This is a genomic window from Bacteroides sp. 3_1_13 (genome assembly GCF_001185845.1).
Taxonomy (GTDB): domain Bacteria; phylum Bacteroidota; class Bacteroidia; order Bacteroidales; family Bacteroidaceae; genus Bacteroides; species Bacteroides xylanisolvens.
On sequence record NZ_KQ236955.1, the window covers coordinates 1,909,762 to 1,967,432 of the forward strand.

Sequence of the window (57,671 nt, forward strand, 5' to 3'; positions counted from 1 at the left end):
TCTGTCAGTTGGTTTCCTGCCTCGAAGTAATTCCGGCTGATATGATACTGTCCCAATACCCCTTTGATCGGTGCAAAATCTCCATCAGAAGAGCTGATGTCGATAGCCATCACACGGTTGGCCACTTTGGCATCCGTAGCGGGTCCGGGTTTGTAGTAGTTGTCCACAATGTTAATACCCATTGCTGCGCCGCCATAACATCCGTTACCGCTCCAGTTATAAATAACATTATTACGCATATCAGTACGTTCCTGACCTTGATATTTTACTCCGGAACCGAAACGTGGTGTGCGACTGTCATGGTGGGCCATCAGATTATGATGATAGGAAGCGTTGACTCCTCCCCAAATACCGCCATATCCATGAGGGCCTTTGGTATGTCCCGATAAGCGGAGACTTTCTGAAATAATACACCATTGCATAGTAAAGTTAGTATTATCATAGAATGAAGCACATTCGTCAGTGCTCCAACTGATGGAACAATGGTCAATCATGATATTGTTTTTCTGGCGTCCTCCCAGAGCATCTGCACCGTCGGAAGCCGAAGAGCCCAGCAAATCCGTATCTCCCATACGGAAACGCAGGTATCGTAGAATTACATTATCGGCCGATACATTTACTGGAAAGTGAGCCAGGCAGATACCGTCTCCGGGAGCTGTCTGTCCGGCTATCGTGACATCACCGTTCCGAATGTCCAGTGTCGATTTTAGATAAATGGTGCCGGATATACAGAAGACAATTATACGAGGCTCCTTTTGTTCGATGGCATACCGGAGGGTACCCGGTGCTTTGGAGTCTTCCAGGGATCTGACAATATATACCTTTCCACCTCTTCCTCCTGTAGTGTTCATTCCTCCTCCTTCAGCTCCGGGAAAGGCATATGCTGTTTCTTCCACTGGTGGAGATACGGAGGGAGAATCCGGTGGAGTCTCCTGTTCTTTATTATCTTCATTGACTGAAGATGTGGAACAGGAGGAGAACGCTTCTACTTGTGTGGCAAACAGTAGTGCCACGAAAATGAATTTTACCTTGTTGTTTTTCATATCTTACCTGATTTTTTATAAAGTGTGATGATAGTGATACTGATACAAATGTAAGCGGATAGAATTTGATAGACAACTGGTTGCATAGATAGTGCACCAGATTGCACAAAAAGTCCGCAACTTTTGAATGATATTAAAAAAGTCCACGCAAACAAACAAATAGTGAGAAAGTATTCATGTTGTTCCGTATACTTTTGTAACGTGAAATAGTAACTGCTCAAGGCAGGACGACCAAATAATAATGGAATAAGAATCTATCATTAAGAATATAACAAATAATTTATGAAAGCACATTTATTTTCAAAGATGTCCCAAGGACTATTGTTGTTATCAGCTTTGCTGGCAACAAGTTGCAAGGAAAGTAGCAATAACTTTTTTGTTCCCGACCATGAAGCCCCTTCTTTGGTGTCTGTTACTCCTGCAAATGGTGAAACGGCAGAAGAAAACAATACGATTCTGCTTACTTTTAACGAGTATGTGAAAGCGGGAGAAGGGAAAGCGAATTTTAATGGCGAGGAAGTGGAGTTGACTTTCAAAGGTAAAACAGCGTCTTACGCTTATACTGCTTTGGACTATAATCAGGCCTGTCAGTTCAGCCTCCCCAAAGGTGCAGTCATAGACTTTCAGGGAAATGTATTCGAAGGTGTCAGTATTCAGTTTACAATCAGAGAACGTCCTCAACCGGAAGCACGCATATTTGATGCGGTGGTCAGTCCTGACGGAAAGGGAAATTATACCAGTATACAGAAAGCAGTAGATAATGTCCCCTCGAAAAGAACGGAACCCTGGCTCATTTTCGTGATGAACGGAACGTATGAAGAACAAATTATCATTCCTGAAGACAAACCGTATATTCATCTCATCGGACAGGATGTGGATAAGACAATTGTCAAGTTACGGATTAACAGCTCAACCGAAGCCAGTGCGACTGATCCGGATGTGTGGAAGTACTCTTATAAGAACTTAGGAAAAACGGAAGCCGCTATGGTATCAGTGAAAGCTACGGATTTTTACGCAGAGAATATATCTTTTGTAAACGGATATGGCAAAGAATTGCAGAAAGGTCCTATGGCATTGGCAATGTATACCCAGAATGACCGCAACTCATTCAATAATTGCAAATTCCTCTCGTACCAAGATACCTGGCAGACCGGACCTAAATCGGATAACGGCAGACTGTATGCACAGAATTGCTGGATTGAAGGAGCCGTTGATTACTTCTATGGAAACGGGAATTGCTTCCTCGAACATTGCACCTTTTATAATATGAGGGATGGCGCAATTATTGTTGCTCCTTCTCATAAAGTAGGAACACGCTGGGGATATGTGATGAATAATTGCGTAGTGGATGGAAATGAATTGGCTGATACAGAAAGAGTCAAGTTGGGACGTCCCTGGCATAATTCTCCGATAGCTGTATATCTCAATACCATCTTTAATATAAAAATAGCTCCGGAAGGATGGACGGATATGGGAGCTATTCCTCAAATGTTTGCTGAATATAACAGTAAAGATAAAGAAGGGAATACAGTCGATTTAAGCCAGCGTAAAACGCAATATACTTACCAGGATGAACAAGAGAATCCGGTGACAGGCATTTGTCAGGCTGTTCTTTCGGCAGGTGAGGCGGCGCGGTATACATACGAAAACGTTGTTCGCGAGGGCGATAATTGGGACCCGAAGAAATATATGGAACAAGTTTCCGCACCGGAAAATCTGAAAAGAGAAAACGGAGTATTAAGTTGGGATGCTTCGAAATATGCGATTTGTTATTTGGTGATTGCAAATGATGAAACAGTACAAATAACCAAAGAAACGTCTTGTAATATTGAGACAGGAAAGACGTATCAGGTGAAGGCTGTCAGCGAGTACGGGTCTTTGAGTGAACCTTCGCAGGAATGATGACAATTAAAAACTTTAAAATATGAAAACGATAAGCAAAGTATTCAGTTGTATATTGGCTTTTTCTTCTCTGTTGGGGAGTGTGGAAGGGCAAAACAGGTATAAAATATGGTATGATAAACCCGCTTCTTATTGGGAAGAAGCGCTTCCGATTGGTAATGGACGGATTGCAGCAATGGTGTTCGGTGATCCCCAACTGGAACAAATACAGTTGAACGAAGAAACAGTGTCGGCAGGCTCTCCCTACCAAAACTATAATGAAGAAGCGAAAGCGGCTTTGCCGGAAATGCGGCGGTTGATTTTTGAAGGAAAATACGAAGAAGCGCAGAACATGGCGGCAACGAAGATTCTTTCACAAGTGGGGAATGAAATGCCTTATCAGACGGTAGGTCGTCTGAATATCCGTTATCAAGACCACAAAAAGGTAAGTAATTACTACCGTGACCTGGATATAAGCAATGCAATGACTGTGACCCGCTACAAAGTAGACGGAGTGGAATTTACTGAAGAAACATTTGCATCATTTACCGATCAGCTGGTTATCAGGCATATCAAATCATCTAAACCGGGAGCAATCAATTGCGAACTGTTTTTTAATACACCGATGAGAGATCCGAAGCGTAGTATCTATGGAAAGAAGGGGTTGCGTTTGGAAGGTATTACGCATGGCAGTCGTTATTTTCCGGGAAAGGTGCACTATTGCGCTGACTTGGATGTGAAAAACAAAGGCGGAGAAGTGACAATGGCTAATGATACGCTGCTTAGTGTTCAGGGCGCCAGCGAACTTACATTGTACATCTCGATGGCAACAAACTTCGTCAATTATAAAGATATATCGGGTGATCCGTATCAGCGGAATAAAACCTATCTGAAAAATGCGGAGAAGGAGTATGATAAGGCGAAAGCTGCCCATATAGCTGCTTATCAGGAGCAATTCAACCGTGTGACTTTGGATTTGGGTGAAACTTCCCAGGTTAATAAACCGATGGATGTACGTATCAAGGAGTTTTCTTCATCCTATGATCCGGCATTGATAGCGTTGTATTTCCAGTATGGACGTTACTTATTAATTGCATCTTCACAGCCCGGATGCCAGCCCGCCAACTTGCAGGGCAAATGGAATCATAACCCGGGACCTCCCTGGAGCTGCAATTATACAACGAATATTAATGCTGAAATGAATTACTGGCCGGCGGAAATCACCAACTTGGCCGAACTTCATAAACCATTCATCCAGATGGTACGTGAATTAAGCGAGAATGGGCGTGAAGCTGCGAGCCGGATGTATGGTTGTCGTGGCTGGGTATTGCATCATAATACGGATTTGTGGCGTATGACGGGTGCGGTGGACCGTCCTTATTGTGGAACGTGGCCTGTGGCTAACGCATGGCTTTGCCAGCATTTATGGGACCGTTATTTGTTTTCCGGTGATAAGAAATATTTGGAGGAAGCATATCCGATGATGAAAAGCGCTTCGGAGTTCTTTGTCGACTTTTTGGTACGCGACCCGAATACAGGTTATTTGGTTGTTACTCCTTCCAATTCACCCGAAAATTCTCCGCGCTGGATAAAGAAAAAAAGTAATCTTTTTGCAGGAATTACGATGGATAATCAGTTGGTTTTTGATTTATTTTCAAATACATGCGAAGCTGCCAAAGTGCTGAACGCAGATACCGATTTTTGTGATACATTGAAGAATATGCGCCGGCAGTTGCCTCCGATGCAGGTAGGGCAGTACGGACAATTGCAGGAATGGTTTGAAGACTGGGATCATCCTAATGATCGTCACCGGCACATCTCTCATCTTTGGGGGCTATATCCCGGTTATCAGATTTCTCCTTATCGCTCTCCGGTACTCTTTGAAGCTGCAAAAAATACATTGATACAACGGGGGGATCCTTCTACCGGTTGGTCAATGGGATGGAAAGTTTGTTTTTGGTCTCGTATGCTTGACGGGGATCATGCTTATCAGCTGATAAAGAATCAGTTGACTTATGTCAGTCCTGAAATACAGAAAGGACAGGGAGGCGGAACGTATCCTAATTTGTTCGACGCGCATCCACCTTTCCAAATAGATGGGAACTTTGGTTGCACGGCTGGTATTGCCGAAATGTTGGTGCAAAGTCATGACGGTGCGATTCATCTGTTGCCTTCGTTGCCTTCGGAATGGAAGAGCGGGACAGTGAAAGGGTTGCGTGCCCGAGGAGGTTTTTTGATTGATGAATTGACCTGGAAGGACGGTAAGCTGGTAAAAGCTGTGTTACGTTCGGAAATTGGAGGCAATCTGCGTCTGCGCTCTTACTGGAAATTGGCTGCTGAAGGAGCATCGTTGAAACAGAAGAAGGAAGAAGAAGCGAATCCGAACGCATTATTTAAAGTACAGCAAATCTCACGTCCGATGATTAGTGAGAAAGCGCCTTTAAAAGGAGTGGCATTACGTGATACTTATTTGTATGATGTGGATACACGCGAAGGAGAAGTGATAATTATTACAGTAAAATAAGGCATTCTATATAAAAAGTCCACGCTTTTGCATAAATAATGAGTGGAAAACAGCTGTAAAAGTGTGACTTTTGTAACATCAAAAATGAAACAAATTAATCAAGATAATACTATGGATGTACAAAGACATTTATTTTTGCGAAGATGCTTCGCGTATATATGTTGCTTGCTCTTGTGCTTTATAACGGCGACAACAGTATATGCACAGAAGGTATCTGTGAAAGGAACAGTGGTGGATACCAACGGCGATGCTATTATTGGTGCTAGTGTGAAGGTGTTGAAAAAGTCCTCCGTCGGTACAATTACCGACTTGGATGGAAATTTCACTTTGTCTGTTCCCGAAGATGCAACAAAGTTGGAAATTAGTTTTGTAGGAATGAAATCAGTTGTTGCGACTGTGAAACCGGGCAAACATCTGAAAGTTGTGTTGGAAGAAGACAATCAGACTTTGGACGAAGTGGTAGTGGTAGGGTACGGAACCTCACGCCGCGGAGATTTGACCGGTGCGATTTCTTCAGTGAGTGAGAAGGTTTTGAAGGATATTCCGATAACTTCTGCGGCTGCGGCTATTACAGGAAAACTGGCAGGTGTGAATGTAGTGGCTACTGATGGATCGCCCGATGCAACAATCCAGATTACAGTACGTGGTGGTGGTTCTATTACCCAGGACAATTCACCGTTATATATTGTTGACGGTTTTCAGGTGAGTAATATCAATGATATTCCTCCCGGTGATATTCAAAGCATTGATGTTTTGAAAGATGCTTCTTCTACCGCCATCTATGGAGCTAAAGGTGCGAACGGCGTTATTCTTGTTACTACAAAAAGCGGTAAGGCGGGAAAAACAGAAATCTCATTCAATGCTCACTGGGGTGTCAGTAATGTGTATAATCTGACGGGGGTACTTTCACCTTACGAATACTACTGTTATCAGAAAGAACTTGATCCGGGCACCTCTCTGACCAGTAGCATTAATTCGATGTATGGACGTTGGGACGACCGCAATATTTATCGTTCGGTAGAAGGCACGAACTGGCAGGATAAAGTATATGGAAACACCGGATTCAAACAAAGCTATAACGTTGGTATAACAGGAGGAACGGATGCCACATTGCGTTATAATTTGAGTTATACGCGGGATGATGAGAAGTACATTATGCTCAACTCCAATTATGTGAGGGATAACTTGAGTGTGAAGATGGATAAAAAGTTGAGTAACAAATTGAAGTTTGAGTTTTCCAGCCGTTTGACTAGAATGGTGATTGACGGTGCGGGTACCAATGGAGGTAAATTGAGAGATGCCGTTCTTTTCTCGCCAATCAACAGCCTTGCAAGTATAGATGCGGGAGATGCTTTGGGGGGTGAAATTGATTACTCGGATGATGCATTGTTATCATCATTGAATGATCCTGTATATAATACGGTGAATGAGTATAAGAAGCAAAACCAGTTTTCTATGACTTATAATGCCGGCTTTAACTGGGAAATTGTTAAAGGATTGACTTATCAGCTGAAAGGTAGTTACGCATACACTTATAATTATACCGATAATGTCTGGTTAAAGAAAACCGGAGAGTCGAGCTCCAATGCCGGTCAGCCCGTAGCCAAACGTACGGATGAGAAAGGTGCACGATGGAACTTGCAGAACATATTGAGTTACCGGTTCTCTCTGAAAAAGAATCACCGTCTTGATCTGATGGCCGGACATGAAATGGTGAGTAATTACAGAAATCAGATGATTGCCTCATCCAAATATTATCCTATGGATTTTACGGCGAGCGAAGTGTTGGCTATGTGGAATTATGGAGAATCCCAACCTACGTATACCACTATCGGCGAACCTTCCCGTACGGCATCTTACTTCGGTCGTTTAAACTATGCTTTCAAAGACCGGTATATGTTCACTTTTACAGCCCGTGCCGACGGAACGAATGTGTTTGCTCCTGAAAACCGTTGGGGCTTTTTCCCGGGTATGGCATTGGCATGGCGCGTTTCCCAGGAAAAATTTATGAAGCAGACGGAAGACTGGTTGGATAATCTGAAACTTCGTGTGAGTTACGGATCAGTTGGTAATGCGCGTGTCAATTCCTACTGGAGACAGGATTATAAAATGGAATCCTCCGCCAATAAACAATATTATCTGAATGAAACAGTGCAGAGTGCCCTGAAATTGCAGAACACCTTGCGGAACGAGAATCTGACTTGGGAAACGAAGTTATCTTCTAATGTGGGAATAGACGCCAGCCTCTTTAATAGCCGTTTGAATGTGACAGTTGACCTCTATAATGATATAACGAAAGATTTGATCTTACGCATGGATCTTCCTTCAAATTCGGGATATGAATATCAGTATCAGAATGTAGGCCGCAGTACGAACAGGGGAGTTGAACTTACGCTTAGCGGAACGATTATCAATAGTAAAGATTTCTATCTGGGCGCTAACTTCAATATATCATTCAATAAAAATATAGTGAATAAACTGGATGGAACGGCGAGCGTATTGAGCGCACAATCCAACTGGCGACCGGATATCGGCTCTGATGATTTCCGTGCCATTGTAGGTCAGGCGGTAGGACAGATTTACGGTTTTGAAGTAGAGGGCTTTTATTCTGTAGACGACTTTACGTTTGATGAGAATACGAAAAAATGGGTACTGAATAAAGGGGTAGTAGACGACAGGGCTTTGTTCTCTAACGATCTGCCTAACTTTGGCCCGGGCTTTATCAAACTGAAGGATCAGAATAATGACGGTGTGATTGATGCAGATAACGACCGTAAGGTGATCGGCAGTGTGCAGCCAAAGCATATTGGCGGGTTTGGACTGAATGCTGCATGGAGAGGGTTTGACTTGGCAGCTATGTTCAATTGGTCATATGGTAATAAAGTATATAATGCCAATAAGATTATGGCATCTACTCATACGAATCGTAAATATAATAATATCAGGGATTTTATGAGCTTGGAAAACCGTTGGTCGATTATTGATCCGGAAACGGGTGCCAATGTAATGTATGGTAATGATGCCAATCCGGAGCGCTTTATTGAAATCAATTCCAAAGCCTCTATCTGGATGCCTATGATGGGGCGTACGCTTGTGACGGACTGGGCGATTGAAGACGGTTCTTTTTTGAGGTGTAGTAACCTGACGTTAGGGTATACGCTTCCGGTTACTGTGACTCGTAAGCTAGGAGTTAAGAACCTGCGCGTGTATGCTACGGCCAATAACCTGTTTTGCTGGACAGCTTATTCCGGACAGGATCCTGAAGTGAGCACACAACGTTCTACCCCTTTGACTCCGGGTGTGGATTATTCTGCATATCCGAAAGCACATTCTTATGTATTCGGTCTTAATGTTACTTTTTAATACTTGAAAAATGAAAATACAGAAACTATTTTTAGCGGTTTTATCCTCCTCTGTGTTATGCACTTCGTGTATGGATAATTTTTTGGATACCGAAAGTCCTTCTATTCCAAGTGATGAGAATCTGTTTAAATCGACAGCTCTGACGGAAGCCGCCCTGATGGGGGTGTATGCGACGATGACGGACACCTATATATATGGTCAGAAACTGTGTGTCAACTGGCAGGGAGCTTCTGATGTGGAGGTTGGCTCGGGTGCGTTTTCTACGGAAAACTATAATTCGACGCTTCGTGATGAAGGTGCTGGCAATTTTTATGACGATAATTATAACCGGAATACCAGATGGGACAAACTTTATTATCTGGCAGAATCCGCCACTACTATCGTAGATGGTATACGTCGGTCCCCGTTGATGCAATCTACTTCGGACAAGGCTGCCATGCGTAGATATTTAGGAGAGGCATTAGCACTAAAAGCGTTAGGCTATTTTGAACTGATCCGTTATTGGGGAGATGTGCCATATAAAGAGCATGCGTCTGAAAGCGGATTGGGAAATGTCTATATAGGAAAAGTGGATCGTGATATTGTTTATAATTATATCATAGAGGATTTGAAAGAGGCAATTGAATATCTGCCTTGGATGGGAGAAGAATCATATACGGTAGAACGCATGAATAAAGGTTTTGCCAAAGGGCTGCTGGCAAAGGTAGCGTTGTTTGCCGGAGGATGGTCTGTACGGGATGGTAATCAGTTCCCGGATTTGGATGTGGAACATCATCCGACCATTCCGGAAATGAACGGATATTTCGTTGGTCGTCCTAAGAACTGGAAAGATTATTATGAACTGGCTGCCAAACAGTGTGCGGAGATTTTGGGAGCGACTGATAATCCTCATGAGCTTGATCCCAGTTACGAGAATATTTGGTCTACGGTCAATCATTTGGAATACAACAAGTATAATGAAAACCTGTTTGAAGTTGCTTTTGGTGAAGGGCAGAATGGGGACGTGGGTGCCACCATGGGATATAACCTGAACAGAGGGGTTTTTAATACCACCCAAGGTATGGGAGGGGCAGGATATGCGGCTACTACTGCTTACTATTTTTATTCATTTGATCCGGCAGACACCCGTCGGGATGTTACTTGTGTTTTCCAGGAATATATCAATGAGAATGGAAAAAATAAGGAAGTTATTCGCTGTAACCCATTAGGAGTGGCTTGTGGTAAATGGCGTTGGTATTGGATGACTGATAATTATATGAAAGTCCGTTTCCCGAAAGCTAATTCACGTATTGCTACTGGTATCAATTGGATTTTGATGCGGTATTCAGATATTTACCTGATGTTTGCAGAGGCTCAAAATGTATTGACAGGACCGGATGCAGTTAGTCCGATTGCCGGTATGTCTCCCCGACAGGCTTTGGAAAAGGTCCGTGAAAGGGCATTTGGTACTGGTGCTCCCGAAATAACACAGTATGATGCCGACTTCTTTACGGCCATTGTCAATGAACGGGCATGGGAGTTTGGCTGTGAATCTATCCGTCGTCAGGATTTGACACGTTGGGGATTGTTGGCGGAGAAAATAGAAGAAATGAAAATCGGTCTTTGTATGCTGTATGATTATAAACCGGTAACTATTTTTGGAAAGACGTATCAAGTGAATGAGATACCGAGAAAAATCTATTATAAATATGAAGACTCGGATAATCCGGAATACATTGATATGTCGTCCGTTAACTTCAATGAGGATATGGGAACCGGAACTGCTTCTGCATCAAAAGGACAGTATGAGTGCAACTGGATCAGCATGCAGGTGACATTGAATAAGGATGGTGATATAAATGCAACCCTGAATACTAATTATGTGAAAACAATGGCTAGAATATTGGTTTGCGGTACAGGTCTGAATGCGTCTTATGACTATTCAAATTTGTTTGGTAGGTTGAACTGGGGCGGTGAAGCCGAAGCGGAGTTCCGTAAATATTCTGTTGGTAATGGAGTGTGTAATTATCGCCATGTATTCGCTATTTATTATGAGGATGTCAATAAGACTCAAGGGTATGTTTCTAATTCGTATGGTTATAAATAATTAATGGTAGGAAAAGATGAAAAGACTAGTTAATAGATTATCCGGAGCATGCCTGTATGTATTGTTGGCTTTGGTAGTGGGTATGTCTTCCTGTGAGGACGATGCCAATGACTGGGCAGTTGATAAGAGCTATGATACTTTGTTCCGTCCGTTGACGTTCGATAAGTCCGCTACCGATGCGACTTCGGTTACATTAAGATATTCGCAGATAGTGAATGCAAAGGTCTATATTTTTGAGTTTTATACGGACAGTCTAGAGTTTAATGCGGAAAATTATGTAAGAACAGATACGATTCTGAAAGATACATTGACTGTATTTTCAGAGAGTAATACGCCTATGAGGGTGGAATATCGTACTTTGTTTCAGGAGTTCAACGGTTCTACGCAATATTCTGTTCGTATGAAAGGAGAAGATGCGCAGGGAAAGGCAAGTACTTATGTCAGTGTAGCATTTAAAACTCCGGATGAGCAATTATTTACCGGAGTGGAAGTTACAGCTAATTCCGCAACCTTGACATGGGAAGAAACGAACAGGGTGACTCATCTGACGTTGGCTCAAATGGTGGATACGAAATATGGTGAGGAGAAACAGATTGATTTGACTTCGGAAGATATAGCCGCTTGTTCGAAAACACTCTCCGAATTGGAGAATGGAGCGACCTATCGTGTTCGGATTTATAATAATGATGCATTACGTGGTTCGTATGTATTCAAGACACTTGGATTGGGTGGTAGCGAAATCCTTTTTGTGGAGGCTACGGAAACCGGAGTCATTGATTTAAGTACATTGTTATCTAATTTTGTGAAAGAGAAAGAATGTAGCAATGTAACTGTCCAACTTACTCCGGGGGCGGTGTATAAGGTAAGTGAACTAAAGATTCCGGGATTGGATAATATTTTGTTTACCAGTACGGAAGCTAATGAAAATAATCGTCCACAGCTTATTGTGACTAATAAAATATCATTGGCTTCTCCGATACAGTCTCTGTCATTCGAGTTTGTTTGCCTGAATGGAAATGGCGAGGCCAGTTATATGACGGATTGGAAAAATAGTTCTTATGCCCAGTCTATTTCATTCACAGGCTGTGCTATACAGAACATAAAACGTACGCTTGTACGTATTAGCGATGGAAGTGGTGTGTTCATGACGGATATTACGATCGATAACTGTGTCATATCCGAAGTTGGTACGGACGGATATGGAATGATTAATTTCGGAAAAAATATCGATCAGTTGGAAAAGGTTTCTATAACGAATAGTACATTGATTAATATTGGTGACCAGTTGATGGACGTGAAAGGGGGAATCGGTGATGTGATATTGGAAAATTGTACTTTCTATAATTCTATGGATGCTAAGAAGGAATTGCCTAAGGTTTTCCGTTTCGATAATGCGGCAAGTACTCCGCCTTCTCCGAAATCTGCTACAATGCGGAATTTGATTTTCTCCGGTCCGAACAAAGGAAAGAAAATGAATAGTGGAAATGGTGCTTATGACATTTTGAACTTCTCTGATAATTGTTATATCACTTCCGACCTGCAGGAAGGCAATAACAGGTTTGAAGAAATAACGAGAATAAAACAAAGCTCGGATGACTTGTTCGTTGATCCATTAAACGGTGATTTCCATATTAAACCGGGAGCCGGGTTTGCCGGAACGGGTAATGCTGGTGATCCACGTTGGTATTAATTGATCCTATAATTGTTAGGTATAAAGAATATCATGAAGAATATTGTATTATCAATTTTATTGATGAGTGCCTGTGCAATGATTTATGCACAGGCGGGCTCATCGCCTTATCAGGCTATTGTAGCTGTTGATGGTAGTGGAGATTATAAAACGGTTCAGGAAGCAATCAATGCTGTTCCTGACGGACAGACGAAACCTTGGTTGATTCTGATAAAGAATGGCTTGTATAATGAGCAGGTGATTATCCCTAAGAATAAGCCATACGTACATTTAATAGGCCAGGATAAGGATAAGACCATTATTCATTTAAACTTGAATGTTGGTAGTAAACTGACCGGTAAAGAAATAGGTGGAAAAACAGCTTATTGGGAACACTCGGTTCATAATCCTTCCTCTCCAGTTTATAAATACGAGGGATCGGTAGTGGTGGTAAAAGGAGACCACTTTTATACGGAAAACATTTCGTATGTGAATGACTGGGGAGTTTTATCAGATAATGGTCCGCAGGCTTTGGCTATGAATAGTCAGGCAGATTGTGCTTCCTTTTATAATTGTAAGTTCCGTTCTTTTCAAGATACTTGGATGACTGCCAATAATGATGTCAGTCGGCACTATGTGAAAGATTGCTGGATAGAAGGCGCGGTAGACTATTTTTATGGTAGTGGTGATGTGTTGCTGGAAAACTGTACGCTTTATAATGTACGGAGTGGAGCAGTAATAGTGGCTCCTTCCCATAAAAATGCCAAATATGGTTATGCTTTTCGTAATTGCACTATAGATGGAAACAGTGAAGCGGCTGACGGACGTTTGAAGTTGGGGCGTCCATGGCATAATAATTCGAAGACGGTGTATATCAATACCATCATGCTTATCCCTGTCGCTGATGAAGGATGGACGAATATGGGAACGGTTCCCGGGATTTTTGCCGAATACAATAGTCGTGATGCACAGGGTAATGTGTTGGATTTAAGTAAACGCAAAACGGAATATCAATATAAAGACCGCCAAACCGGTAAGGAAGTATCGGGTACCTGTCAGGCAACTATAACGAAAGAGGAGGCGGACAAATATACGTACGAAAATATGATTCCGGGTAATGATGGCTGGAATCCGCGTATTATGATGGAGAAATTAGGAAGTCCGCGCAGTCTGGTTTATCAGCATGGCACTCTTAAATGGAACCCTGTGAAGAATGCGATCGGATATATTGTATATGATGGAGAACAGATTCTCGGGACGACTACTGATACCTCTTTTCCGGTGTCGAAAGTGAATTATGCTTTGAAGGTATCTGCCGTGAATCAATATGGAACGCAAGGTAAAAAAGGGGTATTGTAATTGAATATAGAAAACTGGTAAGGAAAGGGGAGGTGCTTATGAGGCATCTCCCTTTCTTTCTTTATATTCTGTAGGAGTGACTCCCATGATTTTTTTGAAGCGCCTGCTAAAGTACTTCGGGTCATTGAAACCGGTCATATAAGCAATTTGGGAGAAACTGTATTCACTTTTTTCAATTAGCTGGGCGGCTCGTTTGATGCGCATTTCACATACGAAATCTACCGGAGTCAGCCCAACAATAGATTTTAATTTTCGGTAGAATACCGTACGGCTTAACATTAGTTTGTTGGCGAAGTCGTCGATGGTGATATCTGTATTGTCCATTTGTTCCTCCATAAACGCCATTACTTGTTGCATGAATTGTTCATCGTATGGAGTCACTTGAGGTTGTGAAGGCTCCCACCCATTTATATGATCTTCTTCTTGAGTATGCTCTGACAGTTTCGATAAATATAGCTCTTGTAACTGTTTACGTTGACGGAGCAGCGACAAAATTCTGGTTTTTAAGTACGTAGAGCTGAATGGTTTGGTGATGTAGTCATCGATGCCTTGTTCCAGTCCTGCTATCCGATCATCTAAAGAAGATTTTGCTGATAGTAATATAATAGGAATATGGCAGGTGTTATGATCGGCTTTGATTGCTTTCACCATGTCTAATCCATCCATGACCGGCATCATGACATCACTGATTATCAGATCCGGAATGTACTGCTGTGCATATTTTAATCCTTCTTTTCCATTTGCTGCTTCGAGAACAGTGTAAGTCTCTGACAGGATATTCCATAGGAAATGACGTAATTCATTGTTGTCTTCGACAATAAGAATGGAAGTTTTTTCATCCTCTGCGTCGGTTTTATTTTCATTCTCTGCGTATGCTGCCTTGAAGGATGTACTATCCGAATCTTCTTCAGTAGCTTGTATCGTCGGTGAATTATTGTCACTGTCGGATAAAATAAATTCGGCTTGTTGATCGTCTGCAAATGCTTTTTCTTCCTTAGGAAGTGTGACAATGAATTCACTTCCACTTCCCGGCTCGCTTCTCACTTGGATATTTCCGTGATGTAATTCTATTAATTCGCGTACCAGTGAAAGCCCAATGCCGGATGAGGGCTGCAGGATATTGTATTGTGCCAGTGTTTCAAATCGATAAAATAGGGATTGTTGCTTTTCGGGAGCAATGCCAATACCTTCATCAGATACGGAGATGGTGACTTGCTCCGAACCTGATATCATGTTTACCGTTACTTTCTTATCGTTCGGTGTGTATTTGAAGGCATTTGAAAGTAGATTGAAGAATATCTTTTCAAATTTGTCACGGTCTATCCATGCGTATATTTTGTCTGTATTAGTTTGAAGCTGGAAATCAATTCTCTTTTCTTTTGCGATAAGATGGAAGTTTTCCATTATCTTCTGTAATTGAGAAACGAGTTCTGTCTTTTCTACCAATACTTTCATCTTCTTATTTTGGATTTTGCGGAAATCCAGTAGTTGATTAACCAGGCGGAGCATACGCTCTGTATTTTTATGTACCAGATTTAGATGTTCCCGAACTGTCGGGGAGATTACTTCATGCTCCAGTATTTCTGATACAGGACTGGATATTAAGGTTAATGGAGTGCGTAATTCATGTGAGATATCAGTGAAGAAACGCAGTTTGATATTGGATAAATGTTGTTCCAAATCAACCTGATGCCGCAAACGGTGGATATAGAATAGAATGTATACAATGATAGTAGTGAATAACACGAACATGACAATATAAAATAACCATGCCCAGTATGTTTCCCAAAAAGTGGGTAAAACATGAATGGGGAGAGTGCGTATATTATCGGTCCATACTCCGTCGCTATTGCTGGAACGGATTTGCAGTTGATATTCTCCGGCAGGCAGATTAATGTACGTTGCAGAGCGGTTATTACCGGCTTCGTTCCATTCCTCTTCCAGACCTTGCAGGCGATAAGCGTATTCGATGGCATTGGGATTTACATAATCAATGGCTGCAAATTGAAAGGTGACATTACGTTCCGAAGGATTCAGTTCCAGTTCTTTTATGTCATCAAGCGCTACATGAAGTTGACTTCCTTGTATTTTGAGTCCGGTAAATACAATAGGAGGTACATAAGAACTTTTTTTCATTTGTCCTGTGTTGATTTCAAGTATCCCTTGATTGGTTCCGAGAACGATTTTCTTTTGACTGGTTAGTGTGGGAACTGCTTCAGTGAGGTTCAGTTCTCTCTGAAAGTAATTACTTCCATAATTCTCAAATGTTCCTTGTTGTGGATTGAATTTGGATATGGAGTTTTCGGAGATTACCCATAATTGTTTTTGAGTATCTTCGAGCATTGAAAGTACCAAATCGGAAGCTAATCCGTCTTTGATTGTATAACTTTTGAATTGTATATCTTCCGTGAGCAGATTTTTAGAGATAACCTGGCTGATTCCTCCGGTGAATGTTATTACATAAGTGTTTTTTCGACTGTCAGTAAATATCTGCATGACATCATTACTGCTAAGGCTGGAATCTACATTAGGGATACGGTTGCTGTGATAGAACTTAATTTCTTCAGGCTGATCGAACTTATTGGAGAATGTAAGTAAACCATTGGTTGTGCCAATCAATAACACTCCGTTAGGGGCTTCTGCGATATGTCTTATTTTGAGTGAAGTAGAAACAGGATAGTTTTTCAGCCGGTTGCCGCTATGGATAAAGTTGGTAGAACCATCAGGTGCTTGTGATAATAGGTTGAGACCACCTCCATAACATGCGATCCATATATTGTCATGACTATCCTGAATAATACTATAGACACTATTGTTGCTTAAACTGTATGTGTCTTGTGGCTGATGAACGAATTGTTGTAAAAGATAGGAATGCTCATTTTTCTTCTTTAGAAGGATGAGGCCGTCTTTTTTGGTTCCCATCCATATATTTCCTTCTTTATCTTCCATAAAACAGTACACACTTTTTCCGAAAGTAACCTCTTGAGGGGTGATTACGCCTTGTGGAGAGAGGTAACCTTCTAATGTCCCATCCGGACGGTAAATTCTGACGTTTCCCTTTTTGGAAGCAACCCAGAGACGTTTCTGCTTGTCGGCAAGAAAAGCACGTATTTCCAATCCATTGTCTATGGGACGTATTTTGTATTTATTGGGATAGAAAGATATTTTGTCTACGCCCCGGTCATTGGTAATCCATACATTCTGTTGCCGGTCGGTATAATAATAACGAATAGAGGGGGCAAATAGGGAAGCGGGATTATTTTCATCTGCAAAGTATAGTTTCAGTTGATTACTGTCGCGGTCATAATAGCACAAATGCCCTTTTTGAGGACTCATCCATAGTGTACCTTCATGGTCTTCAAAGATCATGTACCGGTTGTCGCGTTCATATTGGATCAGGTTTTGTATAGGAGCTGTGAAGTGCTGCTTATCTCCAGTTTTCAGATTTAGCTTTATCACACCGGAGGTATTGGCAAATATCCAGACTTCTCCGGTTTTGTCCTGATAAAAGAAATGAGCTTCATTGGAAGGCTGGGTGGCTGTCTGTATATTAAAATGCTGGAATTTTTTCTTTTCTGTATCGTATGTTATAAATCCGTTGTCAGTTCCTAAGCCGATCCTGTCATTAGAAGGGGAAATGGAAGATATGGAATAGATATCTGTGACAGGACATGGTAGCTCCTGGAATTTTATATTTCCGTTCTTGGGATCATATATTGCGATTTTTCCGGAAGTTGAGATAAGATATATTTTCTTATTATATTCTTTTACCATTTTAAACGGATAATCGCTGTTGATTCGTTTTTTTCCGATGATGGTTACTCCCTTATCTGTCATGATCCATTCGTCTCCATCGGAATCTTCGTAAATGTCGAATATCTTGTTTCCTTTTAAATTTTGGTTGAAGCTGCTGTATAATATGATATCTTTTCCTTCTTTGCAGGTTTGCTCATTGATTCTGAAAGCATAACCTTGTTCGCAGGTAATCCATGTAATCCCTTTATTCAAAGTATAGATATTGCTGACTGTATTGGTCTGTTGCAGGGATGATTCAATAGGAAGGAGTATGTCAATAAACTTCTCTGTCTGAATATTGAATAGATATGCACGGTTATCATAAGATTTACACCATATATCTCCGTCTTTGCTTTCTGTAATATAAGAGAAGCGGTTGGTCGTTAACGTACAGCCATCTCCTGGGAATGCTTTGTAATTTTTAAATGTATATCCGTCGAATTTGTTTAGTCCATTCCAGGTGGCGAACCAAAGAAATCCTTTTCTGTCTTGCATTATATTCACTACTACTCCTTGTGAAAGACCACTGTTGACAGAGAAGTGTTTAATCTGACAAAGCGGTTGAGCTGTTACGGTCAGACTGGTGTATAAGCATAAAAGGAAAACATAGAGTGTCTTCATGATATAATTAATTATGTGTAGAGCAAAAATAAATAAAACTGGATTAAAAAGGAAATTTAAAATAGTGATTGAACATAAAATGCACGCTTTTGCATATTTAATCCACCTGTCTATCCTCTATCAAGCACAATTATTACCCTATAAGGGGAGAAGATACCTCGTACTTTTGTTTTGACAATTAGAACTGGTAATATTTTAAATGAAAACTATAAATGAAACGTCTATTTATTTGTGTGGTAGGGCTTGTTGTAGCTGCAACCACATGGTCTCGTACCTTTAACATGAAGGAGCTTGGAGCTGATCCCCGAGGTATTGAATCTTGTACGGGGTTAATAAACCAAACGATTGAAAAAGCATCTTCTGAAGGAGGAGGAACTATTTATTTCCCGGCAGGTGTTTATTTGACAGCCACTATCCACATGAAAAGTAATATAACTTTGTATGTGGAGTCCGGAGCTGTTCTTCGTTTCTCGGATCGCTTTGAAGATTATCTTCCTTTTGTGAAGATTCGTTGGGAAGGTACAGTGATGAATACTTTATCTCCACTGATTTATGCGCATGATGCGGAGAATTTGACTATAACCGGGCGTGGAACGTTGGACGGTAATGGATTCAAATGGTGGAGCTGGGAGAAAGAAACACGGGAGCTTATTAAAAAGAACGGAGGAAAATTGCCTGCTTTGAATAAACTACAACGAATGTGGGAAGAGGCTAATGAAGATCTGGAAATCTCGGATTATTATAAACCTTCTTTAGAACGTCGTATGTTTCGTCCTCCTTTTATTCAGTTTTATGAATGTAACAATGTGTTGATAGAGAATGTGAAAATTGTCAATTCTCCTTTTTGGACTGTAAATCCGGCATTTTGTGATAATGTAACAGTGCATGGAGTGACGATATATAATCCTTCGAAGGATCCGAAAGGTCCCAACACGGATGGGATAAACCCTTCTTCTTGCAGGAATGTACGTATTTCTGATTGTTTTATTAGTGTGGGGGATGATTGTATTACAATTAAATCGGGGCGTGATGCTGATGGACGGAAATATGGAAAGGCCTGTGAAAATATAACGATAACTAATTGTGTTATGCTTTCCGGTCATGGAGGGGTAGTTATTGGCAGTGAAATGTCAGGCGGTGTAAGAAGAGTTACAATTTCTAATTGTGTTTTCGATGGCACGGATTCCGGTATTCGCTTGAAATCTTCTCGTGGGAGAGGAGGAGTTGTTGAAGAGCTTCGGGTAGATAATATCGTCATGAAGAATATTCAGCGAAATGCTTTCATCTTTGATTTGTTCTATGATAAGGAATCAAAAGTGGAACCTGTCAGTGAACGGACTCCTGTTTTCCGGAACATTCATTTGAGCAATATCACAGGCTCTGATATCAAGCAAATTGGTTATATTAAAGGGATTGAAGAAATGCCTGTACAAGGTTTGTCCTTTTCAAATATTAATATGAAGGCAGAGGTTGGATTTATAGTTGATATTGCTGAAGATATTCGTTTTGATAATGTGGATTTCTCTTCGCAGACTGGTTCACCGTGGCAATTCAGTAAGTGTAAGCAGATTGTTCTGAATAATGTTAGATCGAAGTATCCTGTAAACCAACACCCGATTGTTACTTTTGAAGATGTCGATAATGCTATTATTAATAATTGTTTTCAGATGACTCCTGTGAAGGATTTTTATAAAGCTAATAACAGTCATATTATTGAAGGACATAATTATTGGAAAAAAGAGAGTTTTAAATAAACAGGAACTATCATATTATTTCTGTTGAATTTTATTGTTGGGTAGATATGAGAAGAACGATATTACATCATCTGTAATATCGTTCTTCTATTGATTAGAGTTGTTTATAATTTACTTCTTATCGTTTTCGCGAATCTCCACCCGGCGGATCTTACCGCTGATTGTTTTAGGTAGCTCTTCTACGAACTCGATGACACGCGGATATTTATAAGGAGCAGTCACTTTCTTCACGTGGTTCTGTAATTCCTTAATCAGTTCCTCTCCGGCACGTGCTTTATAGTCTTTGGATAGAACAATCGTAGCTTTTACTACCTGGCCGCGAATCTCGTCGGGTACTCCGGTAATAGCACATTCCACAACAGCCGGATGAGTCATCAACGCACTTTCCACTTCGAATGGGCCGATGCGGTAACCGGAACTCTTGATTACGTCGTCTGCACGACCGACAAACCAAAGGTAGCCATCCTCGTCTTTCCAGGCAACATCGCCGGTGTAATAAATACCATCGTGCCAAGCTTCGTGAGTGCGTTCCGCATCCCGGTAGTATTCTTTGAAAAGTCCGAGAGGTTTACCTTTGCTGGTGCGGATTACAATTTGTCCTTGCTCACCCGCTTCAACAGAGCGGCCTTCATGGTCGATCAAGTCTACATCATATTGAGGATTCGGAAGCCCCATGCTTCCCGGTTTCGGTTCCATCCAAGGCATGGTGGCGATGGTAAGGGTTGTTTCTGTTTGTCCGAAACCTTCCATCAGTTTGATACCCGTCAGCTTCTTGAAAGTTTCAAATACAGCGGGGTTCAATGCTTCTCCGGCAATGGTGCAGTATTTTAGTGAAGATAAATCAAACTTTGTCAGGTCTTCGTGAATCAAGAACCGGAAGATGGTAGGAGGCGCACAGAGAGAAGTGACATGATATTCCTGGATTTTTTCCAGAATAGCTGCCGGGGTAAACTTCTCGTGGTCGTAGACGAAGATATTGGCTCCGGCAATCCACTGTCCGTAGAGTTTTCCCCATACTGCTTTTCCCCAGCCGGTATCGGCAATGGTGAGGTGAAGACTGTTCTCGTCCAGATTGTGCCAAAAACTACCGGTAACGATATGGCCTAACGGATAAGTAAAGTCATGTGCCACCATCTTAGGTTCGCCGGTAGTGCCGGAAGTAAAATACATCAGAGAGATGTCGTCGTTAGTGTTCGCATGGCGCGGACGTACAAACGGAGCAGCATTTTCGATACCCTGATGGAAATCTTCGAAGCCTTCCGGGATTTCCGGACCGACACTGATTAACTTTTCAACCGTGGGACATTCGGGAAGAGCCTCTTTGATATGTTGCAGGATGATTCCTTCGCCGGCAGCTACAATCATTTTGATGTCGGCAGCGTTGCAGCGATAGATAATATCCTTTTTGGTTAGCAAGTGTGTGGCTGGAATGACGGTCGCTCCCAGTTTGTGGAGGGCGATGGTACTATACCAGAACTCATAACGGCGTTTCAAAATCAGCATCACCATGTCGCCACGACCGATACCCAGACTTTGGAAGTAAGAGGCGGTCATATCCGTGTAACGTTTCATGTCGGCAAATGAGAATTGGCGACTTTCGCCTTTGTCATTTGTCCAAAGTAAAGCGTTCTTGTCAGGTTGTTCGGCAGCCCAGGCGTCTACTACGTCATAGCCGAAGTTGAAGTTCTCCGGGACGTTTATTTTCAAGTTTTTGATAAAATCCTCTTGTGAACTGAAAGAGGTCTGTGATAAAAATCTTTCTACCATGATGTTATGGATTATGTGAATGAAGAATGAAGAATGAAAAATGAAGAATTTTTCCATGCGTATTATTTATACAGTGCAACATAATTCTTCATTCTTCATTTTTCATTCTTCATTCTTCATTTTTTTATTATTACATAATTACTGCCAGAAAACGTACTGTTTTGCCATCGAGCGCTTTCATGCCATGTGGAAGTTTAGAGTTAAAATAGATACTGTCGCCTTGGTTGAGGATGATTTCTTTGCCTTCGATGTTGATAAGCATACGTCCTTCGATGACAAGGTTGAATTCTTGTCCGTTATGTTGGTTATAATGGATTGGTTCGTCGTTTGCTTTCGGTTCAACGGTGACGATGAACGGATCGGCGGTACGGTTCATGAATCCTGAAGCCAGTGATTGGTATTTATAAGCTTTGGTACGTTCGATGCTGACTCCTTTGCCGGCACGGGTCACGAAGTAGCTGCTCATTTTAGGCTCTTCGCCAAACATCAGGGCGTCGAGAGCTATATTATACGTGCGGGCTATTTTTTGTAACATGCTGACAGAGATATCGTAGTCTCCGGTTTCTGCAAGTCGGTATTCTTCGGCAGAGATGTCGCTGTCGCGGGCGATATCCTCTGCGGTCAGTTCCAGTACATCACGTAATCCGCGGAGGCGTTCTGCGATCTGTTTAATTTGTTCATTCATACAAGTGGTTCGTATTTTTATGATTAATAATTCTATGGTATTATTTGGAGGCTTTCATGGCTTTGATGATAGCGGAGGTGAATCCGTTGTGCTCCAGTTCATTGATCCCCTTGATTGTGATTCCGCCCGGAGTGGTGACCTTGTCGATTTCTACGCTGGGGTGGGTGTCATTGTTCTGAATCAGTGCGGCTGCTCCTTTTAAGGATTGTGCTATCATCTGCATGGCATCTTTGGGACGAAGTCCCATTTCGATTCCGGCTTGCATGGCTGCCTGAACGTATTTCAATACGTAAGCGATGCCGCAGGAGGTCAATGCGGTGGCTGCCGCTATTTTATCTTCGGGAATAAGCATCACGGTTCCCATCTCGCTGAACAACCGGAGGATGAATTTGTCTTGTTCATCGTTCGTATTGCGGGCGGCAACAAGCGTCATACTTTCCAGTTCGCTGATAGCGGTGTTCGGAATCAGGCGGAACATGGCCATTTCCGGTGCTACGACATAATGAGCCAGTTCTTCAAAACTGATGCCGGCAGCTACGGAGATGAGTATCTGTTTGCTTTTCAGTTTCAATTCGCGCATCACCGGTTCCATAAACCACGGTTTGACAGCAAGGATGACAATATCTGCGCCTGTGGCAGCTTCCACATTGCTGTTGGTGATAGAGATACCCGGAAATTCCTTTTTCAGTTTCTCTAGTTTTCCGGCACTCGGATTGGACACAATGATGTCCGAATCGTCTATCAGACTTCCTTTTGCCAGGCCACGGGCTATTGAACCGCCCATGTTTCCTGCACCGATAATGGCTATTTTCATATACGCTTATTTTTAATGAGTTGTTAAAGGCAAAGGTAACAGTTAATTACGAAAAAACAAAAAGCAGCCGGAATAAGAAATAAATTTCTAATAAAGGCTGCTTTTATCGTTGGCTGTTTATTAATCAAATGAGCGATTAGAGTACTTTCTTGAACCGGGCAAGGAAGTCTTCTGCTTCCTCCATACTAAGACAGAGAGGAGGTAACAGGCGAAGTACATTCGTACCGCTTGCTCCGGTAAATACATGCTCGTCATAGATGAGGCGGCTGCGTAGTTCTTTGATGGGTTCTTCGAATTCGAGTCCGATCATGAGTCCGCGTCCGCGTACCTCTTTTATTTGCGGGAATTTCTTCAGTTCTTCCAGTAAGTAGTTACCTACTACCTTTGCGTTTTCTATCAGATTTTCTTGCTCAATGACGTCCATCACAGCGAGTGCTGCCGAGCATGCCAGATGGTTTCCGCCAAAGGTAGTTCCCAATTGACCATATACCGGTTTAAACATCGGGCTGATCAGGACACCTGCCATCGGGAAACCGTTGCCGATACCTTTGGCTACAGTGATGAGGTCCGGCTTGATGTCATTATATTGATGGGCGAAGAATTTACCGCTACGCCCGTATCCGCTTTGAATTTCATCGAGAATCAGGATCGTTCCTGTTTCGCTGCAAGCTTTGCGGAGTTCCTGCATAAATTCGGTGGTCGGTACCTTGATACCGCCTACCCCTTGTATTCCTTCAATGATAACAGCGCATGTGTCTCCTTTAGATAATTCCTGCTTCATCGCTTCCATATCGTTGAGCGGGAGATAGGTGACATGACCGTTATTGTTGATAGGGGCGATAATGGAAGGATTGTGAGTCGCTTCTACCGCCAGAGACGTCCGTCCGTGAAATGCCTTATTGAAAGATACGATTTTGGTACGTCCGTTATAGAAGGAAGCCAGCTTCAAAGCGTTTTCGTTCGCTTCGGCTCCACTGTTAATCAGGAACAGGCTGTAGTCTTCGTAACCGGAAATCTTGCCCAGTCGTTCGGCTACCTCTTGTTGGAGCTTGTTGATGACGGAGTTTGAGTAGAAACCAAGTTTAGCCACCTGGTTACTTATCATTGCTGTATAGTGAGGGTGTGCATGTCCGATAGAGATAACGGCATGACCTCCGTAGAGATCCAGATATTCCGTTCCGTTCTCATCCCATACCTTGCAACCGTCGCCCTTGACAATGTTGATGTTATATAAAGGATATACGTCGAATAATTTCATAATAATTAAATGAAGAATTAAGAATGAAGAATGAAGAATTAGGTTACTTCATGGTTCATTTGATTATTTTTGGCAGTTTTGATTGAAGAAACAAGCAGAGCTATGAGTTCTCCACAATCAATCTCCATACTATTAAAAGCATTAGAATCGATATAATCTGAATCTTTTAAAAGATTCAACCAATAGTCGGTTTCATTAGCTTCCTTTAATGATATACTTAGTTTATTAATGAAGTCAGCATTGCTTTGGGCAAATTCGGATTCTCGAATTGAAGCTCCAATAGAAGTGCCGGAACGAAGAATTTGTTTGCTGAGGATGAACTCTTGTTTCATTTCTCGAAGATATTTAGTCATTTGTACAATTCGAAGTGCAAATGAATAGCTTTTTGTATTCAATAATGAATTTGTTCTATTGTGGCAATTCTTCATTCTTCGTTCTTCATTCTTCATTAAAACGCTGAAGGCTTCAGACGTAGTCCTACGGTTTCTTCCAGATTGAACATCAGGTTCATGTTATGAACCGCTTGTCCGCTGGCGCCTTTCAGCAAATTGTCGATACAAGAGATAATCAATAGTTTGTCACCGTGTTTCTCCAGATGTATCAGGCACTTATTAGTATTAACGACTTGTTTCAAGTCAATATTCTTGTCTACGATGTGTACAAAGGAGTCTTTTGCATAATATTCCTCGTACATACGAACGATTTCTTCCAGCGCTACTTTGGTTTTGACTACCATCGTTGCAAAGATACCACGGGCGAAATCTCCACGGTATGGAATGAAGTCGATCTCCGCATCGAAACTGTTTTGCAGCTGTTTCAGTGATTGCTTGATTTCCGGAACATGCTGGTGCTCGAATGCTTTGTACACACTCATATTGTTGTTTCTCCAACTGAAATGACTGGTAGCACCCGGTTTCACTCCGGCTCCCGTACTTCCTGTAATGGCATTTACCATTACATCATCCGTCAGCATCAGATTCTTGGCAAGCGGAAGCAAACCGAGCTGGATGCAGGTTGCAAAACAGCCGGGATTGGCTACGTGCTTTGCCGTACAAGTAGCGCGGCGGTTCAGTTCCGGCAGGCCGTAGATAAAGTCGTGGTCGTCGCTCATAATGCGGTAGTCCATCGAGAGGTCGATAATCTTCAGGTCTTCCGGTATGTTGTGACTTTCCATGAATTTCTTTGTGTCGCCGTGGGCAGTGCAGAAAAAGAGAACGTCGATTTCGTCCAGAGGTAACTGGTCGGTGAATCTTAGATCTGTTTCTCCATACAAGCCTTCGTGTACGTCGGTAATTCTGTTTCCGGCATTACTGCTGCTGTTGATAAATACGATTTCAGTTTCCGGATGGTTGAGCAGCAGACGGATTAATTCGCCTGCTGTATATCCTGCGCCACCAATGATTCCTGCTTTAATCATATCTCTTCGTCTTTGTGGTTATTATAGTAAACACGTAGCGGAGTAGAAGTGACTTTGATAAAGCCTTTGGCGTCTTCGGCTGTCCAGCCTTTCTGCATTTCACCGTATTCTCCGAATTTAGTCTTCACCAGATCATCTTCCGATTCTACACCTACGGTAGAGAAGGAGAGAGGACGAAGCTCGAGGATAGCCGTACCGTTTACGTTACGCTGGCTTTCCTGCAACATCGCTTCGATGTCACGCATCACCGGTTCGAGGTATTGGCTTTCGTGGAGGAACATACCGTACCAGTTGGCTACTTGGTCTTTCCAGTATTGCTGCCATTTGCTCAATGTATATTTCTCGAGGAAGCGATGGGCGCCGATAATCAACATCGGGGCGGCTGCTTCGAATCCTACACGGCCTTTGATACCGATAATTGTATCACCCACGTGCATATCACGGCCGATACCGTATGCTGCACCAATCTCTTCCACTTTCTGGATGGCTTTGATCGGGTCGTCAAACTTCTCGTCGTTGACAGCTTTCAGTTCCCCTTTTTCGAAAGTCAGGCGGAGCTGTTCGCTGCCTTCTTTTTCAACATGTTTGAGGTAGGCTGTTTCCGGGAGTCCTTGCGCGGAGTCGAGGATTTCGCCACCACAGATAGAAGTACCCCACAAACCTACATTATAAGAATATTTCAGTTTGGTGAAGTCCGCGCTGAAACCATGTTTGTTCAGATAATCAATTTCTTCCTGACGGCTCAATGCCATGTCACGGGTCAATGTGATGATTTCTACATTGGGAGCCAGTACGAGGAAAGTCATGTCGAAACGGATCTGGTCATTGCCTGCTCCGGTAGAACCGTGTGCGATGGCATCCGCACCGATTTCGTTGGCATAACGTGCGATGGCCAATGCCTGGAAAATACGTTCGGAACTAACAGAAATAGGATAAGTACCGTTACGCAGCACATTTCCGAAAACCATGTATTTCAGGCTCTTTTCGTAGTATTCCTGGGTAACGTCCAGCGTCACGTATTTCACTGCTCCCAGTTTATAAGCGTTTTCTTCGTTTGTTTTCAGTTGTTCTTCACTGAAACCACCCGTATTGGCACAAGCTGCATATACTTCGTAACCTTTTTCTTTGGCGAGGTACATGACGGTGAACGATGTGTCCAGTCCGCCGCTGAATGCCACCACTACTTTTTTCTTCTTTTCTTCCATAGTGCTGTATCTTTTAAATGTTATTTCTTTCTTGTTCTTTTTTGATGTTCCGCGGCTCTGTCGGATCGTACAGCATGGCTGTGCAGATGCAGAACTTGCGGTTTTTCGCTACCAGAATATCATGGTTGATACATCCTTCGCATCCTTTCCAGAACGCCTCGTCGTCTGTCAGTTCGTTGAAGGTGACAGGCACATAACCCAGTTCGGTGTTCATCTTCATGACGGCTGCTCCGGAGGTCAGACTGAATATTTTTGCTTTCGGCCATCGGAGACGTGCCAGTTGGAAAGAAGCTTGTTTAATACGTTTTGCCAGTCCTAATCCACGGAAATCGGGATGAACGATCAGACCGGAAGTAGCCACATACTGCTTGTTTCCCCATGATTCGATGTAGGTGAATCCGGCAAAAGTATCGCCACAAAGAGCAATAATCGCCTTACCTTCTTTCATCTTTGTCGCTACGTATTCGTGTGTGCGTTCCGCAATTCCTGTTCCTCGTACGGCGGCAGCATTTCTGATAGTTTCCAAAATAGTGTCAACGTAAACCTCATGTGAGGCGTCGGCTACCATAACATCTATTTGTTGAGTGTCCATTTCTTTATTATATAATAGGTATAATTATTCGATATTGGGAATGATGAGTGACAGAAGCTGACGTATTTTGCTGATGGCAACTCCTTCACGCAACACCAACATGATTGTATCGTCACCGGCAATGGTTCCCAGTATTTCACTGAATTCATTGTTGTCGATGTCATACGCCATGCTGCTCGCATAACCGGGACGGGTGCGGATAACGGCAATGTTACCGGAAAACTGCAAAGAGATAAATCCGTTGTTACGTAACATTTCACCGGCACTCTGGTCGGTAGAACGTTTATACATAATGTTGTTCGGCAGTACATATACGTACTTCCCGTTCATACTGGCAGCCTTGGCTACTTTCAATTGTTTCAAGTCGCGGGAGAGGGTGGCCTGTGTCAGTTCGAAGCCTTCGCGGTTCAGCTCTTGCAACAGTTCTTCCTGCGAACCGACCTCCTTGCTTGAGATAATCATTTTGATGGCGTCTAACCGATTTGCTTTCTTCTTCATTGTATAATTATTCTAAGAATGGCGCAAAAGTATGCATTATTTCGGAGAAAATATGCATAAAACCAAAGTTTTTTTGCATAAAAGTGAAAAATATGCTAAACGGTGAGAGCCTGCTTTTTTGTTTTGTGTCAAAATGTATACCCTTTCAATCAAAATACATAAGGAAAGGGAGGAGGGAATCGCCTATCTTTGCCATGTAGGTAAATGGATACCTTAAATATATAGACAGAATACCATGAAACAAAACTTTTTTGCAGTCGATCTGGGCGCAACGAGCGGCCGTACAATCTTAGGAACTTTCATTGAAGGCGGATTGAATCTGGAAGAGATTAATCGTTTTCCTAACCACCTGATTGAAGTAGGTGGACATTTCTATTGGGATATTTATGCATTATATCGTCACATTATTGACGGATTGAAGTTGGTTGCTCATCGTGGCGAATCCATTGCTTCTATCGGTATCGATACCTGGGGAGTGGATTTTGTATGTGTCGGAAAAGACGGTAACTTGCTTCGCCAGCCTTATGCATATCGTGACCCGCATACAGTAGGAGCACCGGATGCTCTTTTCTCCCGTATTTCCCGTAGCAAAGTGTATGGTAAAACGGGTATTCAGATTATGAATTTTAATTCACTTTTCCAATTAGATACTTTACGTCGCAATCACGACAGTGCGTTGGAGGCGGCAGATAAAATTCTGTTTATGCCGGATGCGTTGAGTTATATGCTTACCGGAGAGATGGTGACGGAATATACGATTGCTTCGACAGCCCAGCTGGTGAATGCACAGACACGACGTTTGGAGCCGGAGTTGCTGAAAGCGGTAGGATTGAGTGAGAAGAATTTCGGCCGTTTTGTATTCCCGGGTGAAAAGGTGGGAGTATTGACGGAAGAAGTGCAAAAGATAACCGGACTGGGTGCAATTCCTGTGATTGCGGTAGCCGGCCATGATACCGGTTCTGCTGTTGCTGCCGTTCCGGCATTGGATCGCAACTTTGCTTATTTGAGTAGCGGAACCTGGTCACTGATGGGAGTTGAAACGGATGCTCCGGTGATTAATGCCGAAACGGAAGCGTTGAACTTTACCAATGAAGGTGGTGTGGAAGGAACTATCCGTCTATTGAAGAATATCTGTGGAATGTGGTTGCTGGAACGTTGCCGTCTGAATTGGGGAGATACAAGTTATCCTGAATTAATCAGTGAGGCGGATGCTTGTGAACCGTTCCGTAGTCTGATTAATCCGGATGATGACTGTTTCGCGAATCCTGCAGACATGGAAAAAGCTATTGCTGAATATTGCCGGGCTACCGGACAAGCAGTTCCCGAGAAACGTGGACAAGTGGTGCGTTGTATTTTTGAAAGTCTGGCTTTGCGTTATCGTCAGGTATTGGAGAATTTACGTTCGCTTTCTCCTCGTCCGATTGATACATTGCACGTAATTGGCGGCGGTAGCCGGAATGATTTGCTGAACCAGTTTACTGCCAATGCGATAGGAATCCCTGTGGTAGCCGGTCCGTCCGAAGCGACAGCTATCGGTAATGTAATGATTCAGGCAATGGCAGCAGGTGAAGCAACGGATGTTGCCGGTATGCGCCAGTTAATCAACCGCTCTATCCCGTTGAAAACTTATCAGCCGCAAGATACGGAAGCTTGGGACGCGGCTTATATCCATTTTAAGAATTGCGTTCGATAATACATTGAACAACCGACAGAATAATCATTTATTTAAACTAATAGAATATCATGAAAAAAGAAGAACTGATTCAGAAAGCGTATGAGATTGCTGTAGAACGTTATGCAGCAGTAGGTGTAGACACCGAACAAGTATTGAAAACGATGCAGGATTTTCATCTGTCACTCCACTGCTGGCAGGCTGACGACGTTGCAGGATTTGAAGTACAGGCCGGCTCATTGACCGGAGGTATTCAGGCAACCGGTAATTATCCGGGCAAAGCTCGTAATATTGATGAATTGCGTGCTGACATTTTGAAAGCTGCTTCTTATATTCCGGGTACTCATCGTCTGAACCTGCACGAAATCTATGGAGATTTCCAAGGTAAGGTGGTAGACCGTGACCAGGTAGAACCGGAACATTTCAAGAGCTGGATCGAATGGGGTAAAGAACATAACATGAAGCTCGACTTCAACTCTACCTCTTTCTCTCATCCGAAATCAGGTGACTTGTCTCTTTCTAATCCTGATGAAGGTATCCGTCAGTTCTGGATTGAACATACCAAACGTTGTCGTGCAGTTGCAGAAGAAATGGGTAAGGCACAGGGGGATCCGTGTATCATGAATCTTTGGGTACATGACGGAAGCAAGGATATTACGGTAAATCGTATGAAATATCGTGCATTGCTGAAAGATTCTTTGGATCAGATCTTTGCTACCGAATATAAGAATATGAAGGATTGTATCGAATCTAAGGTGTTCGGTATCGGTCTGGAAAGCTATACAGTGGGTTCTAATGACTTCTATATCGGTTATGGTGCTTCTCGTAACAAGATGATTACGCTGGATACCGGTCACTTCCATCCGACAGAAAGTGTAGCTGATAAAGTATCTTCACTGTTGCTTTATGTACCTGAATTGATGTTGCACGTAAGCCGTCCGGTTCGTTGGGATTCAGACCATGTTACTATCATGGATGATCCGACAATGGAACTGTTCAGCGAAATCGTTCGCTGCGGTGCTTTGGACCGTGTACATTATGGTCTTGACTACTTCGATGCATCTATCAACCGTATCGGTGCATACGTAATCGGTAGTCGTGCTGCACAGAAATGTATGACTCGTGCTCTGCTCGAACCGATTGCCAAGTTGCGCGAATACGAAGCAAACGGACAGGGATTCCAACGTCTGGCTTTGCTCGAAGAAGAAAAAGCGCTGCCTTGGAATGCAGTTTGGGATATGTTCTGCTTGAAGAATAATGTTCCTGTAGGTGAAGATTTCATCGCAGAAATCGAAAAGTACGAAGCCGAAGTAACTTCTAAACGATAAGTTATGGATATTTTAATCGGCTTATTGATTATAGCCATCGGTAGCTTTTGCCAGTCCAGTTCTTATGTGCCTATTAAAAAGGTAAAGGAATGGAGCTGGGAAAGCTTCTGGTTAATACAAGGTGTATTTGCCTGGTTAGTGTTCCCGTTTCTGGGTTCACTACTGGGTGTACCCCAAGAGAGCAGTTTGTTCGACTTGTGGGGAGCGGGAGGTGCTGGAATGAGCATCTTTTATGGTATATTGTGGGGAGTAGGAGGTTTGACTTTCGGACTTTCCATGCGCTATTTGGGGGTTGCACTGGGACAGAGTATCTCATTAGGGACTTGTGCCGGTTTCGGAACCCTTCTTCCGGCTCTTTTTGCAGGTACAAACTTGTTTGAAGGTAACGGGCTGATTCTTTTGTTGGGTGTTTGCATCACGTTGGCAGGTATTGCTATTATCGGGTATGCCGGTAGTTTGCGTGCGCAAAACATGAGCGAAGAAGAAAAACGTGCTGCTGTAAAAGACTTTGCATTGACAAAAGGGTTACTGGTTGCACTCCTGGCCGGTGTCATGAGTGCTTGCTTCGCTTTGGGACTGGATGCAGGAACACCTATCAAGGAAGCTGCCTTAGCCGGTGGAGTGGAAGGACTTTACGCCGGTCTCCCGGTGATTTTCCTGGTTACATTTGGCGGGTTCCTGACAAATGCAGTTTACTGCCTGCAACAGAATGTGGCTAATAAATCGATGGGTGACTATGCTAAAGGAAAAGTATGGGGCAATAATTTAGTTTTTTGTGCGTTGGCTGGCGTATTATGGTACATGCAGTTCTTCGGACTGGAAATGGGTAAGAGTTTCCTTACGGAGAGTCCGGTATTGTTGGCTTTCTCCTGGTGTATTTTGATGGCATTGAATGTCACATTTAGTAATGTTTGGGGAATTATTCTGAAAGAATGGAAAGGCGTGTCAAACAAGACCATAACTGTGCTGATAGCTGGTCTGATCGTACTTATCTTCTCATTAGTGTTCCCAAATTTGTTTTAAAAAAATCAAGAACGGATTACACGGATTACGCAGTTTTTTTATAACTTGCGGCAAAATCCATGTAATCCGTGCCTAATTAAAATATATATATAATGAAATCAATTTTAGAGAATCGTCCGGCACTTGCCAAAGAAGTAAACAAGGTAGCAGAAGTTGCCGGATACTTGTGGCAGAAAGGATGGGCTGAACGTAATGGTGGTAATATCACTGTTAATATCACAGAGTTTGTAGACGATGAAATCCGTCAGATGAAGCCGATCAGCGAAGTAAAATCTATCGGTGTGACTCTTCCTTATCTGAAAGGCTGCTATTTCTACTGCAAGGGAACTAATAAACGCATGCGTGATTTAGCCCGCTGGCCGATGGAAAATGGTTCGGTAATCCGTATTCTGGATGACTGTGCCAGCTATGTGATTATTGCGGATGAAGCCGTAGCCCCGACATCGGAATTGCCTTCTCACTTGAGCGTACACAATGACCTGTTGAGCAAAAACTCTCCTTATAAAGCATCTGTACACACACACCCGATTGAACTGATTGCCATGACACATTGTCCGAAATTTCTGGAAAAAGATGTGGCTACCAATCTGTTGTGGAGTATGATCCCTGAAACAAAGGCATTCTGCCCGCGTGGTTTGGGTATCATTCCTTATAAATTACCTAGCTCGGTGGAATTGGCTGAAGCTACCATCAAAGAATTGCAGGATTACGATGTGGTGATGTGGGAGAAACATGGTGTATTTGCAGTGGATTGCGATGCGATGCAGGCATTCGATCAGATTGATGTACTCAATAAGTCGGCTCTGATTTATATCGCAGCTAAAAATATGGGCTTCGAACCGGATGGTATGAGTCAGGAACAGATGAAAGAAATGTCAGTAGCTTTCAATCTTCCTAAATAAGATTTATACTAGTCATTGATTTTAATTACTTTAGAAACCGTGGCATTTTCTACCCTGGAAGGTGCTGCGGTTAACCCTTTAAACAAATAGATAACCATGAATCGCATTATTTTAAACGAAACTTCGTACTTCGGTGCCGGATGCCGTAGTGTCATTGCTGTGGAAGCAGCCAGACGTGGCTTTAAGAAAGCCTTTTTTGTAACGGATAAAGATCTTATCAAGTTTGGTGTAGCTGCCGAAATCATTAAAGTATTTGATGAAAATCAGATTCCTTACGAACTTTATAGTGATGTAAAAGCGAACCCTACGATTGCAAATGTACAAAACGGTGTGGCAGCATACAAAGCTTCCGGAGCCGATTTTATCGTTGCTTTGGGCGGCGGTTCTTCCATCGATACTGCCAAAGGAATCGGTATTGTTGTGAACAATCCGGATTTTGCAGACGTGAAATCTCTGGAAGGGGTAGCCGATACCAAACACAAAGCGGTGCCTACTTTCGCGCTGCCTACTACTGCCGGAACAGCTGCGGAGGTAACGATCAATTATGTGATTATTGATGAAGATGCCCGCAAGAAAATGGTTTGTGTAGACCCGAACGACATTCCTGCCGTAGCTATCGTAGACCCTGAACTGATGTACTCAATGCCAAAAGGACTGACTGCAGCTACCGGTATGGATGCTTTGACTCATGCCATCGAAAGTTATATCACTCCGGGTGCTTGGGTAATGAGCGATATGTTCGAATTGAAAGCCATTGAAATGATTGCTCAAAACTTGAAAGCAGCTGTGGATAATGGTAAAGATGTGGCAGCCCGCGAAGCTATGTCACAGGCACAATATATTGCCGGTATGGGATTCTCGAATGTCGGTTTAGGAATTGTTCATTCGATGGCGCATCCGCTAGGTGCGTTCTATGATACTCCTCATGGGGTAGCCAATGCCTTATTGTTGCCGTATGTGATGGAATACAATGCTGAATCTCCGGCAGCTCCGAAATATATCCATATTGCGAAAGCAATGGGAGTGGACACTACCGGAATGAGTGAAGCCGAGGGAGTAAAAGCGGCTGTTGAGGCAGTGAAAGCACTTTCTGCCAGTATCAATATACCGCAGAAATTACATGAAATCAATGTGAAGGAAGAAGATATTCCTGCACTGGCTGTAGCTGCTTTCAATGATGTTTGCACAGGTGGTAATCCTCGTCCTACTTCGGTAGCAGATATCGAAGCTCTATATCGCAAAGCTTTCTAAAGTTAGTTTTTGCGGAAGTTCTTTTCACCACAGATTACACAGATTTACACAGATTATTTTCTAATCGGAAGCCGATATTTAAGAATTAAATCTGTGTAAATCTGTGTAATCTGTGGTGTTTTTCTGAAAATAATTCCTATTTTTGTCCAACTCAATTACATGAAAACACACTGGTATGATCGAGGATAATAGTTTAGGATTAGAATTTAAATATCTGATTGTAAATGACATGGATCGTAAATTCGGTCTGTGGGTAAATACCGTCGGCTATCAATCCATTCCTCCCGATTCACCTTATCCGTTGAAAGAGCATCCTTCCGGTTACTTCTTTAATGCAGAAAAAGGAAGAGTGCTTCGTGAGTATCAATTGGTATATATCACCAAGGGGCGTGGTTTGTTTTCATCTGATTCTACCTCTGAAAAGCAAGTTTGTAAAGGTCGGCTGATGGTATTGTTTCCCGGACAATGGCATACTTATCGCCCGTTGCGGCAGACTGGTTGGACGGAATATTATATCGGTTTCGAGGGACCTATGATAGACGCCATTGTTGATGATGCTTTTTTGTCGCAGGAACAGCAAATACTGGAAATTGGCCTTAATGAAGAGTTAGTCTCATTATTCTCCCGTGCTCTTGCCGTAGCCGAAGCGGATAAGATTTCCGCGCAACAATATCTTTCCGGGATTGTGCTCCACATGATAGGGATGATTCTTTCCGTCTCCAAGAATAAGGTTTTCGAGATGAGTGATGTGGATCAGAAGATCGAACAGGCAAAAATCATTATGAATGAAAATGTTTCCGGCAATGTGGACCCGGAAGAGTTGGCTATGCGACTCAATATTAGTTATTCATGGTTTCGACGTGTTTTTAAGGAGTATACAGGTTATGCTCCGGCTAAATATTTCCAGGAATTGAAACTTCGTAAAGCAAAACAAATGCTGGTGGGAACTTCCCAGTCAGTAAAAGAGATTTCTTTTTTTCTAGGTTTCCAGTCAACCGAATATTTTTTCTCTTTCTTCAAGAAACGTACGGGACTTACTCCGTTGGAGTATCGTTCGTTCGGGCGGGAAGAATGAATAGGATGAAGTCCATATCTATTAGTTATTTGGCTCTGATTTTGGGAATATCATAAAAACTGTTACTTTTGTGGCGAAGATAATGTGCTATAAACCATCATTCTTGATATGCGCGGACAAAAACTATCTAAGATCCATTTTCTTATTCTGTTATCTCTTTTAGGATTTATATTTCCTCTTCAATCACAGGAATATAAGTTCAGAACATTGGGTGTGGAGGATGGACTGTCGCAAATAACGGTGAGCGATATTTGCCAGGATGAGAAGTCGCGTATATGGATTGCCACACTGGATGGTCTGAATTGTTTCGATGGCAATCATATTAAAGTCTTTAATCATTTTCATAACGATTCCATCAGTTATGGTAATCTATATGTCACCCAGATGGTGGAGGACGGCCAGGGGAGTCTTTTTCTCTTGACTTCTACCGGACTTTTCCAGTTCGACCTTGAAACGGAGAAATATTATATTCTTCCGGTGTCTTCTCCTTCCACTCTTGCCAAAGGAAAGTTGGGAGTGTGGATTGCAGAAGGGGGAAAACTCTTCTTATATGATAAGAATACCCGTTCCGTGAAACCCATGTATGCGGAGGTGCATTTGCCGGACACCGGGCCGACAATGGTAGAAGGTTCGGAAGGAAATCTTTGGGTTGCTTTGAAAGATGGCGGGGTGATGCGTGTGGATACTTGTGGATCGATGTCGCTGTATTTGCCCGGAATCAAGGTGATGAAACTGATAAAAAGTAACGATCAGAATATTTGGGTTGGTTCGCAGGATCATGGTGTTTTCTGTTTTTCACCTCAAGGTGCAGTCATACATCATTATGATTATAACGACAAGAGTGTTTACACGGTCCGGGATGATATGGCAAGAGCGCTATGTCAGGATTTGGAAGGGAATATATGGGTAGGTTACAGAAGCGGATTGAGTAAGATTGAGGTGGCTACCGGGAAAATATTTCATTATCAGGCGGATCCTAACCGGGTGGGGGCTATGTCCAATCGTTCGGTGACTTCTCTTTATACGGACAAACAAGGAACTGTCTGGGTGGGGACCTATTGGGGCGGCGTGAATTTCTTCTCACCGGAATATCAACATTTTGTACATTATCATGCTTCGGATACCGGATTGTCTTTTCCGGTGGTGGGTGCTATGGCAGAAGATAAATCCGGAAATATATGGATTTGCACAGAAGGTGGAGGACTGGATTTATATCAACCGGAACAAGGAACATTCAAGCATTTTAATGCGCATACCGGATATCATTTTAGTACGGATTATCTGAAAGATGTCGTTTTTGATGAGGCTAATAACTGCTTGTGGATTGCCGCTGACTTTACAAACAAGGTCAACTGTTTTCATCTTGATAACTATCGGAATGATATATATGACCTCGAACCGCTCGGAGAGGAAAGTGTGGGAGAAGCTCTGTTTGCCTTGGCCGACACTCCTCGTAAATTGTATGTAGGTACAACATCTGCAGTTGTTAGTCTGGATAAACAGACCTTAAAAACTGAAGTGTTGTTTCATCAAAAGGAGTTGTTTACACATAATTATAACACTTTGTTGCTTGATTCGAAAAACCGGCTATGGTTTGCTTCCGATGATGGTTGTGTAGCTTATGTGATTGATGAAGGACGGTTTGAAACGTATAGGATAAGTCTGAAGAAGCAGGTCAGATCTCAAAAAGAGCTGGTCAATGTCATCTATGAAGATCGAAAGGGAAACATTTGGGTCGGAACACATGGCAACGGGCTTTTCTTGTTGGATAAGAAAGAGCGTTTGTTTCGTTTGCATACTCCTGAAAGCGTATTATCGGGAGAAAATATCAGAGTGTTGGGCGAAACTCCTTCCGGGAATTTATTGATTGGTACCGGACATGGATTGTCTGTGTTGGAACAGAAAGACGGGAAAGTGATAAATTTCAATTCTAAAACAGGATTTCCGCTGACTCTTGTCAATAGGAAATCCATGCATGTATCCCGCAATCATGATATTTATATGGGAGGAGCTACCGGACTGGTTGCCATTCGTGAAAGTAGTTTGTCCTATCCTCCGAAAATATATGATTTGGAGTTGGCTCATTTGTATGTCAATAATAAGGAGATTACCACAGGCGATCAAACCGGCATCCTAAATAAGTCCTTTGCCTATACCGACCGGATTAAATTGAATTATTTGCAGAATGTGTTTTCTATCGGTTTCTCGACAGATAACTTTCTGCATATTGGCGGTGGTGAGGTAGAATACCGGTTGATAGGTTCTAATGACGAATGGAGTGAGAATCGTTTGGGGAATGATATTACCTATACAAATATATCTCCGGGCGATTATGTTTTTGAGATCAGACTGAAGAACTTTCCGGAAGTAATCAGATCTCTTCATATAACGATCACACCACCTTTTTATGCCACCTGGTGGGCTTATACTATTTATGTGTGTGTGATTCTGACGATTCTATTCTTTGTGGTGAGAGAATATAGAATTCGGCTGTTCTTGAAAACCTCGTTGGATTTTGAACTTCGTGAGAAACAATACATTGAAGAAATGAACCAATCCAAACTGCGTTTTTTCACTAATATCTCACACGAAATCAGAACCCCTATTACCCTTATCCTGGGGCAGGTCGATCTGTTGTTGAATTCCGGTAAGTTGTCTACGTATGCTTATTCGAAATTACTGAATATACATAAAAATGCCGGTAACCTGAAATCATTGATAACGGAGTTGCTTGATTTCCGGAAACAGGAGCAGGGACTTTTGAAATTGAAAGTTTCTCAATTTGATTTATATTCTTTACTTAAAGAGCATTATGTATTGTTCAAAGAATTGGCAGCTAACAGGAATATTTCGTTTGTTTTGCATGCTGACTGTGAGCAATGCCTCGTGTGGGGAGATCGTATGCAATTGCAGAAAGTGGTTAATAACCTGCTGTCGAATGCTTTTAAATATACTTCAGACGGTGGAAGTATCAGTATGGAATTGGCTGATGGAGCGGATGAATGTATGTTTTCCGTTTCAGACAATGGGGCAGGAATATCCGAGGAAGATTACGTGAAGATATTCGAGCGGTTCTATCAGGCCGAGAATATAGGACAGTATGGAGGAACGGGTATCGGGCTGGCTTTAAGTCAGGGGATTGTGAAAGCTCATCAGGGAGATATAACTGTAGAAAGTCAGTTGGGGAAAGGTTCATGTTTTAAGGTCACTCTGAAGAAAGGAGATGCTCACTTTGATTCTTCTGTTTCCCGGATTGAACCGGAGCAGGATAAGGAATATATTTATTATTCGGAAGATAAAGAACTATTGGTTAAAGAGGTACAGTCGGCTCAAAGTGAGAGTGGAACTACTGACTGCAAGCTGTTGGTTATTGATGATAATGAAGAAATCAGAAATATCCTTGTAGATATTTTTTCTCCATTGTACACGGTTGAAACAGCAAGTGATGGTGAGGAAGGGTATGAGAAAGTAAAGATGATGCAACCTGATCTGGTTATTTCGGATATTATGATGCCCGGAATGCCCGGAACGGAATTGTGTGCTAAAATTAAGAACAATATTGAAACCTGTCATATACCTGTCGTTCTTCTGACTGCTCTTAGTGCGCCCGAACGTGAGTTGGAAGGATTGAGAATTGGAGCGGATATTTATGTGGTGAAGCCATTTAATATGCGGCGGCTGGTGATGCAATGCAATAATCTGATTAATACCCGCAGACTTTTACAGAATAAATATGCCCATCAGCTGGACAGCAAAGCGGAGAAAATTGCAACGAATGAACTCGATCAGAGGTTTATCGAACAAGCGACGCAGGTAGTGGAAGATAATATGGAAAATCCCGAATTCAGTGTAGATGTCTTCTCACGTGAGATGGGGGTGGGACGTACTGTCTTATTCCAGAAGATAAAAGGTATCACGGGAAGTACGCCAAATAATTTTATCATGAATCTGCGTCTGAAAAAAGCGGCATATTTTCTGCAGAATTCTCCGGAAATGAATATATCGGATATTGCTTACCGGTTAGGATTTGGAAATCCTCAATACTTCAATAAATGCTTTAAAGAACTTTTTGATATTGCTCCTACGCAATACCGAAAAGCTCATAATACCTCCTCCGAACCCTCTGTGAAGTGATTAAAATAAGTCATCTGAATTTTTAGACTAGATAAAACGAACAATTCGATAGGGTGCAATATATTCAAATGCGATACTTTTGTGGCGTTGGATAATGCCAGCTTGTACTTGAGTTTTCTTTGGTTAGGTGTGTCCGCACACACTTTCATTTGGTAGACCGGGTGCTGTGTAATCTTTATTCTAATATAATAATTATTGTGTAGTATTATGAAAGACAAATATCCATATAATAAATAAAAGATAACATCTTATTGGAGAGAATCAATATATTTTCCAAAATTAATTAAGTAGTGAGTAAAACCTTGATAATTAACCAATTTAATTTTATTCTAGTTATGAAAAATTTGCAGAGTAGGACAAAAGTGCGGTTGCTTCAGTCGTTGCTTTTGATTTCCTTGAGTCTCTTTTTCCTTGTCAATCCGGCTTATGCTCAAGGCGGGTTTGCAGTGAAGGGAGTTATTGTGGATAAAACAGGATTTCCTTTGCCTGGCGCCAATGTGATGGAAAAGGGAACATCTAATGGAACAATTACAGATTTAGATGGTAATTTCTCATTGAATGTTTCGAAGAAGGGAGTTACTTTGACTGTATCATTCATGGGATATACCCCTAAAGATGTGGTAGTGAAAGATAAAACAATGAATATTACGCTTGAAGAGAACTCTAAGCTATTGGACGAAGTAGTGGTAGTGGGTTACGGTACGATGAAAAAGCGTGATGTAACAGGAGCTATTACTTCCATCTCAAGCGAGGCCATTGAGCAAAAAATGGCTACTAATGTTTTTGAAGCATTGCAGGGTACTACTGCCGGTGTACAGGTGGTATCCGGTTCCGGACAGCCCGGTGAATCTTCTTCTATCAAAATTCGTGGTACTTCCACGTTCTCTGCCGAAGGGGTTACTCCTCTTTATATCGTAGACGGTGTGCCTTTGGAAAGTATCGACGGTATCAATACGAATGATATTACTTCTATGGAGATTTTGAAAGATGCCGCTTCTGCAGCTATCTACGGTTCGCGTTCGGCGAACGGTGTGATTATTATCACTACTAAAAGTGGGCAGGAAGGTAAAGCCCGTATTGATATCAAGTATAATCACTCGTGGGGTACATTGTCTCACAAGGTTCCACAGGCAAACCGTAAAGAACGTTTGTTGTACGACCAGTATCGTAAAGAGTATTTTGAAACATACGGCGGAGGTAATCCGGATGAAAGTAGTGATATACTGAATGATCCGTTGAACTCTTTCTTTAATGTGGATAACGATTATCTGGACATGATTACAAGCACTGCACAAAAAGATCAGGTGGATATCAGTGTAGGTGGTGGTACAAAGAAATTGAAATATTTCATCAATACCGGTTATTATAATGAGAAAGGTATTATTTCCAATACAGGTTTCCAGAGATTAAATACTCGTATCAACTCCGATTATTCACCGACAGACTGGATGAATATGGGTAGCCGTATTTCTTTGACTTATTCTAAAAAGAAAGGTCTGAATGAAGGTACTTTATTGAGCGCAGTGTTGACTCGTCGTCCTTATTTCAATACTTATTATCCGGATGGCTCTTTGGTCGGAGTGTTTAACGGTCAGAAGAACCCTATTGCGCAGGTCAATTATACCACCGACTTTACTGATTCTTATAAGGCTAACTTCTTCCAGTTCTTTGAAATCAAATTCAACAAGTATTTGAAGTTTAGAGCTAATATTAATGCCAACTTCTATCTGGATAAACGCAAAAAACTCGAACCGAGTCTTATCACCGACGAATGGCAGAAACAGAATAAAGGTTATTCTTATAATTACCTGAACTGGAACTGGATGAATGAAGACATCCTTACTTATGCACGCAAAATAAAAGATCATAATTTTACGGCCATGGTAGGTGTTAGTGCACAGCAGTGGCGTTATGAAAACGAAACATTTGTGGGGATAAACTCGTCTACAGATTTTATCTATACAATGAATGCTTTTGCCGCAAACCTGGATTTGTCATCTACAGGCTCCACATTAAGCAATCACTCTATGGCTTCCATTTTTGCCCGTGTGACTTATGATTATAAAGGAAGATATTTGCTCAATGCCATTATGCGTCGTGACGGTTCTTCTCGTTTTGCCAAAGAGAACAAATGGGGTAATTTCCCTTCCGTATCTGTGGGATGGCGCTTCTCGGATGAGAAATTCATGAAATTCTCGAAAAAGTTTCTCGAAGATGGTAAGATCCGTGCAAGTTTCGGTATCACGGGTAACGAAGCAATCGGCAACTACGACTATATCTACTCTTATTCTCCGAATTCTATTTATGACGGAGTGGGTGGCGTTATTCCGACTCGTATCGGTAAAGACAATCTGAAATGGGAGGAAACTAAACAATTCAACCTTGGTCTGGACTTGAATTTCTGGAATAGCCGTTTGACAATCACTGCCGATTATTACGATAAATATACAGACGGTTTGCTGGCAAACTACCAATTGCCTAAAGAATCCGGTTTTGCATATATGAAAACCAATGTCGGTGAAATGAGTAACCGAGGCTTTGAAATAGCTGTTACCGGTGATATTATCCGCACGAAGGACTGGAAGTGGAATGCTTCTTTCAATATCTCCAGAAACGTCAACCGTATTGAGAAGCTGTCTGAAGGTAAGGCATATATGGAAGGTGATATCTGGTGGATGCAGGAAGGTGGCCGTGTGGGTGACTTCTACGGATTTAAAAGCGCCGGTATCTTTGCATACGACGAATCGAATGCTTTTACTGATAAATGGGAACAGTTGACTCCGGTGTTTGAGAATGGTGTATTCCAGTACAAATATTTGTTGGATGGAAAGGAATATGCAGGTAATATCCGTCAGAAAACGTTGCCGAACGGCAAACCGTTCCGTGGGGGAGATTACAACTGGGAGGAACCGGAAGGAACCCGTGACGGTGTGATTGATGATAATGACCGTATGGTGATCGGTAATGCCATGCCTGATGTAACCGGTGGTTTGAATACAACGGTGACTTGGAAGAATTTGAGTTTATACTTAGGATTCTATTATTCATTGGGAGGACAGATTTATAATGCAGCCGAACATAATCGTAATATGTTCAAATACACCGGAACTACTCCTTCACCGGAAGTCATCCATAATATGTGGTTGCATCCGGGTGACCAGGCAATCTATCCGCGTCCGTATAATGATGATTACAACAATGCCCGTATGGGGAACTCGTTCTATCTGGAAGATGCTTCATTTATTCGTTTGCAGAACATACGTGTAGCATACGATCTTCCTGAAAACTGGATAAAGAAGCTGATGTTGAAGAATATAAATATCTACGCTTTTGTAAACAACGCCTTGACATGGACCAACTATTCGGGATTCGATCCTGAATTCTCTACCAACAATCCTCTGCAGGTAGGTAAAGACTCTTACCGTTATCCGAGAAAGAGAGAATATGGTATTGGTTTTTCTGCAAACTTTTAATTGAAGATATCGTATGAAGAATATAAAATATTTTGTTGGAGCTGTATGCCTGGCTCTATCGTTGAATAGCTGTTCAGACTTTCTGAATGAGGAACCGGTAAGTGAAATTCCGGCAGGTGACATGTGGCAGACTGCCCGTGACGCTAAGGCAGGTATAAATGAAATCTATGGATTGTTACGTTCCACTTTACGGGAGAACTATTTCTATTGGGGGGAGTTCCGTTCGGATAATGTAGCTCCCGGAGCACCGGTAATGGCCGATCAGGCACGTGTTATCAACAACCTAATGTCTACGGATGAGAAATGTGCAAAGTGGACGACTCTGTATCAGATGATTAACCAGGCAAATCTGGCTATTAAATATGTTCCTAATATCAGTATGCCTGATGTGGCAGACCGTAACGATTACCTCGGACAAGCGTATGCGTTGCGTGCTTTGGCCTACTTCTATGCTATCCGTGTTTGGGGAGACGTACCTTTGTTTACAGAACCTACTGAAAAGTATTCGGAAGCGATCTATAAAGAGCGTACGGATAAAAACTACATTCTGGAGCATGTCATTCTTCCGGACCTGAAGAAAGCGGAAAGCCTGATTAACCGTAACAAGAATTATGAGCGCAAACGCATTTCTATCTGTGGCGTATGGGCCATCATGGCGGATGCTTATATGTGGGCTAAAGAATATAATCTGGCCGACCAGACCATCGATAAGATGGCGACTATCGCTTCCAAAAAGGGCGGTCGTTTTGTAGACTTCGAACCTAACATTGCTACTTGGCATACCATGTTTACGGAAGAGCTGACTAATAAACCTTCTGATGATACACCGGAAAATGATGAATATAACTCCAGAGAGTTTATTTTCCTTGTTCATTTCAACATGGATGAAGTCGGCACGAATGGTTACAGTTATATGTATCAATGGTTTTCCGGTTCAGGGAATCGTGCGGCAGTCATGTCTGATAAGTTTATGAGTATCTTTGATGAAAAGGATATGAAAGGTGATTTACGTAAAGATTATACGGTGAAGAATTACCAAAATGGAAATGAATTGCGTAAATATATGGCAGGTGACATCAGTAACTCTTTGAATAAGACATGTGAAGTAGCCTATCCAATCTATCGTTACACAGATATGATGTTGTTGCAAGCTGAAGCTCGTGCTCATCAGGGAAAATGGGGGGAAGCTTTGGATTTAGTAAAAACTGTACGTGACCGTGCCGGATTGAATACACTGACTGAAAATGATTTTGCTTCAGAAGAAGAGGTAGTCAATTATATCTTGCGTGAACGTCAGGTGGAGTTAGCCGGCGAAGGACGCCGTTGGTTTGATTTGCTACGTACCGAAAAGTGGAAAGAAGTGATGAAACCTATCAACGGAATGGAGCAGGACGGCAATGAACTTTTCCCGATCCATTATTCACATATCTTGGAGAATCCGAAGATTGTGCAGAATACGTATTATGGTAATACTAACAACTAAAAAGGTAGAAGCAATGAAAAAGACAATATTATATAAGACTCTTTTCTTTTGTTGGACAATTTTGGCATTGACCGGTTGTGATCTGGACTTGCAAAAGAACTATGATTATGAGCCTTCGGTGGATGATCCGTATGTAAAAGTGACAGCGTGGGAATATTTTCAGGATCACAAAGATATGTTCTCGGAGTTGATAGCAGCTATTGAATATACAGGCTTAAAGGACTATTATACACAGACTGATAATAAATATACTTTTCTGGCTTTGAATAATGCCGGTATGCAGCTTTATCGGGAGAATGAATTTGCTGGTGTAGCTTCTATTACAGATTGTGATAAAGAAAAGGTGAAGAATATGTTGCTTTATCATATTGTAGATGGAGAATATAGTTCTTATGGGCAATTGCAGGTAGAACCGATGTTCGTTTTGACTATGCTGAAAGGTGAGACTGGATTGATGACAATGTCTGTATGGAAAAATCCATGGCAGGCTGCAGTAGGTAAGATTCTGGTAAATCAGACCGGAAGCAACGGAAAATCTCCGCAACGACAAGCTAAGACTAGCAATATTCTGCCGACAAACGGTGTGATTCATATATTTGAGAACTATTGCAAATATTCCAAATAACCACAGTTAATTAAAAAGAGAACTAATTATGATTCGTAAAATATATATCTTATTAATATTAGGACTTTGCTTGGGCTTTGCTGCCTGTGGCGACGATAATGATGGACTGGATCCTAATGCAGCGGCTCCTGTGATTAATTTTCCTATGGAGCAGCTGGACGTTGATTTGAATAAAGTAGACAATCTGCCGGTAGTGGCTGTTATTAAATCACAGGCAGGGCTTCAGAGCGTGACAATGAAATTGCAGACGGTGGAGGGAGTGACAGAATATAAAACTGTAACCGACTTTTTTAACCCCAACTCTTACAGCTTGTCTGAAAACTTGGAGTACAATGCAAATTATGAAGCTTTTATCATTGAAGCTACGGATAAACTGAATCATGTTACGAGTGGGACTTTACCAATTGCTGTTACCGATGTAATGGCACGTCCTGTCATTACATTCGATCCGGAAGAGATTGTATATGATGAGATGGATGAAAATCCGGTAATTCCCCGTACTACTTTCGAAGTTGTTTCGGAAGCCGGCTTGAAGGTTGTGGAAGTGTATTTGGTATCTGCCACTGGACAGGAATCAAAAGGAAGTGTGGAACTGAATGGCAAAAAGGATTTCTCGTATGACGAGATGATTAATTACAAAGAAGGCGATAAAGGTTTCAAAGTAAAAGCAGTGGATATATATGATAATGTGACCATTTCAACTTTACCTGTGGAATATAGAACAGTGCCAATACCTGTATTGACTTTGCCTGAATTGCCTATTTTTGCTACAACAGATGCAAAACAGGGAGTGCCGGTGAAGGTCGAATCTGTACGAGGAGTTCACGAAGTAATTATTTACCGTATTGAAAACGGACAGGAAATCGAAGTCTTACGGGAACAGAAGAATGGTGAGAAACAATTGGATTACACTCCGGAAATTGATTTTACTGAAACTACGTCTCAAATTAAAGTGGTGGTTTCTGATGGGAGAGTGGGAAAAGAAGCTGTCGGAACTGTGAAAGCATATGTAAATATGGATGTTGCCACAGTGAATATATCTAGTAAGACTTTTGCTAATAGTGCGCACGAAAAATATCCGGATGCTTATGGTTTGTTATCTTTCAAAGATTTAAAAACGTATTCTGTTGATTATGCATTAGCTAGTGCGGATAATGCGAAGAATGTTGATTTGAAATTCTATTGTATGGGAAAAGGTAAGGACGTTCCTTCAGAGCCTCGTCTGTATTCTATAAATGCTACAAAAACAAATGAATATACAGGCTCCGGTGGGGTATCTTTGAACACCGCGGCTGTGAAGAATAAGACTATGATAGCTAAACTTTCCGGCTTTGATTATGATAATGCAACAGTTACTTCTATAGCTTCTGAAATATCAGCTAGTTTGATTGTGAAAGAAGAACTGATTCCTATAGCGGAGGGAGATATTATTGCCTTTAAAACAGCATCGACTTCTGCAGCAGGTGGAAACAGAATCGGAGTGATGAAAATCATTAGTATGACACCATCTATTGGTGAAGGTGTACTGAAGCCCGGAGATACAACAGCTCGTGTATTAACTGTTGAAATCAAATTCCCTAAGAAGAAGTAAGCAGGGTAGTATTACCTACCGCCTGAAGTCTTAATAGAAAACTTCTTTTCTATTAAGACTAAACTTCCCTTTCATTGGGAGTAAAGTTGTTCTCTGTCCGATACAAACTATAAACGAAGCTTACGTTTTTATAAATGCAAGTTGCGTTTATAAAAACAAAACTTGCAATTATAAAAACAAAGCTTGCGTTTATAGTTTATAATAAGGATAAAAGAAGTTTGCAACAAGGAGGAAGGAAGTTCTCTCCTAGTGGAGGATAATTTTTCTATTAATAGCCGACGCGAGAGTTATTAACAGCTATCCCGGTGAACTAGAGTATACGAAAGATGCGATTGATAACAAATACGATGGTTAAGTAATAATGTGCAGTAGCTGAAAGTAATATGAGAAAACATATAATATATAGGTATTTCCTCTTTTTATCTTTGGTCGGACTGATGCAGTTGACGTTTAGCTGTTCCTCCTCTTCCAACGAAATAGAACCTTTGAAACCGGAAGGAGAAGATGCTTCTTTGGAAAAAGATGAATATACTTTTATGAATGTAGAATACCGGAAGTGGCAGAACGGAACTTTCCAGGCATGGATAACGGCAGATTCAAGGGAAACACGTACCATTGATAATATGAATTGGTATACTCCTTCTTCGGATTATAGCCGGACTGCATGGGGAGGACGAATCGGTTTGCAACCCTCTTCTGTGGTTGGAAAAGAAGGCTTTTTCCGAGTGGCTAGTTGTGGAGGCCGTTCTTATTTACTGGATCCGGATAATGGAGCTGTTATCATTCATGGAATTCAGCATGTTCGTCCGGGAGAATCTACTGCTCATAAGAAGGCTTTCAGTACTCGATACGGTAGTGAGGCGCGATGGAGTGAAGAGACAGGCAAACTGTTGGCAGACAATCATATAAACTATATTTCGTATGGTTCGAACCGTATTGAAGTATTTCCTGCTGCAGTACGTGCTAACTTGTTGACACCTAAGACGCAAAAGATTGCTTATGCAGAGAATCTGTATCTGCTCCGTACCTTTATGTGGGATATGAGCAAGAATTTGGGCTACGCGTTTGATGATGACAAGTATAATCGTCTCGTTCTTCTTTTCGAACCGACATTTGCTACGTACATAGATCGTCTCGTACAAGAGAAGTCAGCTTTATTTGCCGGTGACCGGCATTTTATAGGTTTCTATCTTGACAATGAATTGCCGTTTGCCAGTTATCAGAATACTGACCCTTTGCGAGGAATTGATCTGAAACATTTCTTGTCCTTACCCGAACGCTATAAAGCAGCTCGTGAGTATGCAGAAAAGTTCATGCGGGATAACGGTATAGCTTCTGCCGGAGCGATCACCAAGAAAAATCAGGAAGACTTTCGGGGGATGGTTGCTGATTATTATTATCAGTTGACTACCGCTACCGTCAGACGATATGATAAAGAGCATTTGATTTTGGGGACACGTCTGCATGACTGGAGCAAATACAATCAGAAAGTGGTGGAAGTTTGTGCCCGTTATTGCGATCTTGTTTCTATCAATTATTATGCCCGTTGGCAACCGGAAGCAGATTTCTTGGCAAACCTGAAAGTTTGGTGTGGAACGAAACCTTTTTTAGTTTCGGAATTCTATACGAAAGCAGAAGATGCCAGTTATCAGGGAACTGGATATGCCAATACCGAAGGAGGTGGATGGCTGGTACGTACACAGAAAAACAGAGGTGAGTTTTATCAGAACTTCTGTCTTCGTTTACTTGAAACCCGGAATTGTGTGGGTTGGGTACACTTTGAGTATAATGATGGATACGGTTCGGATGGAAAAGCTTCTAATAAAGGAATAGTCTCCATCGAATACGAGCCTTATACATCTTTTCTGTCGCAGATGCGACAGGTAAATCTTGCAGTTCATTCATTGATCGATTATTATGATACAAAATCGGTTCAATAGATTAACGGAAACATTAAAAAGACAAATTGAATATTTAGAATTAAAATAGTTATGACCATGAAGAAGTTTAGTTTATTCGCAATCCTTTTAGGATTTAATATAGCTTTGGGAGCATGTTCCGATGATGATGCCGCTCCTGTAGTAAAAGATCAAATCTTTCAACTTCCGGAAAAGGCTTATGTACTGGCGGAGCAATCCAGACGGGCTATTGTCATCAGGGATGCGGAGACGCATCGTAATATTTGGAGTTGGGACCCTTATACGGCTTGTGTTCCTGCTGCCCAACAGGGTTGGTTTGTCAATCCGAGCGAAGTAAAACCTGTTTTCAATAGACGCTATATCTTGATGACTGCCTCCGGCGGAGCTGTGGCTTTAATCCGTTTGTCGGACCATAAATTAATGTTCTATGCAAATTGCGGACAGAATCCTCACTCTGCGGAGGTATTACCCGATGGAAATATTGTGACGGCAGAATCGAAATCCGGCGAAATCAATACCTTTGTGGTTGACACGGTTAAGGTATTGGGAGCGAAGGCTAATACGGTGAAGCTGGGTAATGCGCATAATGTAGTTTGGGATAAGAAAAGGTCGTATCTGTATGCCACAGCTACAATAACGGGCGGAGTTACCGCATTATTCCGTTTTAAGTATGATGGTAACCGGAGCAATCCTAAACTGACAAATCAGACTCGTATTTATACGTTCGACAAAGAATCGGGCGGACACGATTTGTTCCCGGTATATGGTGAAGAAGATAAACTGTGGCTTACTGCCGCTTCGGCTGTCTACAAGTTTGATTTGACAGGAGTTACCGACGCTACGACTAATGACTCTGCCGAACCGACTTGTGAAAAAGTCTACAATACAGCTGATATAAAAAGTATCTGTAACGGACCTGACGGAATCTTGATGCTGAAACCGACTGAAGAGTGGTGGGCTGAAGGACTTGTAAATGAGAAGGGAGAAGAACTCTTCAAGATGGACGGAGCTAAAATTTATAAAGGTCGTTGGATGATAGACAATACTTTCAGTTATCCGGAAAAGCACGATTTCGTATTGGGTGAGGATTGATTAAGTATCGTCGAAGGGTAATAAAATACATAAGTTGAATAATTAAGTTTGGAACAATGAGGAAACTTCTTCTTTTTTTATTGGTATCTATCGCATTACCGGCCTTGGCGCAGAACGGAAAGAAAGTGTATGCTGACTTCCACGGTGTGCGTTATACCCGGCAACATGACGGAAAGTTAGGGCGTTGGGAGATGTATGCCAATACGGAGAAATCAAGTACGGGAAGGAAATCCCTGTGTTATAATGCCGACCTGATAGACAGTGAAGGGCGACATGAGATAGCGGCAGTGACCTATCCCCAAGTCGGAATGCAGTCCAATCTCGATCCCGATTATATCGAATATCAGATATTGTCGGCAAAAGCTGCCAAGATAGACGGATTCTTTATCGAATGGGGATTCAAGCCTCACGAAAATGACATCTTGCTGCGTGAGATGCAGAAAGTGGCAGCGAAGTATGACTTTGAAATCGGTGTAAACTGGTGTGACGGTTGGTTGTATTATGACTGGATTACGAAGATTTATCCGGAAGTTAACACCCGTGAGGCAAAGACCGAATATATGGCTAAATGTTACCAATATTTAGTAGATAGTGTCTTTACCGGTCCGACTGCTCCTATGGTGAAGGGAATGCCTGTCTTTTATCATTTCGGTCCCGGAGCAAAAGTCGATGAATACAAGAAAGTATTATCACTGGTGAAGTTTCCGCAAGGAATGAAGCAGCCCGTTGCCTTACGTCGTTGGGCGGATTGGGGAAAACTGGAAAACGATAAATACATTCCTGTCACCCGCAGTGATGATATGGATGCCTGGAAAAAAGTGGGAGAAATACCGACCGCATGGCTTCCCGCTCGTGTCCGTACAAGAGATCAGGCACATGCTGAATGGGATAATTATGCCACGCAGGATGATGTTATTGAGTTTATGAAACCTTTCCGTGACTCGATTTGGCATAGTAACAATCCTGCTTATACCATTAAGTCAGGATTTGCCATGCCGGGAATGGATAACCGGGGATGTGCGGGCTGGGGACGCGGACACTTCTATTATATCCCTCGCAATAATGGAGAAACTTACCAAAGTATGTGGAAGTTCTGTATGGCGGAGAAAGACAGCCTTGACATGATGTTTATCGCTTCGTGGAGCGACTATACCGAAGGGCATGAAATAGAACCTACCATCGAAAACGGTGACCGTGAACTGCGTACCACTTTAAAGTATGCGGCAGAATTCAAAGGCGAACAGGCGGACGAGCGTGGCTTAACCTTACCTTTAATGCTTTTCCGTTTGCGAAAAGAAGCCCGTTTCCTGGAAAAGACGAAGATGGACGTATCTGCTTGTCAACGTTCGCTCGATAAGGCAGCGTTGTTGATTAGCCAGGGACGTTATCCGGTGGCGATAGGTTTGTTGTCACAAATAGAAAATGATGTCAAGACAGCCAAATCCGCTTTGGCGGTTGAGATGATGCGTTTGCGTGAGTCGGACATGAAGATTCAGGGAAAGCGAAAATCAGGTGGTTACAATGCCGAAGAAACGCTTTCTATCTCTTTGCCCAAAGAATTGGTTTCCAAACTGCAAATGAATAACTATGTAGGGTATCTCTATTTTGAATACCTGGACAAAGGAAATGAATCTCTTTTTATACGTTCGTCCACACAGCGCGAACCGAAAGAACCGTTTAAAATTGTATCCCGGATACGTACCGACAATACAGGCGAATGGAAAAGTGCAAAAGTGGAACTGTATAAAGATAATATCGTAAATGGATTCAATATGCCTACTTTCTATTTAAAAGGAAATGTCGTTATCCGTAATTTGTCATTGGGCTATACCATCTACACTGTCAAATAAATGTATTGATGAAGAGTTTGAAAAATTGGTTATTAGTTTTATCCGTATTATCTTGTTTCGGGTGTTCCTCGTCGGTTCATGAAGACGGCAAGGGATGTGCTTTCGTATCCGACAGTATTCAATACAGGGTTGAGTTTATGTCGGAGGGATGCGTGCGGATTCTGTCTTTTCCCGAAGGTGATACGCTGGTAACAAAAAGATTGGTTGTCGATTCGCAAAAATCGGCATTCAAAGATTATAAATGGAAAGATACAGGGCAGCAACTGATCTTTTCTACCCGTGAGCTTTCCGTTGCTTTTGATAAAGAAGATGCGGCTTTCACTTTTCAGGAAGTATCGACAGGAAAGTTATTACTGAAAGAGAAAGAAGCTAAAAAGGCACGGCACTTCAAACGTTCGGTTGCCGGAGGTGAGCAATGCCTCGAAGTAACCCAACGCTTTGTTCCTACTGACGATGAGGCTATTTACGGTCTGGGGCAGTATCAGAACGGAATCATGAACTATCGTGGAAAATCCGTACTTCTGTTACAGGCTAATATGGATATTGTCAATCCGTTCCTTATCTCGACTAACGGATATGGTATTTTGTGGGATAATTATTCTTCAACAAAGTTTGAAGATACGAAAGAAGGATACTCATTTACTTCCGAGGTAGGCGATGCTTCCGACTATTATTTTGTATATGGCAAGAATATGGACGAAGTCGTTGCCGGTTATCGGGAATTGACGGGAGACGTGCCGATGTTCGGGAAGTGGGTATATGGTTTCTGGCAGTCTAAAGAACGCTATAAATCGTTCGATGAGTTGAAAGCCGTTGTAAAGGAGTATCGTAAACGGGGGATTCCGTTGGATAACATTGTGCAGGATTGGGAGTATTGGGGAGATAAACCCCATTGGAACAGTCTGACTTTCCATCCGGCGAACTTCGATCATCCCCGGCAAGTCATTGAAGAACTGCATCAGCAGGATCATGTTCACTTTATGCTTTCCGTATGGCCCGGATTCGGACCGGAAACAGCTGTCTATCAGTCACTCGATTCTATCGGTGCCTTATTTAGCGAACCTACATGGGCAGGTTATAAAGTCTTTGATGCGTATAATCCTGCCGCACGGGATATCTTTTGGCAATATCTCAAGAAAGGACTCTATGATATGGGGGTGGATGCCTGGTGGATGGATGCGACAGAGCCTTCCTTCCGGGATGGATTCACACAGTTGAAGCAGGAAGAGAGGACGAAATCAGCCGGAAATACTTATCTGGGTAGTTTCCACCGTTATCTGAATACCTATTCTTTGGAGATGCTGAAGGACTTTTATCAACGTCTTCGGGCCGAAAGCGATCAGAAGCGCATATTTATCTTAACCCGTTCCGCCTTTGCTTCACAACAGCATTATGGTACGGCGGTATGGTCGGGGGATGTCTCGGCTTCATGGGAAAATATGCATAAACAACTGGTTGCCGGTTTGAACTTATCCATGTCCGGTATTCCATATTGGACTTCCGATACAGGAGGATTCTTTGTCACAGAACGTGATGCAAAATATCCTGATGGGTTGAAAAGCAATGATTATAAAGAGTTATATTCCCGTTGGTTCCAGTTCAGTGCATTTACTCCTGTCTTCCGTGCTCACGGTACGAATGTGCCGCGTGAAGTTTGGCAATTCGGTGAAAAGGGGACACCATTCTATGATAATCAGGTGAAATATATCCATCTGCGTTACCGTCTGTTGCCTTACATTTACTCGATGTCCCATCAAGTCACAGCCAACAATTATACCCTGTTGAGAGGCTTGGCAATGGATTTCACCACAGATACCCGGACTTTTGATATTGATAACGCCTATATGTTCGGCACCTCTTTATTGGTACGACCGGTATTTCATCCGCAATCGGAAGAAAAGAACATCAGTGTCTATCTGCCGGAACACAACGGCAAATATTGGTACGATTTTTGGACCGGAAAGGCCTTTGAAGGAGGAAGAGAACAAATGCAGGCAAACACCCTCGACATCCTTCCCCTGTATGTAAAAGCCGGTTCTATCTTGCCTTTGGCAGAAGTGAAACAATATGCGATGGAATACCCCGACCGTGAATTGGAACTACGTATTTACGGAGGAGCGGACGCTTCTTTCTTATGGTATGAGGACGAAGGCGACTCCTACCGCTATGAAGACGGCGTATGTTCCAAAGTACCGATGCAATGGAAAGATTCGGAACGGACATTGACGATCGGTTTGCGTGAAGGAAGTTATCCCGGTATGCCGGAACAAGTAAAAATGCGTGTGAAGTTATATCTGCCTGACGGTGCTGCTCTTGAGAGTAAAGAGTGTGTCTACACAGGCAGAGAGGTAAAAATAAAGTTTTAATTAGATGCATACATAGATTATGAAGAAGTTATTCTATATCTTTATTCTATTGTTTATTGTGGGATGGGCGCAGGCACAGCAACGCGTGGTATACACCATCAACGACGGATGGAAATTTACAAAAGGATCTCCGTTTGAAGCACAACTGACTGGCTGTGACGACTCTTCATGGGAGACGGTCAATATACCTCATACCTGGAATGATAAAGATGCAGACGATGAAACTCCGGGGTTCTATCGGGGGCCGGTCTGGTATCGAAAACAGTTGTTTATAGACAAAAGCCAGGAGGGACGTCGGGCAGTGATCTACTTTGAAGGAGCCAATCAGGAAGTACGATTCTACCTGAACGGCCAGTTCGTTGGGGAGCACAAAGGAGGGTATACCCGCTTCTGTTTTGACATCACTCCCCATTTGCGTTATGGACAGGAAAACCTGTTTGCCATTTATGTAAACAATGTCTATAATCCGAATATTCCCCCCTTATCTGCCGATTTTACTTTCTTTGGCGGTATCTACCGGGATGTCTATTTGCAGTTTATGAATCCGGTGCACATTGCAACGAATGATTATGCTTCGTCGGGAGTTTATATCCGTACCCCCGAAGTGAATAACTCCGCTGCTTCGGTAGAAATCACTACGCTACTGACAAACGATATGTCCCAGCCTACGGAAATCAGGGTGGAAAATATAATCTGTGATGCGGATGGCAAGGAAGTGAAAAAAACGCAGGCAGAAGTAAAACTGGCAGCCGGCGAGACGAAGACGGACATCTCCAAAAAGATAAAAATAGATTCCCCTCGTCTATGGGATATAGACGATCCTTATCGCTATATGGTATATACCCGTATTCTTGATAAAAGAAAGGGTACTTTGCTGGATGAAGTGGTGAATCCGTTAGGTTTGCGCTGGTTCAAGTTTGATTCGGAAAAAGGCTTTTTTCTGAATGGCAAAGGACGCAAACTGATCGGGACTGCCCGCCATCAGGATTATTTTCAGAAAGGAAATGCTTTGCGTGACGAATTGCACGTACAGGATGTATTGCTATTGAAGGAGATGGGAGGAAACTACCTGCGTGTATCACACTATCCCCAAGATCCGGTAATCATGGAAATGTGTGATAAATTGGGCATTGTGACTTCGGTTGAAATTCCCGTTGTTAATGCTGTTACAGAAACCGAAGAGTTCCTGCATAATTCCGTTGAGATGGCGAAAGAGATGGTACGTCAGGATTTCAACCGTCCTTCCGTAATGATTTGGGGGTATATGAATGAGATTTTCCTGCGCCGTCCCTATACCGAAGGCAAACAGTTGGAAGATTACTACCGTTTTACGGAAAAAGTAGCCCGTGCCTTGGAGGCGACTATTCGTGAGGAAGATCCTTCAAGATATACGATGATGGCTTATCACAATATGCCTCAATACTACGAAGACGCTCATCTCACCGAAATCCCGATGATTCAGGGATGGAACTTGTATCAAGGTTGGTATGAACCGGATATCAATGAGTTCCAGCGTTTGCTCGACCGTGCCCATAAAGCATACAAAGGAAAAGTGCTGATGATAACGGAATATGGGCCAGGGGTAGATCCGAGAGTTCATTCGTACCAGCCGGAACGTTTCGACTTCTCGCAGGAATATGGACTGGTATATCATAAACATTACCTCAATGAAATGATGAAACGTCCGTTTGTAGCCGGTTCCAGTCTGTGGAATCTGAATGATTTTTATTCCGAATCCCGTGTAGATGCTGTGCCTCATGTAAACAATAAAGGCGTTGTCGGGTTAAACAGGGAGAAGAAAGATGTTTATTGGTTCTATAAGACAGCCTTGTCACGTCGTCCGATACTTGTCATTGGTAATCGGGAGTGGAAAAGCCGTGGGGGAGTGGTGAATACGGCGCAGAAAGAATGTATTCAATCCGTTCCTGTATTCTCTAATGCGGAAGAAGTAGAGCTGTTTGTGAATAACAAGAGTCTGGGAAAGAAAAAGATAGAAGATAATTATGCTTTGTTTGATGTACCGTTTGTGGGTGGAGAGAATTTGCTGGAAGCTGTTGCTGTGACTGGTGATAACAAGTTGCGTGATATGCTTCGGATTCAGTTCCAGTTGGTAGGCTCGCGGTTGAAAGACGAAGCTGTGCCATTTACGGAATTAAATGTAATGTTAGGTTCTCCGAGATATTTTGAAGATCGTGCGGCAAACGTAGCATGGATTCCCGAACAGGAATATAAGCCCGGTAGCTGGGGATTTATCGGCGGAACGTCTTATCGTCGTCAAACAGGATTCGGCACTATGCTTGGCTCGGATATCGATATTCACGGAACGGACATGAATCCAATTTTCCAGACCCAACGTGTTGGAATAAAATCTTTTAAGGCTGATGTGCCAAATGGAGAATATTCTGTATATTTGCACTGGGCAGAGTTGGAGTCGGACAAAGAAAGAGAAGCATTGGTTTATAATCTGGGAGCTGACTCGGAACAAACATTTGCCGGAAATCGCAGCTTTGGCATTTCAATCAATGGAACAACCGTTTCAGATGATTTCAACGTAGCCCGTGATTACGGATATGCCCGTGCTGTTATCAAAAAGTTTGTAATAACAGTAAAGGATGGAAAAGGAGTAAGTGTCGACTTTCATAAAAAAGAAGGAGAACCTATTCTGAATGCTATCCGTATTTATAGAAACTATTAATCATAAACACAGTTCGTATGCTTAGGTCTATTTATTTACTGTCTTTTTTCCTCCTGCAATCCCTGTTTGCTTTTGCAGGAAATGTAAAGGAAAGTGTTCCATCCACTTTTGATTTGTATGTATGCATCGGTCAATCCAACATGGCGGGGCGTGCAACATTGACTCCGGAAGTCATGGATACGCTGAAAAATGTATATCTATTGAATGATAAGGGGAATTTTGAACCGGCAGTAAATCCTCTCAATCGTTATTCTACAGTTCGGAAAGATTTGTCAATGCAGCGTTTGGGACCGGCTTACGGCTTTGCTAAAGAGATGGCCCGACAAACGAAACGTCCTGTCGGACTGGTAGTAAATGCGCGTGGAGGCTCATCCATCAACTCCTGGCTAAAAGGGAGTAAAGACGGATATTATGAAGAAGCTCTTTCCCGGGTTCGGATTGCAATGAAGCAGGGAGGTGTTTTGAAAGCAATCCTTTGGCATCAGGGAGAAGCCGATTGTTCGAATCCGGAAGCGTATAAACAGAAACTGATTTCTTTGGTGAAAGACTTGCGGGAAGATCTGGGCATGCCGAATCTACCGGTTGTTGTAGGACAGATTTCTCAATGGAACTGGACAAAAAGAGAAGCTGGTACAGTCCCCTTTAATCAGATGATTAAAAAAGTTTCTTCATTTATTCCCCATTCTGATTGGGTATCATCGAAAGGATTGGGATGGTATAAAGATGAGAAGGACCCTCATTTTAATACGGAAGCACAACTGTTATTAGGAAAACGTTATGCGAAAAAGGTACTGAAGTTCTATAAACATCAATAGAATACCCTTTTTCGAGGAACATAAAAGCCGGCTGATTCATGAGGGA

Annotated in this window: 35 protein-coding genes (1 of these 35 running past the window's edge); 24 read left to right on the forward strand and 11 right to left on the reverse strand. The window is 42.3% G+C overall.

Annotation, left to right across the window (positions count from 1 at the left end):
• Window positions 1-1,043, reverse strand: the 5' portion of a protein-coding gene (locus HMPREF9009_RS06805; protein ID WP_049701770.1) for a pectate lyase. The gene continues 598 nt to the left of window position 1, outside the view; the window shows 1,043 of its 1,641 coding nt (coding positions 1-1,043); it begins with the start codon at window positions 1,041-1,043; the stop codon falls past the left edge of the window.
• Between the two features lie 282 nt (window positions 1,044-1,325).
• On the opposite strand from HMPREF9009_RS06805, the gene HMPREF9009_RS06810 reads away from it, so the two are divergent.
• The 6 genes from HMPREF9009_RS06810 (at window position 1,326) to HMPREF9009_RS06835 (ending at window position 13,925) form a co-directional block, all read left to right on the forward strand.
• Entirely contained in the window at window positions 1,326-2,945 is a 1,620-nt protein-coding gene (locus HMPREF9009_RS06810) for a pectinesterase family protein (protein WP_049701771.1), read from the forward strand.
• Between the two features lie 22 nt (window positions 2,946-2,967).
• Window positions 2,968-5,448, forward strand: a complete 2,481-nt coding sequence (locus HMPREF9009_RS06815; protein WP_049701772.1) for a glycoside hydrolase family 95 protein — start codon at window positions 2,968-2,970, stop codon at window positions 5,446-5,448.
• Window positions 5,449-5,559: 111 nt separating this feature from the next.
• On the forward strand, window positions 5,560-8,811 hold the full coding sequence (locus HMPREF9009_RS06820) for a SusC/RagA family TonB-linked outer membrane protein (RefSeq protein ID WP_049702288.1): 3,252 nt from the start codon (window positions 5,560-5,562) through the stop codon (window positions 8,809-8,811).
• Between the two features lie 10 nt (window positions 8,812-8,821).
• Window positions 8,822-10,897, forward strand: a complete 2,076-nt coding sequence (locus HMPREF9009_RS06825) for a RagB/SusD family nutrient uptake outer membrane protein (protein ID WP_083444154.1) — start codon at window positions 8,822-8,824, stop codon at window positions 10,895-10,897.
• Window positions 10,898-10,913: 16 nt separating this feature from the next.
• A complete protein-coding gene (locus tag HMPREF9009_RS06830; protein WP_049701773.1) occupies window positions 10,914-12,587 on the forward strand; it encodes a DUF5123 domain-containing protein in 1,674 nt (557 codons plus the stop codon).
• A 33-nt stretch (window positions 12,588-12,620) separates the two neighbouring features.
• Complete coding sequence (locus HMPREF9009_RS06835) at window positions 12,621-13,925, forward strand: pectinesterase family protein (protein ID WP_008649665.1); 1,305 nt, start codon at window positions 12,621-12,623, stop codon at window positions 13,923-13,925.
• Between the two features lie 36 nt (window positions 13,926-13,961).
• Here the strand turns inward: HMPREF9009_RS06835 and HMPREF9009_RS06840 are convergent, their stop codons facing one another.
• Window positions 13,962-18,341 (reverse strand): hybrid sensor histidine kinase/response regulator transcription factor, encoded by a 4,380-nt coding sequence (locus tag HMPREF9009_RS06840; RefSeq protein WP_049701774.1) that lies wholly within the window; start codon window positions 18,339-18,341, stop codon window positions 13,962-13,964.
• 212 nt (window positions 18,342-18,553) lie between these two features.
• Here HMPREF9009_RS06840 and HMPREF9009_RS06845 point away from each other — a divergent pair, with 212 nt between their 5' ends.
• Window positions 18,554-20,095 carry a glycoside hydrolase family 28 protein gene (locus HMPREF9009_RS06845; RefSeq protein WP_049701775.1) on the forward strand — a complete coding sequence of 514 codons (1,542 nt, stop codon included), beginning with the start codon at window positions 18,554-18,556 and terminating at the stop codon, window positions 20,093-20,095.
• A gap of 111 nt (window positions 20,096-20,206) precedes the next feature.
• On the opposite strand, the gene HMPREF9009_RS06850 is transcribed toward HMPREF9009_RS06845, so the two are convergent.
• The 9 genes from HMPREF9009_RS06850 to HMPREF9009_RS06890 all read right to left on the reverse strand — a co-directional run bounded on the left by HMPREF9009_RS06850 (window position 20,207) and on the right by HMPREF9009_RS06890 (window position 28,331).
• Window positions 20,207-21,862 (reverse strand): AMP-binding protein, encoded by a 1,656-nt coding sequence (locus HMPREF9009_RS06850; protein ID WP_049702290.1) that lies wholly within the window; start codon window positions 21,860-21,862, stop codon window positions 20,207-20,209.
• A 130-nt stretch (window positions 21,863-21,992) separates the two neighbouring features.
• Entirely contained in the window at window positions 21,993-22,547 is a 555-nt protein-coding gene (locus HMPREF9009_RS06855; protein ID WP_004313803.1) for a helix-turn-helix domain-containing protein, read from the reverse strand.
• Window positions 22,548-22,587: 40 nt separating this feature from the next.
• Window positions 22,588-23,361: a pyrroline-5-carboxylate reductase gene (gene proC / locus HMPREF9009_RS06860; RefSeq protein ID WP_004310476.1), complete on the reverse strand. Its 774-nt coding sequence runs from the start codon at window positions 23,359-23,361 to the stop codon at window positions 22,588-22,590.
• Between the two features lie 136 nt (window positions 23,362-23,497).
• Complete coding sequence (locus HMPREF9009_RS06865; RefSeq protein ID WP_049701776.1) at window positions 23,498-24,619, reverse strand: aspartate aminotransferase family protein; 1,122 nt, start codon at window positions 24,617-24,619, stop codon at window positions 23,498-23,500.
• A 38-nt stretch (window positions 24,620-24,657) separates the two neighbouring features.
• Window positions 24,658-25,068, reverse strand: a complete 411-nt coding sequence (locus tag HMPREF9009_RS06870; protein WP_004310471.1) for a four helix bundle protein — start codon at window positions 25,066-25,068, stop codon at window positions 24,658-24,660.
• Complete coding sequence (argC, locus tag HMPREF9009_RS06875) at window positions 25,068-26,036, reverse strand: N-acetyl-gamma-glutamyl-phosphate reductase (protein WP_004313800.1); 969 nt, start codon at window positions 26,034-26,036, stop codon at window positions 25,068-25,070. The genes HMPREF9009_RS06870 and argC overlap by 1 nt, the downstream gene beginning before the upstream one ends.
• A complete protein-coding gene (locus tag HMPREF9009_RS06880; protein ID WP_004310468.1) occupies window positions 26,033-27,241 on the reverse strand; it encodes an argininosuccinate synthase in 1,209 nt (402 codons plus the stop codon). The genes argC and HMPREF9009_RS06880 overlap by 4 nt, the downstream gene beginning before the upstream one ends.
• Window positions 27,242-27,254: 13 nt before the next feature.
• Window positions 27,255-27,833, reverse strand: a complete 579-nt coding sequence (locus HMPREF9009_RS06885; protein ID WP_004299851.1) for a GNAT family N-acetyltransferase — start codon at window positions 27,831-27,833, stop codon at window positions 27,255-27,257.
• 24 nt (window positions 27,834-27,857) lie between these two features.
• Entirely contained in the window at window positions 27,858-28,331 is a 474-nt protein-coding gene (locus HMPREF9009_RS06890; protein WP_004310466.1) for an arginine repressor, read from the reverse strand.
• 235 nt (window positions 28,332-28,566) lie between these two features.
• Between HMPREF9009_RS06890 and rhaB the strand changes: the two genes are divergently transcribed.
• From rhaB to HMPREF9009_RS06975, 17 genes are all read left to right on the forward strand, one after another.
• On the forward strand, window positions 28,567-30,024 hold the full coding sequence (gene rhaB, locus HMPREF9009_RS06895) for a rhamnulokinase (protein ID WP_049701777.1): 1,458 nt from the start codon (window positions 28,567-28,569) through the stop codon (window positions 30,022-30,024).
• A gap of 50 nt (window positions 30,025-30,074) precedes the next feature.
• Window positions 30,075-31,331 carry an L-rhamnose isomerase gene (locus tag HMPREF9009_RS06900; RefSeq protein ID WP_008018351.1) on the forward strand — a complete coding sequence of 419 codons (1,257 nt, stop codon included), beginning with the start codon at window positions 30,075-30,077 and terminating at the stop codon, window positions 31,329-31,331.
• Window positions 31,332-31,334: 3 nt separating this feature from the next.
• Complete coding sequence (gene rhaT, locus HMPREF9009_RS06905) at window positions 31,335-32,354, forward strand: L-rhamnose/proton symporter RhaT (RefSeq protein WP_004304992.1); 1,020 nt, start codon at window positions 31,335-31,337, stop codon at window positions 32,352-32,354.
• 92 nt (window positions 32,355-32,446) lie between these two features.
• Window positions 32,447-33,256, forward strand: a complete 810-nt coding sequence (gene rhaD / locus HMPREF9009_RS06910) for a rhamnulose-1-phosphate aldolase (RefSeq protein WP_004299882.1) — start codon at window positions 32,447-32,449, stop codon at window positions 33,254-33,256.
• 96 nt (window positions 33,257-33,352) lie between these two features.
• Entirely contained in the window at window positions 33,353-34,507 is a 1,155-nt protein-coding gene (gene fucO / locus HMPREF9009_RS06915) for a lactaldehyde reductase (RefSeq protein WP_004299884.1), read from the forward strand.
• Window positions 34,508-34,682: 175 nt separating this feature from the next.
• Window positions 34,683-35,582 (forward strand): AraC family transcriptional regulator, encoded by a 900-nt coding sequence (locus HMPREF9009_RS06920; protein ID WP_004310460.1) that lies wholly within the window; start codon window positions 34,683-34,685, stop codon window positions 35,580-35,582.
• 108 nt (window positions 35,583-35,690) lie between these two features.
• The gene (locus HMPREF9009_RS06925; RefSeq protein WP_049701778.1) at window positions 35,691-39,716 is read left to right on the forward strand and encodes a hybrid sensor histidine kinase/response regulator transcription factor; all 4,026 of its coding nucleotides are present in this window, start codon (window positions 35,691-35,693) and stop codon (window positions 39,714-39,716) included.
• 335 nt (window positions 39,717-40,051) lie between these two features.
• Window positions 40,052-43,189 carry a SusC/RagA family TonB-linked outer membrane protein gene (locus HMPREF9009_RS06930; protein ID WP_049701779.1) on the forward strand — a complete coding sequence of 1,046 codons (3,138 nt, stop codon included), beginning with the start codon at window positions 40,052-40,054 and terminating at the stop codon, window positions 43,187-43,189.
• 13 nt (window positions 43,190-43,202) lie between these two features.
• On the forward strand, window positions 43,203-44,672 hold the full coding sequence (locus tag HMPREF9009_RS06935) for a RagB/SusD family nutrient uptake outer membrane protein (RefSeq protein ID WP_004310457.1): 1,470 nt from the start codon (window positions 43,203-43,205) through the stop codon (window positions 44,670-44,672).
• A 13-nt stretch (window positions 44,673-44,685) separates the two neighbouring features.
• On the forward strand, window positions 44,686-45,297 hold the full coding sequence (locus tag HMPREF9009_RS06940; protein WP_004310456.1) for a fasciclin domain-containing protein: 612 nt from the start codon (window positions 44,686-44,688) through the stop codon (window positions 45,295-45,297).
• 28 nt (window positions 45,298-45,325) lie between these two features.
• Window positions 45,326-46,888 (forward strand): hypothetical protein, encoded by a 1,563-nt coding sequence (locus tag HMPREF9009_RS06945; protein WP_049701780.1) that lies wholly within the window; start codon window positions 45,326-45,328, stop codon window positions 46,886-46,888.
• Between the two features lie 383 nt (window positions 46,889-47,271).
• Window positions 47,272-48,828 (forward strand): hypothetical protein, encoded by a 1,557-nt coding sequence (locus HMPREF9009_RS06950; RefSeq protein WP_049701781.1) that lies wholly within the window; start codon window positions 47,272-47,274, stop codon window positions 48,826-48,828.
• 57 nt (window positions 48,829-48,885) lie between these two features.
• Complete coding sequence (locus HMPREF9009_RS06955; protein ID WP_049702291.1) at window positions 48,886-49,899, forward strand: DUF6528 family protein; 1,014 nt, start codon at window positions 48,886-48,888, stop codon at window positions 49,897-49,899.
• Window positions 49,900-49,955: 56 nt separating this feature from the next.
• Window positions 49,956-51,749 carry a glycoside hydrolase family 99 protein gene (locus HMPREF9009_RS06960; protein WP_049701782.1) on the forward strand — a complete coding sequence of 598 codons (1,794 nt, stop codon included), beginning with the start codon at window positions 49,956-49,958 and terminating at the stop codon, window positions 51,747-51,749.
• A gap of 8 nt (window positions 51,750-51,757) precedes the next feature.
• Window positions 51,758-54,115 (forward strand): glycoside hydrolase family 31 protein, encoded by a 2,358-nt coding sequence (locus tag HMPREF9009_RS06965; RefSeq protein WP_049701783.1) that lies wholly within the window; start codon window positions 51,758-51,760, stop codon window positions 54,113-54,115.
• A gap of 19 nt (window positions 54,116-54,134) precedes the next feature.
• The gene (locus HMPREF9009_RS06970; RefSeq protein ID WP_008024537.1) at window positions 54,135-56,810 is read left to right on the forward strand and encodes a glycoside hydrolase family 2 TIM barrel-domain containing protein; all 2,676 of its coding nucleotides are present in this window, start codon (window positions 54,135-54,137) and stop codon (window positions 56,808-56,810) included.
• Window positions 56,811-56,827: 17 nt separating this feature from the next.
• A complete protein-coding gene (locus HMPREF9009_RS06975; protein ID WP_049701784.1) occupies window positions 56,828-57,625 on the forward strand; it encodes a sialate O-acetylesterase in 798 nt (265 codons plus the stop codon).
• Window positions 57,626-57,671: the final 46 nt, after the last annotated feature.

Bases quoted from the DNA above. Each gene is read 5' to 3' on its own strand.
- HMPREF9009_RS06820 (WP_049702288.1), top strand. From the start codon at position 5,560: ATGGATGTACAAAGACATTTATTTTTGCGAAGATGCTTCGCGTATATA.
- HMPREF9009_RS06920 (WP_004310460.1), top strand. From the start codon at position 34,683: ATGATCGAGGATAATAGTTTAGGATTAGAATTTAAATATCTGATTGTA.
- rhaB (WP_049701777.1), top strand. From the start codon at position 28,567: ATGAAACAAAACTTTTTTGCAGTCGATCTGGGCGCAACGAGCGGCCGT.
- HMPREF9009_RS06815 (WP_049701772.1), top strand. From the start codon at position 2,968: ATGAAAACGATAAGCAAAGTATTCAGTTGTATATTGGCTTTTTCTTCT.
- HMPREF9009_RS06930 (WP_049701779.1), top strand. From the start codon at position 40,052: ATGAAAAATTTGCAGAGTAGGACAAAAGTGCGGTTGCTTCAGTCGTTG.
- HMPREF9009_RS06900 (WP_008018351.1), top strand. From the start codon at position 30,075: ATGAAAAAAGAAGAACTGATTCAGAAAGCGTATGAGATTGCTGTAGAA.
- rhaT (WP_004304992.1), top strand. From the start codon at position 31,335: ATGGATATTTTAATCGGCTTATTGATTATAGCCATCGGTAGCTTTTGC.
- HMPREF9009_RS06945 (WP_049701780.1), top strand. From the start codon at position 45,326: ATGATTCGTAAAATATATATCTTATTAATATTAGGACTTTGCTTGGGC.
- HMPREF9009_RS06890 (WP_004310466.1), bottom strand. From the start codon at position 28,331: ATGAAGAAGAAAGCAAATCGGTTAGACGCCATCAAAATGATTATCTCA.
- HMPREF9009_RS06830 (WP_049701773.1), top strand. From the start codon at position 10,914: ATGAAAAGACTAGTTAATAGATTATCCGGAGCATGCCTGTATGTATTG.
- HMPREF9009_RS06845 (WP_049701775.1), top strand. From the start codon at position 18,554: ATGAAACGTCTATTTATTTGTGTGGTAGGGCTTGTTGTAGCTGCAACC.
- HMPREF9009_RS06935 (WP_004310457.1), top strand. From the start codon at position 43,203: ATGAAGAATATAAAATATTTTGTTGGAGCTGTATGCCTGGCTCTATCG.
- HMPREF9009_RS06880 (WP_004310468.1), bottom strand. From the start codon at position 27,241: ATGGAAGAAAAGAAGAAAAAAGTAGTGGTGGCATTCAGCGGCGGACTG.
- HMPREF9009_RS06925 (WP_049701778.1), top strand. From the start codon at position 35,691: ATGCGCGGACAAAAACTATCTAAGATCCATTTTCTTATTCTGTTATCT.
- HMPREF9009_RS06865 (WP_049701776.1), bottom strand. From the start codon at position 24,619: ATGAAATTATTCGACGTATATCCTTTATATAACATCAACATTGTCAAG.
- HMPREF9009_RS06855 (WP_004313803.1), bottom strand. From the start codon at position 22,547: ATGAATGAACAAATTAAACAGATCGCAGAACGCCTCCGCGGATTACGT.
- HMPREF9009_RS06850 (WP_049702290.1), bottom strand. From the start codon at position 21,862: ATGGTAGAAAGATTTTTATCACAGACCTCTTTCAGTTCACAAGAGGAT.
- HMPREF9009_RS06960 (WP_049701782.1), top strand. From the start codon at position 49,956: ATGAGGAAACTTCTTCTTTTTTTATTGGTATCTATCGCATTACCGGCC.
- argC (WP_004313800.1), bottom strand. From the start codon at position 26,036: ATGATTAAAGCAGGAATCATTGGTGGCGCAGGATATACAGCAGGCGAA.
- fucO (WP_004299884.1), top strand. From the start codon at position 33,353: ATGAATCGCATTATTTTAAACGAAACTTCGTACTTCGGTGCCGGATGC.
- rhaD (WP_004299882.1), top strand. From the start codon at position 32,447: ATGAAATCAATTTTAGAGAATCGTCCGGCACTTGCCAAAGAAGTAAAC.
- HMPREF9009_RS06885 (WP_004299851.1), bottom strand. From the start codon at position 27,833: ATGGACACTCAACAAATAGATGTTATGGTAGCCGACGCCTCACATGAG.
- HMPREF9009_RS06950 (WP_049701781.1), top strand. From the start codon at position 47,272: ATGAGAAAACATATAATATATAGGTATTTCCTCTTTTTATCTTTGGTC.
- HMPREF9009_RS06940 (WP_004310456.1), top strand. From the start codon at position 44,686: ATGAAAAAGACAATATTATATAAGACTCTTTTCTTTTGTTGGACAATT.
- HMPREF9009_RS06810 (WP_049701771.1), top strand. From the start codon at position 1,326: ATGAAAGCACATTTATTTTCAAAGATGTCCCAAGGACTATTGTTGTTA.
- HMPREF9009_RS06975 (WP_049701784.1), top strand. From the start codon at position 56,828: ATGCTTAGGTCTATTTATTTACTGTCTTTTTTCCTCCTGCAATCCCTG.
- HMPREF9009_RS06835 (WP_008649665.1), top strand. From the start codon at position 12,621: ATGAAGAATATTGTATTATCAATTTTATTGATGAGTGCCTGTGCAATG.
- HMPREF9009_RS06970 (WP_008024537.1), top strand. From the start codon at position 54,135: ATGAAGAAGTTATTCTATATCTTTATTCTATTGTTTATTGTGGGATGG.
- HMPREF9009_RS06965 (WP_049701783.1), top strand. From the start codon at position 51,758: ATGAAGAGTTTGAAAAATTGGTTATTAGTTTTATCCGTATTATCTTGT.
- HMPREF9009_RS06955 (WP_049702291.1), top strand. From the start codon at position 48,886: ATGAAGAAGTTTAGTTTATTCGCAATCCTTTTAGGATTTAATATAGCT.
- HMPREF9009_RS06825 (WP_083444154.1), top strand. From the start codon at position 8,822: ATGAAAATACAGAAACTATTTTTAGCGGTTTTATCCTCCTCTGTGTTA.
- HMPREF9009_RS06840 (WP_049701774.1), bottom strand. From the start codon at position 18,341: ATGAAGACACTCTATGTTTTCCTTTTATGCTTATACACCAGTCTGACC.
- proC (WP_004310476.1), bottom strand. From the start codon at position 23,361: ATGAAAATAGCCATTATCGGTGCAGGAAACATGGGCGGTTCAATAGCC.
- HMPREF9009_RS06870 (WP_004310471.1), bottom strand. From the start codon at position 25,068: ATGAAGAATGAAGAACGAAGAATGAAGAATTGCCACAATAGAACAAAT.